The organism is Sporosarcina limicola, assembly GCF_014873855.1.
Taxonomy (GTDB): domain Bacteria; phylum Bacillota; class Bacilli; order Bacillales_A; family Planococcaceae; genus Sporosarcina; species Sporosarcina limicola.
On record NZ_JADBEL010000030.1, the window covers coordinates 1 to 42,793 of the forward strand.

The window sequence follows — 42,793 nt, forward strand, 5'->3', positions numbered from 1 at the left end:
TCAATCGTTACAATGCAACCCTCAATATACAATTGATCCAACAATTCCGGGATGGCTGTAATTTCATTACTTTTTTCTTCTGTTTTCGTTTGTCCAAGCACCAATCCGTACGAGTGACACAGAGCACTTACAATATGTATACCTTGTTTCTCTTTTTTCTTGTCCTTGGAACCTCTTGATGTTTTTCCGTCAATGGCCACGCCGTCTTTTTCCGGCAACTCTAGACCCGTTTTCATCCAATTTGCAAAACAGGTTTCAAACTCTTTAGGCTTGATGATGGAAAATAGTCTTTTTATTGTGGATTCAGACGGGATTCCATTCTGTAATTCGATATACTTTTTAAGCCACTGTTGACTGGAATCCGAGCTCGCCCAAAAATGGATATCATCCCATTCATCCAATCCACAAATGACTCCAGTTACCACGATAAAAAGAATATCTGTCAATTTGTGGCGAACTTTCCCTTCCTGTCTCGTGTCGTTCAACTCCTCGAAGTATTCAAAAATAGGACCTTGATATCGTTTGTTGTTCATACGTATCCTCCTCGTAAACTTTTGAATAGTATCATAGCTCAGTAATGAATTATTTTCCAGCAAACTTTATTATCTTTTTCCAAATACTCTCTTCATGAATTCGCCGTGGTCGTTGGGTGATCGAGCGTTCCAAGCAAGCTAAGCAAAGTCGATTTGCCCGAACCCGAAGGCCCAATAATCGCCGTAAATTCCCCCTTTGCAAAGGTTAAATTGATATTTTGCACAGCCTTCGTCGTCACACCATCGCCTATATACGTCTTTTCCAGTCCTTCACATGTAATTGTAGTTACCATATAATCCCCCTTTTCACCTGTGTTAGGTATATTTCAAGAACTGTAAATCAAGCACATAATAAGAGAAACCTCTGAACTACTGATATAGTCAGAGGTTTTTTGATCACCAATTTATTCACCGCTATTTGCTTGTGTTGGACAATTGCCTTCACAATAAACTGCTTCAGAGTAGACTGCTACAGTTGTCTTATTCTTAGAACTGTAGGTAAAATAATCTAGTGAGATGTGCCCACTATAGCCGAAGGAATCGCTATAATTATGTATGCTTGGCGGTATAACATCTCTATAAATTACATTAATTTTACAATACTCTCTCATTTGTTTCAATCGTTCGTAAGTAGGAATCTTCCAACAATTTTTAATGGTATTCGCATGAACAGGTTAACAGATAGTTCACATAACTATGATGATAGTTTCGCTATTTACATCGACGGTTCCACTAGAATCACTAAAAAATTACAGAAAATCATCCATTTTTATCGTATTCGCTGTAATCTCCCTTATTATGAGAAAGGCCCTGCCGAAGAGAATCATCCTCATCAGCAGGGCCTTTCTCACTATATATTGATATTAATGCCACGGTTAGGCAATTAAAAATAAATCAGATATAAACCCAGCAGGCAAAAGGCAAGGAAAGCAACCAGCAAGCTATAACGATTAGATGAGTGCCTAATTGATTCAGTTAGGATTTCCTTAATCGTGACCATGTAAATAGTTCCAACTGTCAAACTTATTAAGAATGCCCATATTGGCGTATTTTGCTGGCCTATCACTTCTCCAATTAATGCCCCAAGTGCAACAGGAACAGCGACTAGAATTGAAAGAAAGAATAACTTATTAAAACTAATTCTAGCCATAAATAATGGAGTAAATAGTATCATACCTTCAGGAATATTATGTAATATTAATGCTTGCAATAACGCTAGATTGAATTGCGAATGCCCACTAGTCCCCATAACTACCCCCATAGGTAGATTATGAATAGAAATAATTAGAGCTAGAAATAAACCAAGCCTTCTATTAAAAGGTTTATATGATCCTGCTGTAATTAAAGAGTTCTTATGAATGCCCATATGAATGAGCTTAAATACAAGAATTCCAGTTAAGAATCCCAATAAAAAAATAATCCAATTGCCCAATTGTATGGCTTCCGGTATGATTTCAAAACTTATCAAACCTAAGATTAACCCTGTAGATACCGCGTAGATTGTACCCATACTTCTCTGAAAACCATTTATAAGACCCGCAATAATTCCGCCTATGCCGATACCAGCAAAAGTTGATAAAAAACCTACAAACCAAACAGGAGTCAATAAACCATCCTTCAGTTATTTGTCTTTAAGTTTATATGGGTAGTAGTCTAAAATTATGCTGACGACTTATTTTGCGAAGTCCATTTTCTCCCTTGAGTGTAACGTATTCTTGATAAAGTTAATCTTCAATCAGTGGGGGATTCTCCATCCCCCACTGATTGAAGATTAACCATTCGGGGTTTAAAGCAGAATCGAACTATATTCCGTAAGCTCTTCGGACAGTTGATCCCCCATTTATTCTTCTCGTCTTCACAACTATTTTTCAAACGTAAAGAGCTTTCTCATTTGTATCTCGTTACCCTATTGCTAGGGCTATTTACTTCACTAAAAACTTCACCAAATCATCCATTTTCATCCTATTCGCTGTAATTGCTCCTGATTGCCAATGCGAGCGTTCTAGTTGATAAACATGACCGTTCTTGACAGCAGGAATACTTTTCCATAATGGATCGTCAAGCAGTGCAACCGCCTTCTCATTAGACTGGGAGTCCCATGTACCATCAGAAGGGAAGATGATAATATGATCGGCGGAAAACTCCGGTATTTTTTCTTGTGAAATAACATCATGGGCCTCGATGTTATTCACCCACGGAAACGGCTCCAAACCAAGGTCTTTGTAAATCATGCCAGTATATGCATTAGTCAGACCGAACAGACGCAGCTCCGGCTTGTCCCCAACATCGAGACGCACGACAGCAACTGTCTCGCGGCCAATAGCCTCTTCCAACTTCTCTTTCGTGTCGGCAACCTTCTGTTTATAATCTCCTAATACGCTAGTAGCCTTCTCTGGAATGCCTAGTAAATCAGCAATCGTTTTGAGCGTTTCTTCTGCATCTCCAATCATTTCATCTGGCAATCGATAAGTAGGTGCAATTTTAGAATACAGTTGATAACTATCATCCATTCCTCCATTCAATATAATTAAGTCAGGATTATTTTCAAGCATGGCCTCTAAACTACCCGTAATATCGAATAACGGAACATCTGTCAGTCCTAAATAATCTTGTTTACCCCAGTTCGGATGATACCACTGCACAATCGGTTCCACACCCAGCGCCAACATATAATCCTCTAAGTAAATGCCTGCTACTCTCTGTGGCTTGACAGGAACCTCTACTTCGCCAAAAGCATCTTTAACCTTCCTTGTATCACTGCTCTTTTGCTTATTGTTTTCTTGCTTATTGTTTTTTTGCTTACTGTTTTCTTGATTACTGTTTTCTTGATTACTGTTCTCTTGCTTATTGTTCTCTTGCTTACTGTTCTTTTGCTTACTGTCTTCACCATTCGTCGATGTTTCCTTTGCATCGCCGCAGCCTGCCAAACTCACCATAATGGCCAGCAGGACGACCAGCCAACGAATCTTCCGTATACTTCCTATTGTTTGCATCGCCATATTATGTGTAGACTCCTTTATTTCGTTACTTCCCATGCCGTGCCATGCAACAAGCTAGGGAGCATCTTTTTCTATTTTTCAAGATTGGTAAGCCAAGTAGTTAGTTCTTCAATCTGAGCAAGAACGGCAATCGGATCATAATACCATGAGCGTTCTTCCGGCCAAACGTAGAGATGATCATTCTTGACGGCTGGCAGACTACCCCAAATCGGATCTGCCTTAAAATCTTCAACTGTTCGTTCGTTGGAAGTCATAATAATATAATCACCAGCATAACTTTCTATCATTTCTGCCGAGAGTTCGGCCCATTGCTTCTCCATAATTACATTAGCAACATCGCTGGGTGGCTTACGTCCAAGCGCCTGATAAATCGGCTGTCCCCCGCGACCGAAATTATCACCGTATACCCATGTCGACTTGCCACCATCCTCCATAATAGAGAAGCTGGCATCCGCAGGAACAGCAGCATCCACTTTCGCCTTAGCTTCAGCAATCTGCTGATCATATTGAAGTAGCCAAGCCGCCGCCTCCCCTTGTTTATCAAGAAGGTTACCGAAATAGGTTAGCTCCTCATGAACGTCTTTCAAATCGCCATAAGGAATAACAATCGTGGGCGCAATTTTGCTTAATGCCTCGTAGTTGTCTCCATTTCCAGTAATAATGAGATCTGGATTAAGAGCAAGTATATTTTCAACGGACGGTTTGCCGTATGCTCCGATATCCGAAACCCCCATAAGCTCCTTTTTAAAATAATAGTTTTTAATTGTTAGCTCTGGGGCTCCCACCGGAATAACATCCAAGGTGATTAGACTACCCAGGTACTCCTCTGCTACAATACGCTGCGGCTTGGCAGGAATTTCAATATCGCCATTGATGGTGGTCACTGTTTTAATCTGTAGTTGTGTCTCCACTGTTTTATTGGAGGTTGTCTGTGCTTCTTCATTTGCAGAAGTGTTGCCTGTCGTACCGCCGGAACAGGCGCTTAGCAATAAACTCAAACAAAATAATGCGGTTGCTGTCATGGATATTTTTTCACTGCTGTTCATGGGTAAATCTCCTTTTCTATTTTATCGATAATGATTATCATTCTCATTAGTACTATAGCATCTCAAACTCTAATTCGCAATAAAAAACTAGATTTGCAGTGTTATACAAAATTTCACTACTTCGTTGTACATCAATTTTTTTAGTGAGCGGTGTCACACCAAATTATCTTCTCACCAGATACATACTATGTGGCAACACAAAAATCGGGTTTATCAACTAAATTCACTAACAGGGCCAATCTCAAAAAAAGAAGTTTTAAAGAAAGGTATACTTTCCATAAAACTTCTTTTATTCGTAGATATATTTCAACCTTCTTCACTAGTCTAGTAATCGCAAGTCAAGCCGCTTTCTTACTGCTCCATAACATTTGGAAATTCATCCAGCAGCATATCGCTTGTTGTCATGTCATTATAATTCCATTTATCCTCGATAAAATTAATCTTGCCGCCCTTAACTGCCGGAAGCGACTTCCATAAGTCGGTCTTTAACAATTCAGCAAAAGCTTTCTCTGCATCCTTGTCAGCAGAGTGCAACACAAATAATCGATCACCAATCAATATATCGTGCATCAATTCATTAGAAACCTCTATATATGGGCCACTATTTGGTTGTAGCGCCTTCACCTTGTCATCCATCCCAAATCCGGAAGGCTGATAAAGTAATTCGGCAAGTGCACCGGTCTTCATCACATACATCGTTTTATTCCAGTAATATTGAAGCACAACTGCAGTCTCACCCTCGGTTATCTTGCCGTTTACTCGCAAGTCCTTCCACATTGCTTCAGCTTTAAGATCATAGTCTTGTAACAATTGCCCAGCCTCAGCCTTTTTACCAACAATATCCGCGATTACTGGGAAACGCACCTTCAAGGGAAGGGCCCCATCAAAAGTAACGACTGGAGAGATTTTGGAGGCTTCTTCATACTCCTTGTCTAACACATAGGAAAGCATCGTCAAATCTGGCTCTAATGAGAGTACCAACTCTAGGTTCGTTGGAAAGCCAATATCCTGCGCAGGTTTCTGCTCCTTATCAATATTAACCGAGCTTTCTATAAACCGACGATCGATGCCGATTGGTTGTATGCCCAGTGCCAGCAGATCGCCAATTGCATTTCCTTGTAAAACAATACGTTTAGGGTTCGTTGGGATTTCAACTTCATGTCCCTGACTGTCCTTGTATATTCTTGTTTCAGATGAGTTGCTCTTTTGATTTTCCTCCGTCATCGCATTGGTTTCGGCTTGCTTTTGTACCGCCGATTCCTCATTCGTAGCTGTTTTACCGTTGGAGCAGGCACTCAGTTTTAAGATGAAACAAAGTAATGCGGTTGCTATCATGGATATTTTTTTGCTTCTGTTCATAGGTAAATCTCCTTTTCCATTACATCGATAATGATTCTCATTCTCATTCTCATTCTCATTAATACTATAGCATCCCAAATTCTAATTCGCAATAAAAACCTAGATTTGCAGTGTTATACAAAATGCTACTACTTCGTTTTACATCTACATTTTAGTGAGTGTGTCACCCAAAAATTATTTTCTCAACAGGTTCATACTATGTGACAACTCAAAATCAGATTTATCAACACTATTCACTAACAGGGCCAATCGCAAAAAAAATTTTAAAGAAAGGTATACTTGCCATAAAACTTCTTTTATTTGTAGATATATTTCAACCATCTTCACTGCATAAGTCTAGTAATCTCAAGTCAGAATTGGCGATTTTGAAAAAGTATTCAATTGCCCAACACTTTTCATTCTTTTGTTGTTGTCGTATTTTTATTTCATCAAAGAATCGAGGGTTTTCTATATTTTTTGTGCGAAAATGGGTACTGAACCATGTTTTAATGCAATTTCATCGGGATTATTCAACTCTGAAAGTTGAGCCAATAACTAATAAATATTTCCATGGATATCCTTCACTTCCGGGATTATATCCGTAAAGTTCACAATTTTATCCGTCACTTTCATAAATTTATCCGTTAATTTGTTGAATTTATCCACCACTTCCACAAACTTATTCTCAAGTCAGGACTAATGAATTAGTCAAAAACTAGGAACTACCCAAGTCTATAAAAATTATACGTTGCTTTGGTATGAGAACATATTTTCATGTTAGATGGTGGTGGCGAGTATCATCTGAATGTTGTTTCTTATCTTTGAACAAAAAAATCCCCTCAAGCCCCACTACTGGCCTGAGAGAATTAATCCTTCATATAACTAAACACATACGTTTATCGGAATTGCGTTTAAACAAAGAACTAACGACTTACTTCACCGTTTCAAGCAAGCTGTCCACAACAAAGTCAAGCTGTTTATCCAGTGAATAAATGTCATTGTAAAAGAATAAGCCGAAGCTCATATCGATTAACCGTCCTTCGTCCACAGCCGGTATGCTGTTCCAGACGACGTTATCCGACAAGTCCTCCATTTCTTTATAGGCAGATCGGAACACATAATCACCAGCATACTCAGGCAACACCTCGATGGAAACCACCTTGCTATTTTCTCAACAGATTCATACTATGTGGCATCCCAAAAATCGGGCTTACCAACTAAACTTACCAACAGGGCCAATCGCAAAAAAAAAGAAGTTTTAAAGAAAGGTATACTTTCCATAAAACTTCTTTTATTCGTAAACATATTTCAACCATCTTCACTAATCTAGTAATTGTAAGTACGACTTGACGACCTTGAAAAAGCATTCAACTCCGAAAGTTGAGTTAGTAAAGATTAGTTTGCTATGGTTACTTTTTTTCTTTATTGATGAAATAAATAATTCCTTCAATGATAACCACCACGATTAAAGAAATCCCGAATAACGGCATAACTAACCCCAAAATTACCATGAAGGCAATAAATCCAATCGAAAGGCCACTTGAAGCTTTTGGTGGAGCTGAGAATTTACCCTCTTTTTTACGAGATAGCCATGTTTTAATTCCCAAAAAAATGACGAACAGGAAGGAAAGACAAACAAATAAGTTAATCAGTTTGTTTGGCCAACCAAATAAATGACCTTCATGTAATGGAATTCCCCATGTAAACCATTTTGCCAAAACACCATAATCCTGATAGCTCACTAGTGAAATCAAGTTTCCACTATATTGATCGAAATAGGTTGTCATTTCATCATACGGGCTAACGTCTAAACCGGTGACACCAGTATTACTACTCTTAGATACGGTGTATACACCCTCTTCAGTCGCTGGATAAATAATTGAATATGGTTTCGAAATATTAGCTCCCTCAACCTTATTGATCAATTGTTCGACACTTAACATACCGCTGTCCATTGACATACCTGGCATAGCAGACATATCTCCATGATGTGCATGAGATTCGCTTGATGTGGGTGCCTTGTTTTTACGAGTAGCCCATGGAATTTCATTCATATCCGAAATCGGCGGCTGTTGTTTTAATGTTGGAATCCCAATAGACGGATGCTTTTGGGCTGCTGAGTATATAAAATTGCCCATAAATGCTGACCAAGGTAAGCCGGTGAAAATAATGATAATCATGGGAATTGTAATAATTGTTCCCACTAACGCATGCAATTTTTTATTTTTTTGTCGCTTCGTTGGATTCTGTATCTTCTTCAATGCTCTTCCCTTAAAGGTCATGTAAAGACCAGTAAACAGCAAAAAGATTGCCCAGCATGCAGCTAATTCAACTAAGTAATTTACAACAGTTCCACCTACAAAAAGTGAACTATGTATTTCTCTCATAACATTTGAAAATGTATGTTTCGCATTTTGACTACCAATCATTTCATAATTACTATCTAAGAATACATATTTTTGGTCGCCGTCATCATTTGTCATCGTTAAGCGTGTATTGTACGGATCATCTAATACAATCACCTTTGAGACAAAATAACCTTTGTATTGCTCTACTGCCTTTTCAATGCCTTCATCAATCGTAATTTGTTCTGTTTTTTCACTTTGTCCAAAGAATAAATCATCGTAGGCTTTATTTTCTACATCTGTATAAAATAAATATCCAATGCCACTTAGTGTTAATGTAATCAATAGTGGTACGATAAATAATGCTGCATAAAAATGCCATTGCCATAAACGATTATAATTGCCTTTTTTCATTTCTAAACCCCCATCAAGAGCATAACTTAGTATGTTTTTTGTTTTGAAACTACAATTTACTGCTATTATTCTCCTCCAACTGTTTCAAATGGCAGTAGCCTGTGGTTGGCAACAATTTATCCCACCTCCTTATTAGACAGCATTAAAATTCTTCTGCATATAACAAATAACAATGATTATTTATAACATTTAAATGTGGTGAATAAATGAAGTCTATTAAAGTTCCTTAAACGAATGTTTCAGGGATATCCGTCACTTTTGGAATTATATCCGTCAAGTTCACAAGTTTATCCATCACTTTCATGGGTTTATCCATCACTTCCACAAACTTATCCCCAAGTCAGGACTAATGAACCAGTCAAAAACGAGGAGTTGGTCATTTGCTTTCACTGCTTCATTTCAACCCTTTCCCAGCAAATAAAATAGTAGATATGAAAAAACCGAGTGCTGTATACACCCGGTTTCTCCCTTTCTATTACCCTTCTACATCTCTATAATGACCATCATCTTCTAATCCAAGTTGCTTGTTTCGTTCCTTAAATCGGATATTATGTGATGAGACATAGGCTACTTTCGGCGCCTTTGGATCAATATGTAGCTTCGCGCTGTTTAACGCAAGCGCTCCATCTGTAAAAGCGCCAGCAATCAAGCGAACTTTGCTTGGGTGGTCGATGAAATCTCCTGCTCCATAAACGCCTGGAATATTTGTTTCCCCTTTTGCATTTACAACCGCTACATCCCCTTAAAAGTCTATACATTTTCATTAACAGACAAACAATTGTTCATATTATAAATCAGTTTTTCACTGTATACAAATGCTTCACTAATTCACGGTTTTTATCTTTAAAGATGTCATTATGTGAAGAGACCATTCCATGTCCATAAGCTTCTGGCATAATATATTGTTTCGCTTTATTCACGGCATTTGCAGCATCCTGAAACGCCCCTGCGATTAAATGAAGCTTTCCTTCGTGATTCAATATGTCTCCTGCTGCATAGAGCCCTGGTACAGATGTTTCACTCATCGGACTACCTGCAATACCGTATTCATCTGCCATTTCAATGTTTAATCCACTATTTGATGTTAACTCTTTATCACGTTCATAACCATGATTTATGATAACTTCGTCAATAGACAGCTGAATCTTATTTCCATCCTCACCGTTAAGCAATTCGACTTTCTCAATGGTTTCGTGATCACTTGCCGCAATAAGTTTTTGAATCGATGTATTCAACAAGCACTCTACAGAACTATTGAATAGTCTCGATACCTCCGCCTCATGCCCTTTCAACATGTCTTTCCGATAAGTTAGATAGACTTTTTTCGCAATCGGTTCCAATTCATTTGCCCAGTCAACAGCAGCATTGCCCCCACCGGAAATCAATACGGTTTTTCCTTTAAATTGTGCAAGAGATTTCACTGTATAATGCAAATTTGAAACTTCAAAACGTTCAGCGCCTTCAATTTCCAATTTTGTTGGTTTCAAGATTCCCCCACCAACAGCTAAAATGACTGTTTTGGATAAATGCTTTTGGTTCGTAGATGTCTGAATAACAAAGTTTCCATCCTCATCTTTGTTAATCGACGTCACTTTTTCACCTAATACAAGCTCAGGCTCAAAAGTTAATCCTTGTTGAATCATTTGCTCAATCAGACGATCTCCTGTAACAGGTGTAAGCCCACCTATATCCCAAATCATTTTCTCTGGATAGACATGCACTTTTCCTCCTAAGTAAGGTTGGAATTCGATAATCTTTGTTTTCATTTCTCTTAAACCACTATAAAAAGCGGAAAAAAGTCCTGCTGGGCCACCGCCAATAATTGTCACATCATATAGCTCTTCTGAATTCATCATGTAAGCTCCTTTTTTAAATCATAATCGATAATGATAATCGTTATCAATTATTAGTATAAGACATAAGAGTATTCTTTTCAATCTTTTACAGGCAATCACAAATATAATTTCAGAACACTCTAAGTTACTTCCATAATAAAAGCTAATCAAGCATATCTTCCTTGCTTGATTAGCCCATCATTCAAAATCACTTCGTTTGATTTTCTTTGTTTCTTTCAATGAGCATGTTTACAAATAAGTCAATTTGCTCATAAATAGCAATCGGATCATATCGGTAATACGTGTCAAAATCATTGTAAAACACTTGGTTGTTCTTCATCGCGTCCAATCCTTGCCAAATGGATGAGTCCTTCAGGCTTTTCAACGCCTGTCCTTTTTTCTCAGGATCGTAAGTCGTCAAAAACATATAGTCTGCCGCGTATTCTGGTAATACTTCCATGGATAGTTGGAGTGTTTGTTCTTCATTTTTATTTTCATGTGGTATGTTAAGCTCCAACGCATTATACAATGCTTGTCCTCCACGCCCCGCATTATCTCCAAAGATCCATAGCTCATTTTTGTCCGTTAGTTCATAAATACCGAATGTTGCATTGGCATCAATAATTCCTGAAAGCTTTTCTCTACCCGCTTTTGCCTTCTGATCAAATTTGCTCATGAATTTTTCCGCTTCCTTATAATTACCAGTAATATCTCCAAATAATTTGACCGTTTCTTCTATATTCGTCGCTGTTCCATATGGAATATGAAGTGTTGGTGCAATTGCCGAAAGTTGCTTATAATTTTCATCATACATGACAACAATTAAATCCGGTTCCAGCTCCAACACTTTTTCAACATTGACCGGCTGACCAATCTCGACGGCATCCTTTAATAAATCCTTTATAAATGGATTGTCAAATGCTGTTGGCTCAACCCCTACTACATTCGCACCAACAGATAATAACTCTCCACCGTAAAAGTCCGTCACGATTCGCATCGGCTTTGCAGGGATTTCAACCGATCCTTTTATCGTCTCAAACGCCCGATTTTCCACAACCCGCTGTTCTTTTTCTGATTCTTTCTCCTTGTCCTCTATCTCTGTAGATGATTTGTTGCAAGCAACCAGCATGGAAGCAAGAAAAACTAGCATGGCAGTCATGATCACTAATTTATGTTTCTTCATAATCTGTTATCTCCTCTTAATTATAAATCCATTTATATTTTCCATTATTTCTTCAATACTCGTTCAAGTTCGTCTAATTTAGACATTTCTGCCGTAGGGCCATCGATTAACCAATTTTTCATGTTCAAAATATGAACATTCCCTGATTTGACCGCCGGTATAGCAGACCAAACAGTGCTGTCCTCCATAGAGATTAACTCATCCAGTGTTTTTTGAAGTTGTTCGTCACTTCCATCTGAACTCAAGGTCACCACGAATAAATGCTCTGCAGTAAGTTTGGGCAAAACTTCTAAAGAGACGGATGCATTTTGCATGTCTGGAGTTTCTTCTTGTAATCCCAAAATATATGGATCCGCCTTCCACTGTAGACCTTCTTCTTCATAAGCAATGCTCACGTAGCCTAAAAAAGGATTGGGATCAGATAAAATAGAAGGATAAAATAATCTTAAATCTTTTTCTTGCATCCTAAGAAATGCTACGGTTGGCTCCTGCCCAATCAGATTCGTAATACTTTCTCTTTTCTTAGCTATTTTTTTCTTATGTTTTATAATAATTTGCTTTGCTTTTTCTTCTTTATTTAGCGCTTCTCCTAAATCTACAATGGAGTCTCTCCAATTTGCTCGATTATAAGCTATAGTTGGAGCAATTTTTTCTAGTTTTTCATATACTTCACTTACTAGCACTGTCGAGGCAATGATTAGATCAGGATTGGCTTCAATGATTGCTTCAAAATTGATTTCCCCACTATATTCTGCTAGCTTTGTCCCCGATTCTTCTAATATATCGTTCAAATAATCTTGACGTTGGATAGGGGTTGCCAATACTAGATTCACATCCAAATTCACTAACACATCCTCCATATTAATTGAAACAATTCTTTTAGGTTCTGTTGGAATCTCAGTTTCACCCAAATCATGATTCACTAATTTAGTTGTGAATGTATCATTAGTAGCTTTCTCTATTTCTGCAGAAGTAGAGAAAGCTTCGGTATTTATTTCATCCTCGTTATTGTTACAAGCCCCTAGGATAATTAATGAGAGACAAGTAATACAAACAACAAGCATTCGTTTAGCGATTATATTCATATATTGATTCCTCCAAGTTTTTATATAAGAAACTCACAATCTATTTTTAAAATCTTGTGCAGTGAATAATCGGCTTAGTGCTAAAGCGACTAAATAACCCTTCCTATAATAGATTAACCTCCCCACCTTGACCTTATTTTCCCACTATTTATTTACCTACTGGAAAATTGTGCCTCATGTAGTCTATGATAAGCTCCTTTTACAGCTAATAACTCATGGTGACTTCCTTGCTCGACAATGCCATCCTCTGTCACAACAACAATGCGATCTGCATTTTTAATCGTTGCTAATCGATGCGCAATAACAAGCGTAGTACGTCCTTTAGATAAATCAGTTAAGGCCTGCTGAATCGCTGCCTCTGTTTCTGTATCCAGTGCGGATGTTGCTTCATCTAAAATCAATATAGACGGGTTTTTAAGGAACATTCGAGCAATGGAAAGACGTTGTTTTTGTCCACCAGACATTTTGACGCCTCGTTCACCAATCAATGTATCCAGTCCTTCTGATTGGGCAAGAATGACATCTTCCAATTGAGCTCGTCTTGCCGCTTCCCATATATCCTCTTCGGATGCGCCTAACTTGCCATAAGCGATATTCTCTCGAATCGTTCCATCAAAGAGAAATACATCCTGTTGGACAATTCCAATCTGGGAACGTAGAGATGCAAGTGTCATTTGTCGGGTCTCAATTCCATCAATCAGTACAGAGCCGCTATTTATGTCGTAAAAACGAGGTAACAGACTACAGATGGTCGTTTTCCCAGCACCTGATGGTCCAACAAGAGCCACTGTTTCACCTGCACGAATCGTTAAATTAATAGTTTCCAACACGTTCTCTTTGCCTTCATAACCAAAAGACACGTCCTGATAATTTATATTTCCTTCCAAGTGTTGAACAGCGATTGCATCCTTTGCATCCGCAACATCTGGTGCCGTCTCAAGCATTTCAACAAAGCGCTTAAATCCAGCAATGCCTTTTGGATACATTTCAATAACACCATTGATTTGTTTAATCGGTCCTAAAAATACATTCGATAGGAGAACAAAAGCTATGAACTCTCCATTCGTCATATCTTTATTGATAACGAACCACGCACCGCATAACAGAACAAACAATGTGACAATTTTCATGAGAATATAGCTAATGGATGAATTCCAAGCCATAATACGATAGGCAATTAATTTTGAATCACGAAAACGACCGTTGTTTTCATTAAACTGAGCAATTTCATGCTCTTCATTGGCAAATGCTTGAACAACGCGCATACCGCTCACATTATTTTCTACACGTGCATTAAAATCTGCAATGTCTGCGAAGAAACGTCTAAATGCGATGGACATTTTCTTACTGAAGTACAAGGAAAGACTGATAATAAGCGGTACAACAATAAAAGTAAGTACAGCTAACTGCCAGTTTATCGAGAACATTATTGCAAATGCACCTGTGAGCGTCATTATTGCGATGAATAAATCCTCAGGTCCATGATGTGCTATTTCACCAATATCCATTAAATCATTTGTCATTCTTGAAACTAAATGACCTGTTTTATTGTTATCAAAAAAACGGAACGATAACTTCTGTACATGCGTGAAAAGATCTTTTCGCATATCGGATTCTATATTAATACCTAGCTTATGACCCCAGTAGGTGACAACAAAATGGAGAGCTGCACTGATAATATAAATTCCGAGTAACGAAACACATCCCCATATGATCCAACTCCAGTTTGAGCTAGGTAATAGATCATCCACTACACGGTGGACAGCTAGTGGGAAGGCAAGTTCCAATAGTGCAGCAATGACCGCACAGGAAAAGTCTAGGATGAATAATTTTTTATATGGTATATAGTAAGAAAAAAATCGTTTTAACAATGGCTAGCACACTCCCGATAGATTCATAGATTCAAGGATGGATCATTTTTGACTCTTTTTCTTGGCAATAAGCATATCGGCCACTTCTTCCGCTTGAGCTAGCACAGCAATCGGATCATATGGCCAAAATCTTTTCTGATCCAGGTAGAAAATATTATCATTTTTAACTGCTTCAATTGAGCTCCATACACTACTCTCTTTATCCAACTTACCGCCTTTTGATTGATCGAAAAAGATATAATCACCAGCATAGTCAGTTAGCACTTCAAAGGAGACCTGTTTGTATGACTCTCCAGCATCTAGTAACTCTTTTTTAATACGCTCTGGTGGCGCTATCTGAAGTTGTCTATAGATTGCTTGCCCGCCCTTGTAAATACCATCGCCATAAATGTATGAGTCCTTGCCAAAAGCACCAAAGATCGAAACTGTTTCTCCTTCAGCCATTACCGCCTGGACTCTCTCTCTTTGTAGTTGTATTTTTTCATCAAAAGTTGCCAACCATTTTTCGGCTTCCTTGTCCTTTCCTAACATCTCCCCAATAGCCCTTACTTCCTCGTGTGCATCGGTATAAGTACTGTAAGGAATAATCACTGTCGGAGCTATCTTGGACAACTTGTCAAATGTACTCTGTTCTGGTTCGGTACTAATAATTAAATCCGGCTGTAGTTCCAATATTTTCTCCATAGAATTCTCACCGGTACTTTCAATCCCGGCGATTAGATCCTGTATATGTACGTTATCAAGGTCTTGCTTTGTTGCACCAACAGGTTTATCCCCTAGTAAAAGCAACGTAGGTAAGTATGCATCGACAACAATTCTTTGTGGATTTGCGGGTATTTCTATATCTCCGTGAATCGTTTTAACTATTCTTGTTTTAGGTTGTTCACTTTCAATATTTTCTTTCTTCGACTGTTCTTTACTTTTTTCACTTTCAGATGATTGATCTTCCTTACCACTGCAAGCAGTAATCATTAGGGCTAGCATAACGAGTAGTAAAGTAAAGAATAATTGCGATTTATTTTTAAACATTGTTTCTCCTCCAATTGATAATGATTTTCATTCTCGTTCATACTAACAGGTATCTTTAAGGGGGTCAACGTTTTAAATGACCGTCTTAAATCTATCCCACATCCAGAAGGGCAAGTTCGCCATTAAGGTGAACTTGCCCAAAATAAATAATCAATCTTTCAAACGAGAAAGCAAGTAAAGGAAGTACGGTGCACCAATCACAGCGACGACAATTCCAGCGGGAATCTCCGATGGTTGTAAAATCCACCGACCGATTGTATCAGCAACAAGAACTAAAAACCCTCCCGCCAAAGCAGTAGCAGGTAGTAAAAATTGATGCCTAGAGCCGACTAATTGACGTGCCAAGTGCGGCCCAATGAGTCCGACAAAACCGATGCCGCCACTGACTGATACACTTGCTCCCGCCAATCCAACAGCCGCAGCAAGCAACAAACGCCGCTCTTTCTCAATCGATGCACCTAGACCAGTAGCCGTTAAATCACCTAAATTCAGCACATTCAATACACGTGCCTTGGAAAATACAAAAGGAAGTAAAATAACAATCCAAGGTAACAAGGACAGAACAAACTTCCAATTCGACCCCCAAATACTACCCGCTAACCAAGTAGCGACAAATTGATAATTCTCGGGACTGAGTCGCAGCGTTAAAACAATCATGATTGAACTAATCCCAGCCGCAACCGCTACCCCCGTGAGTATCAGTCGCATAGGCGAAATTCCTTCATTGCGTTTATAGGCTAACGCATAAATAATCACCGCTGTTACACCTGCACCTACAAACGCCAAAATAGGGAGTAAAAAGACCGGTGCCGCTGTAGTCGATGGGAAAAAGGATATGAATAACATAACAGCGAGTCCTGCTCCGGCGTTAATCCCCAATATTCCAGGATCCGCCAATGCGTTACGAGAAATCCCCTGTAAAACACAGCCCGACACCGCAAGTCCCATTCCTACCAAGACTGCAATCACGATTCGCGGCAATCGAAATTCAAAAAGAATAAGTCGTTGCTTTTCCGTCCCATATCCAAACAACGTGCGGATTACTTCAAGCGGTGACAACTTAATGTAGCCGGTATTCATACTGATCATAAAAGCAATAATGATAAGTAGCCCGAGTATTCCAATGACAATCAGATTTCGGGACTTTGACCGCTGTTGATCTTTTGTCATAAGCGTCTTTTTCTTCACAGCTCTTTTCCTCCTTTTCGCGCAAGATACAGGAAGAACGGAACCCCGATTAAAGCAATCAATGCACCAATCGGCGTTTCATACGGCGGATTAATCATCCGTGCGCCAAGATCGGCTAAAACAACTAAAAGACCGCCAATTACGATTGAGCAAGGAATAATCCAGCGGTAATCGTGACCAACCAGTAATCGAGTAAGATGAGGAACGATTAATCCAACAAAACCAACAGCCCCTACAACGGAAACAGCGGCCCCAGCTAAAATGAGCACAATGAGCATTCCAAATACTTTAATCGTCTTTGTTTTTTGACCAAGCCCAATCGCCACTTCATTCCCAAGACTTAATAAAGTGATAGAGCGGGAAAGAATTACTGCACCGATCATCGCCGCAAGTATCCATGGAGACATAACTTGAAGATGAATCCACTTCGTACCGGATACGCCGCCCGCATACCAAAATGCCAAATCCTGACCAATACGAAAATAAAGAGCAATCCCTTCACTAAGCGCACCCAATAACGCACTTACCGCCGCCCCCGCTAGCACAAGACGCATAGGCGTCAAACCACCGCGCGACATCGAACCAATTCCATACACAATACCAGCACCTAATCCAGCACCCAAAAAGGAATACATGATGAGAAACATATACGGTAAACCCGGGGAAAAGGCAAAACATAATGCAAGCATGAACGCAGCACCCGCATTAAGGCCTAAAAGACCAGAATCAGCCAGCGGATTTCGGGTCATTCCTTGCATAATTGCGCCAGCCACTGCAAAACAAGATCCGACCATCGCGGCGCCAAGAACACGCGGCATACGTATTTCTCGAATAATCTGATGTGGCGTTAAATCAGGATTAAAATTAAACACAGCCGTCCAAACAGTAGCTAACTTAATATCCGCTGCTCCAAATGAAATGGAAAGACCGATTGAAAAGAGTAATGCAACCACCCCGCCAAATAAAATAACGATGGCCATAATCGGACGTGAATGTTTTTTAATTTCTGTTAATTTTTCTATTTCGGCAGAAACTTCTGCTGGAGTAGACATACATTTCCTCCTTCAAACCAAACCTTCTCCTAATTAGTTTGGTTCTCCCTCTTAAGCTTGTATTGTTAAAAAGAGAATCACTTGTTTTTCTGAAAAAGTTGATAGGACAAGCATATTGGATTCTTACTAAATGGACACGTCGCAATGCTAGCATCTATATTAAAGACACTTTGCAAATTAAGACAAGTCATCACTTCCTCCGGTGTCCCCTCCATCATCAATGCGCCATCCTTCATGGCAATCATATAATCAGAGAAGCGCGAAGCATGATTCAAATCGTGAAGCACCATGACAATTGTCCGGCCTTCTTCCTCATTTAATCGCTGCAAGAGCAGTAAAATATCCAGTTGATGTGCTAAATCCAAATAGGTTGTCGGCTCATCAAGAATAAGTATCTCAGTACCCTGTGCCAGCGCCATCGCAATCCAAACACGTTGCCTTTGCCCACCAGATAGAGCTTCAATGGAACGGTCCTTAAACTCCATTAATCCAGTTACATCAAGTGCCCAATAAATATATTCATAGTCTTCTTTCTTTAAAGAGCCGAAACCACTCTGATGCGGAAAACGACCATAGGAAACAAGTTCAAAAACAGTCAATCCCGCGGGTGCCTCTGCCGATTGTGGCAAAATTGCCATCTTCTTTGCGACTTCCTTTGTTTGTAACTGGTGAATCGCACGTCCGTCGAGGTAAACAGCACCACTTTTCGTTTTTAACACACGTGAAATAGCTTTCAATAACGTCGATTTCCCACAACCATTCGGGCCAATTATCGTCGTTATTTTCTTCTCAGGAATAGACACACTTAAATCATCAATAATAAGTGCGTTTGAATAACCAATTGCCACTTGATCGACTTTTAGAATCGACATTTTATAGTACTCCCTTTCTTTTCGACAGTCACAGTAATTTAATCTTTTTATAATTGATAACGATTATCAGTATCAATTAAATATACTAGTTACTTTTGCGGGTATTGTCAATAGAAAGTAGATTGAATTGAGTTTTTGTGTGAATTATTTTTGAATTGTTAGGACAAAAAAAAGAGCTACAACCGCAGTGGTTTTTAGCTCTTTTTGTTTGGTTGATTTATTTTCCTAGTTTTTATTAAGGTAGCAACGAATTATCGGGAGAGGTTTCCGATGCACAATTGAGACATTGGTTATAAAATGGAAAAATGCTAATCTAGAATATCTCAGCGTTTTTCCAATTCTTGTTTAGACTTTTTCAGTGTTCAGAGTTTTTTATGTCTGATTTTCCACTTGCTATTTTCGACAGCAGAGGTAGAGTAACATTCTCCAAACCAACAAGTCCTAAAATAGTTAGAAGTATTTTCTGTACACCATAATAAGCATCTGTTGGATTATAATATTCATTGAGAGTGTGATATCCCCCAGAATCACCTCCACCGCCAAGAGTAACAGCCGGGATTCCAAGATTGATAGGGACGTTGGAATCGGTACTACCTGCATCACTCAAAATTTGTTCAAAGCCAATGGCAGATGTAGCAGCTGCTGAAGCTTGTACTATAATAGACTCCGGATTTTGGACGCCTGCTGGTCTATTACCAACTAGTTCCAGATCTACGGTTATGTCATTTACTTTCTTCCAGCGAAGATTTTCTTCCTCCGCAGCTTCCTCGATGATATTTACTACTTTTTCTTCTAAAGCTACTAGTTCATCTTGTGAATTAGAACGCAAATCTATAACCATTTCTCCAACTTCAGCAATGGTATTGACAGAAGTACCACCATTAATTAAACCAACATTATAAGTTGTTTTTGGATTAACCGGTGTTTCTAAAGATGCTATTTTAGCAATTGCTCTCCCTAGAGCATGAATGGGACTTGGCGTTCCAAAGTTTCCAAAACTATGTCCCCCTGGCCCACGAAATGAAACTTTATATCTTTTGCTACCTGTTCCTAAATAGATTATTCGATCGGGTTCACCTGGTTCTATAGAGATAAAACCATCGATATCATTCCGGTTTTCAAAAAATGTTTTTACGCCAAGTAAGTCTCCTAGCCCCTCTTCACCCACTGTGGCGCCAATAATCAGGTCTCCTACTGTTTGAATATTTGCGTCGTTCAGAGCTCTTATTATTGTTAGAACAGAAGCTAATCCTCTACCGTCATCAGCAATTCCAGGCGCATATATTTTTCCGTCTATATTCTTTGCTACAGTATCCGTTCCTTCCGGAAAGACTGTATCCAGATGGGCGCACAAAACTAAAGTTGGTCCATTTCCTGTTCCAGTACGGATGCCAAATACATTACCAACTTCATCTATTTCGACATTCTCAATTCCTAAGTTTCTTAATTTTTCTTGATAATATATCCCTCGTTTTTCTTCCTGAAATGTAGGTGCTTGTATAGCTGTAAGCTCAATTTGTTCATTCGTTGTATAATCATTATCTTTCCTTAAAAAAGATAGTCCTTTTTCGACTTGCGAATTTGAACGAAGTAATTTGTAGACTTCTTTCACTTCAGTTGATACGTTATACTCTTGCTTTGATTTATCTATTATGCTCTTTTCACTCATCCATGACCCCTCCAAATCTCCACTGAAATGTTTCACTGTTTTCATATATTATCATGCAACCCAATTTTTTTCGATACGATAACCTATAGTCATTAGTAACTTTTACTTTAAAGTTTTATTGAAAAATTCTACAATCTTTGTATTCATTGTAATATGGTTTGCCAGCTTTTCTGTTTGATGACCTTCATCTTCAAATATGAATAATTCAACATCTTTTTTCATTTCACGCATTTCTTTTGTCAGTTGTTCCGCTTCACTAACCGGAACTCTCGTATCATTCTGACCATGAAAGACGAGCAAAGGTGCTTGAATACTGGCAAGATGATTTAAAGGTGCAATTTCTTCAAAGAAATCATCATCCACACCAAGAGTTCCGTATTCGCATTCCCTTAACTTTCTACGCCAAGAACCTGTGTTTTCTAAGAATGTCTTAAAGTGCGAAATTCCGACAATATTAACTCCTGCTGCCCACAAATTTGGATAATGGGTTACTGCGGCTAGAACCATGAAGCCACCATAACTTCTGCCCATTATTCCTATTTTGTTACGGTCAATCGATTTGGTTTGAACAAGATCCTCCACTAAACTTGCAAGGTCCGCAACAGCATCCATTCTTTTTCTTCCATCATCTAACTGAACATATTTGCGACCATACCCCATGCTCCCTCTCACGTTTGGAGCTACTACAGCAAATCCTTTGGAGATTAAATACTGAATGACAGGATTAAAGCTCGCCCTAATTTGGCTTTCCGGACCCCCATGTATGTAAATAACAGTAGCTTTCGGATTTTGTTCCTTCGAATAGTAGAAATAAGGGACTTCTAGTTCGTCAAATGACTTGAACTTACATACTTCTGGCTGTGTCCAAAGATGCTCTATTTCTTCCGAAACGCCAAAATACGTTAGTCGTTCAGCTTTCCCCTTCTGTATATCATATGCCCAAATATCACCGGGCATAGTAGCACTTTTCAGGGAAAATATAAAACGATTGTCACTCAACCAAGAAACCGAATCGATCACTCCGCTTGGAACATCCTCTAACTGATTAACATCGTTTGTTAGAAGATTATAATTCTTAATAATGGAAGTTCCACCAGTATTCATGTTAACGATAAGCGTTTCCTCATTAGGAGATAATGAAATTTCTTCTACATCCCACATAGGCTCATTAAATAGTTTTTCCAATTTCTCAGGTTTGTCAATAAAAAAGCGATAAACTGCTAGATTATCCATCTCAAAGTCTGATAAAACATATCCAGTTCTTCCATCCTTCGAAAACACTACTGATTGATATCTTGCAAAACCTTTTTCAGGTCCTATTTTTTTCATTTTTTTTGTTTCAATATTTAAAATGTATAAAGAACTATCAATATTTGTTTCTTGAATACTAATTACAATATTCTTATGATCATCATTCATCCAACATATCGGAATACAATTCCCATCGAATTCAAACATCACTTCTTCTTTTCTTGTTGCAAGGTCAAGGACGAAAACATCAAAGCAACCACTATTTCGTCGATTACTTGAATACATAACTTTACTTTCATCTGAAGACCAACCACCAAAGTTATGAAAATGATCTGGGGATAAAACAAGTTGTTCGTAGTTCCCATCTTCATTTACCAAATAAAATTGTTGTTTTTCATTCCCTTTATAGTCCATTCCCATTATTGTTCGACTTCCAGATGGCGAGTGAAATACAGACATGATTCGATCTTTAAAATCACCAAATGGCTGTACATTACCGTCGTTGCCATTCCAACTATATGCTTGGGGCATTCCAGTTTTTTTACTTAAAAAAGTGAATTTATTTTTTCCAGGTATTACAACTGGTTCATAACCATTGACTACATTCAAATAAAGCGAAAGTTTATCCTTCATTTTTACACCTCTTAAACTAATTTTTATCAAGCCCAATAATACAAAGCTAAACAGACAAATGAAATACTCAGAGTGGTAATTGAGATTATAGCAGTTACTTTTTTCAAGATTTCTTTTACAGATAGTTTCCATTCAATCAGTTTATGATCGCTATCGACAAGCTTCTCTGCTCTTTTTGAAGCTCTTGATTGTGGAAATATTAAATAATTAAGCTTCTTAAATCCATTGGTAACTAAATTTAAGAACTTAGATTCAATTATGACGATAATCGCATACATGACTAAGGTTATAATACCTACAATAAATGTTAAATTAGTAATCTCGAGGAATGATAGATTTTTCATTATACTTACAACTAGCCAAACGATGATACTAACACTAGCAACAAAAACATTTATTTTCATAATCCTCACCTCTGGCTACCCATTTAACTTAAAACACCCCTCTATCAAAAAAGAAAGATAAAGGGGGTGTTCAATTATTATTTTTCTGTTACTTCTGCCCACTTCATAAAAGGAAAACGGTTAACAAATTTAGCTGCGTCTTTAATATTTTTGTTCATCAAATATGTGTTTGTATAGAAATAAATTGGCATCATTGGGAAGTCAGTCATTAAAACTTCTTCAGCCTGATGAAGTAACTCATAGCGTTTTGCTGTATCTTGTTCTACTTTAGATTCTGCCATTAGGCGATCAAAGTCTTCATTAACCCAACCTGTACGGTTATTTGGACTATCCCCTAAATAGTAATCCAAGTTTACAACAGGGTCTACAAACAATCCAATCCAGCCCATACGAGCCATTTGAAAATTATGTGCTTTTGTCGTTTCTAGGTATGTTTTCCATTCCTGATTCGCAAGCTTAATGTCGACACCTATATTTTTCTTGAACATTTCTTGAACTGCTTCAGCAATTTTCTTATGGTTTTCATCTGTATTGTACAGTAGTGTAACTTCCGGAAGAGTAGTCCAACCTTCTTCAGCCATACCTTCTGCTAGTAATTTTTTTGCCTTATCCAAATTCTCTTCAAAGTAATCTCCGCCAACTGCACGGAAATCCCCTTCTGGTGAATCCGCTCCAACTGGAACCATCCCATATGCAGGAGTTTCTCCAGCTAAGGTAACGTTTTCAGTTAAAACTTCACGATCAATTGACATGCCAAATGCTTTACGAACTTTTTCATTTGTAAAGGGTTCTTTCTCTACGTTAAACATGTACATATACGTTCCATAATAAGGAACAATTTCAAAGTCATCCTTATCTTTTTCAGATTCAATTACATCTGTCGGCAAACTCTTTATGAAATCGAGTTCACCCGTCTTATACATTTGATAATATGTTGTAGCTTCACCAACCATCTTGAATGTGATTTTATCCAAGTTTACACTATCTTTATCGTAGTACTCATTGTTTTTCTCGATAACAACTTCACTGTCGTGTTCCCAAGCTGTCATTTTGAATGGTCCGTTACTTACATACGTCTTAGCTTCAGCAGACCAGTTTTCATTGCCAGCAACTAGTTCTTCTTTTACTGGATAAAATGTCCACATCGTTAACAATGTTTCAAAATAACCAAGTGGCTCATTTAAAGTTACTTCTAATGTTTTTTCATCTAACGCTTTTACTCCAACGTCTTCTGCTTTAGCATTTCCTTTGTTATACTCTTCTGCACCAACTAAGTAGTATAGATAGAATGCAAAAGAACTTCCCGTGTCCGGATTAAGAACGTGCTTCCAAGCAAACTCAAAATCATTAGCTGTCAAAGGGCTTCCGTCGGACCATTTTGCACCATCACGAATTGTGAATATGTACTTCTTTCCGTCTTCCGAAATCTCTGTTTTCTCTGCTAATCCCGGAACTGCACTTCCATTTTTATCACGTGTGTAAAGGCCTTCAAAAATATGATCTAAAACCCAGCCTGATGTTGTATCTGTTGCTAACGCCGGGTCAATTGCTGGCGGCTCACTTCCTGCGTTCATTACAATTTCTTGTTTTTCAGCTTTTCCGGATGATGAATTACCATCTTCTTTACCTTTGTCACTACTATCTTTATCTTTTCCATTACATGCTACAAGAACAGCTGAAAGTGATAAGATAGTAATCATTAATACGAATAATTTCTTCAAATTTAACCCTCCCTTATGTTTGTAAAACTACTTAATCCAGACACTTTTATTAATCTAAATGTCCCTTTCAAGGATATAAATGACACGCCGTCCAGTGATTATCTTCCACCTCCTTCCATTGAGGTTCGATTGCTGCACATATATCCATTGCCTTTGCACAACGCGTTCTAAATCGACATCCACTAGGCGGATTAACTGGACTCGGTGGATCTCCTTTAAGTACAATCCGTTCTCGTTTAATCGAACTAGGATCAGCAATCGGAATTGCAGACATTAATGCTTGTGTGTAGGGATGCAAAGGACTCTTAAATAAATCATCGCTACTGGCCAACTCCATCATTTTCCCTAGATACATTACTCCAATGCGGTCACTAATGTGCTTGACCATTCCTAAATCATGAGCAATGAATAAATATGTCAGTTGTTCTTTTTCTTTTAAGTCCTCTAATAAGTTTATTACTTGTGCTTGTATGGAAACGTCTAAAGCAGAAATTGGTTCATCCGCCACAATAAACTTTGGTTGAACAGCAAGCGCCCTCGCAATACCAATACGCTGCCTTTGACCACCACTAAATTCATGGGGATAGCGTTGGGCATGTTCGGGTCGGAGTCCCACTTTTTCTAACAAACTATAAACGATTTCAAGTCTTTTCTTACCTTTAGCCAAATTGTAGCCATCGATGCCTTCCGCAATAATTTCGCCGATTCTCATTCTTGGATTCAATGAAGCATGTGGATCTTGAAATATTATTTGCATTTCGCGGTTCATTTCACGTTGATCTTTCTTATTTAATCCGGTAAATTCTTTTCCTTCGAATAAAATTGAACCTGAAGTAGGGGTATCTAATCCTACGACTAATTTTCCAAGACTCGATTTCCCACTGCCACTTTCTCCTACCAAACCAAGCGTTTCACCTTTATGAATAATTAATGAAATATCGTCAACTGCTTTGACCGTTTTCTTATCCGCTACTGGGAAGTATCTTTTTAAATTCTTGATTTCAACTAAAACTTCACTCATATAGAGACCTCCCTAAAGCAAGAACTTCGTCAGCATTTGGTGATTGCTCATCATTTAACCAACATTTCGCGGAGTGACTAGAACTAATTTCATAATCTAGGGGCATTTGATCAACGCAAATATCCATTGCATATTTACACCTTGGTGCAAATGGACACCCTTTTGGAGGTGCAAATAAGTCAGGCGGTGAACCCTCAATCGGAATCAGTCTTTCCTTTGTCGTACTCATGAAATCCGGAATAGACTCCATTAACCCCCATGTGTAAGGATGCTTCGGATTCTCAAAAATCTCATGAACTGTCCCAGTTTCCACAATAACACCTGCATACATGACCGCTACTCTTTCAGCGGTTTCCGCAACTACACCTAAATCATGTGTGATTAAAATAATTGCCGTATCTGTTTTTTCTTTCAACTCAATCATTAATTTCAGTACTTGTGCTTGAATCGTTACATCAAGAGCCGTTGTTGGTTCATCGGCAATTAATAATTCAGGTCTACATGCTAATGCAATTGCAATCATTACCCGTTGGCGCATTCCCCCACTAAACTCATGAGGATATTGGTCATAACGCTGCTCTGGATTAGGTATTCCTACTAGTTTAATCATATTAATTGCTTGTTCTTTCGCATCACGTTTACTTATTTTTTGATGAATGATTAACCCCTCTGCTATTTGAGATCCTATCTTCATCGTCGGGTTTAAAGAAGTCATTGGATCTTGAAAGATCATACTGATTTTAGAACCTTTTAATTTTCGCAACTCTCTTTTCTTTAACTCCAATAAATTCTGTCCTTTATAGTGAATCGTCCCATTTTTTATATCAGCAACGCTCATCGGCAATAAACCCATTATTGTTTGTACCGTGACACTTTTACCGCTACCACTTTCGCCTACAATCGCAAGAATTTCACTTTTGTTAATGTGAAATGAAACATCACGTACAGCTTTGACTTCTCCGCCATATGTCCTGAAATTCACTTCCAAATTTTTCACTTCTAATAATTGCTCCATTTACACACCTCCTATTTTCTATCCCTTGGATCTAACGCATCTTGGATACCATCTCCAAATACATTAAATGCAAACATAGTAAGTGAAATCAGGAATCCCGGGAAGAAAAGTCTCCACCATTGACCACTTAAAATGACACCTAACGCATCATTCGCCATCGTTCCCCAACTCGCAAATGGTGCTTGAACTCCTAAGCCTAAAAAACTTAGAAATGATTCGGCAAAAATCGCTGTCGGAATTGTAAATGTTAAATTGACAATAATAATCCCCATTGTATTCGGCAATAGATGCCTCGAAATGATTTTCGTATGGGATGTGCCTAATTTCTCTGCGGCTTGGACATATTCTTGTGATTTCAATTGGAGTATTTGCCCCCGAATTATTCGGGCCATACCAACCCATCCTGTAACGGACAGGGCAATAATAATAGCTGTTATTCCTGGTTCCATGATTACCATTAATAAAATAACGATTAATAGATATGGAATTCCGTAAAGCACTTCAACGATTCTCATCAATAAGCCATCAATGCGATCGCCCTTCTTTCCGCGTCCGGCCATATACCCCGAAACGCCACCTACAATTACACCTAGTATTAGATCTATAAGCGCTGCAACAATACCTATTATTAAAGAAACCCTTGCTCCATACCAAGACCTTGTCCACATATCCCGGCCTAAATTATCTGTTCCGAACCAATGTTCCACCGAAGGAGGCAAGTTCGTTTTTGTAAGATTTTGTTCAGAAGGTGAAAACGGAACCATCGACGGTCCAAATAAAGCTAGAAATACAATAATCGCTAGTAAAAAGAAACCTAATAACGCTAGCTTGTTTCTCATGATACTTAGTAGCGTATCCTTCCATACACTTAAACTAGGACGTTGAATATCATCAATTACCTTTTTACTTGGATCTATAGGAGTAAATAAGGAATTATCTGCTCGTTTAATTACCACGTTATCCCTCCTTACTCGTAAGACTAATTCGTGGGTCAATAAGTCTGTACGAGATATCTATCAAGAAAAGTGTAACTACCAAAATGACACTGAAGAAGATTGTTGTTCCCATGATGACTGGATAATCTCGGTTAAATATACTATCCACGAAATAACGGCCAATGCCTGGAATAGCAAAGATTTTTTCAATTACAAACGTTCCAGTAATCAACGAAGCGAATAACGGACCTATAAATGATACAACTGGCAGGATAGCATTACGAATCCCGTGTTTAATAACAATTCCAGCTGTACTTAATCCTTTTGCATCCGCAGTTTTAATATAATTCGCATTCATAACTTCAATCATGCTTGACCTCATAAATCGTGCAACGACGGCTAGCGGCATGGAAGCTAATGCAAGTGACGGCAGCACTGTATGTTTCCAAGTTCCCCAAGTCGCTACTGGGAATAGACCCCATTCGACTGAAAAGAACTTTATTAACAATGGGGCTAAAATAAAACTAGGAATTGATATCCCGATAATCGCTATAATCATCGCTAGATAATCAATGAATCGATTATGATAGAGTGCTGCTATTATTCCAAGGAGTAAACCGAAAACGAGTGCTAATACGAGTGCTTGAGCCCCTAGCAGTGCCGAAGGAGGAAACCCGGATAGAATAATATCATTTACCGATCTCGTTCGTGATTGTATAGAAGGGCCTAAATCTAGCGAAACTAAATCCTTTATGTATAACACATATTGAACTGCGATTGGTTTATCCAGATTATATTTCGCCCTCATATTATTTAAAACTTCCTCTGGTAAAACGTCAGCATCAGAAGCAAACGGATCACCTGGTATAAACTTCATCATCACGAATGTCAATGTCGCAATAACCCATATCGTTAAAATCATTGTAAAAAAACGCTTCAATATATACATTTTAGTCTCTCCCTCCACCACCAATATGCCAAGCATTCAGTCTACTTGATATGAACTTTTTGATACTTCTAATTGAATCATTGTGTTAAGTTCTATAATTTCACTATGTTCATATAACGAAAGAATCAACTTTGTTATATGCTCCTGATTTGCCGCTGCAACTTGAATTAAAAGCGGATATTCCCCAGTAGTTATTGTGATATATCTGATATGCTGAATATTTTTTAAATCTTCAATTACTTTATTCAAGCCGTTTGGTTTTATTTTAAGTTGAATAAAAGCCCCTTCCTTTAACCCAATTGTTATGGGGTTTATTCTGCCCACGATTTCTAATATTCCACTATCAATTAAATTCATATATCTCATTCTGATTGTTTTTTCTGTTACCTCAAGAGTTTTAGACAAATCTCTAAATGACATGCGCCCATCTTTTGACAGTAATTTAATTATGCTTTTATCTAAATTATCTATACTACTTTTCACTTTCCACCAACTTCCAGTATGAATTCACAAATAAAATCCCTTTTAAATGGTTCAATATACAAATAACGACTTGAAAACGATACTGGATCTGAAATTTCATATCGTAAAAAGATACGTTATAGGTTATTATAGTTACACAGCTATCAGAAAGCAACCAATTTTCTTATTACTTTAAAAGGAGAGGATTAATAATGTTAATAATAAAGAATGCTAAAATAATCACAGTCTCATCTGAAACGATTGAAGAGGGTATGATAGTGGTAAAAGATGGGCTGTTTTTGTCCATCGGAAAAAATCTTGACATTCCTTCAGGAGCAGAAGTCATTGATGCCCAAGGAAATATAGTTACCCCAGGTTTAATAGATGTACATACTCATTTGGGCGTAAACGAAGAAGGTGGAGGCCGCGACGGTCATGATTTTAACGAGGTAAGTTCAGAGGTTACTCCAGAAGTGAGAGCCCTAGATGGAATACTTCCAAGTGATAAAGGTTTCGAGGACGCTAGAAACTCGGGTGTCACTACAGTACAGATTATGCCAGGAAGCGCTAATATTATTGGTGGCGAAATGGTTGCACTAAAAACCATTGGTAATGTAGTCGATCAAATGGTTATTAAAAATCCATCCGGCCTAAAAGCAGCAATGGGTGAAAATCCGAAAAAGTTCCATGGTGAAAAAGGAAGAGCTGGTTCCACCAGGATGGGAGTTGCCGGTCGACTTAGAGAAAAGCTAATCGAAGGCCTCAACTACATTAATAAATCTGAAATTAGCTCTTTTGAAAGAAATCTCGGATTAGAAAATATAGCAAAAGTTTTACGAAAAGAAATCCCTTTAAGAGTCCATGCCCATCGTGCTGATGACATTGCAACAGCACTTCGAATTAAAAGAGAATTTAACATTGATATGACAATAGAACATTGTACAGAGGGGCATAAAATTTCAAGTTTCATCGCTGAACACGATGTAATGGTTTCCGTCGGTCCGACAATGTCTACAAGGTCAAAACAAGAACTTAAAGATAAAGGCTGGAATACTTTAGTGGAACTAGTTAAAGAGGGAGTCCAGATTTCAATAACTACAGATCATCCAGTAGTTAGTATTGAACATTTAAGAACGAGTGCAATTCTAGCTGTAAAGAGCGGTCTCTCAGAAAAAGTAGCACTTGAAGCAATTACGTTGAACTCTGCTAAACATATTGGAGTTGCAGATCGTGTAGGCTCAATAGAAGTAGGAAAAGATGCAGACTTCGTTATTTGGAGCGGGGATCCTTTTGATTTAAGATCAAGTGCCCAATCTACATTTATCAATGGCAAATGTGTGTATCGTTCCCATTAATAAAAATAGACAAGAATGCGGAATTGGCATCTTGTCTATTTTTATATTTTATTGTTTAATTAATACTGTTCTTCACATACTCTTTAACAGTTACAATAAATTTATTGTGCTCATCTTTTATTACTCCATGACTACTTTCCTCAAAGATAACCAATTTACTGTTTGGTATTTTTTCATTCATAAATATCGATCCTTCAACTGGTGTTATCCAATCATGTCTCCCAGCAATTATTAATGTAGGAACATGTATAGATGGTAAAAAATCGACTGCATTATAATCTCTTAAAAAACCTCCAAAACCTTCATTTAATGCTTCATAGGAACGATTAGATCTCCTGCTTGCATTTTCTCTTGATAGGTTCTCTTCGACCGTATCTTTATAGCTATATGAATATAATGGCGCCATAACTTCATAATACTGTTCTTGCTGATCGCCAGATTTAAAAGCACCATCCCATAGCACTTGTGCCATCTCTTGTTGTTCCTGCGTCCCTTTTTGCTTCACAATTTCTTTTGCTTTATCAGTGAAATCACTGCTCGGTGCCGTTACAACAAGCAATAATGATTTCAGGTTTTCTTGATACTTTTTAGCATATTCCAATGCAACCATTCCACCATAGGATTGTCCTAACAGAACAATTTTATCTAACCCTAGGTACTTTCTTAGTTCCTCTATATCCTCTACATTATTTTTCATCGTATATGTAGACTGTGGACCTCTTTCAGATTTACCACTTCCCCGATTATCGATATAAACGAGTTGCATTACTTCTGATAATGGGCTAAGTGCTGGTTTGAAACCTGTATGATCTCCTCCCGGGCCACCATGTAATACAAAACAGACCGGTTTTTCTCTCATCATTGGTCCTTCAGGTACAAATCCAGCACCTTCTACATCAAAAAACAGCTTAATTCCATTAATATGAGCGTACATTTTAAAACCTCCATTATTTTTTTAAAGTATTCACCTTCCCTGGACTATTTCGACACCTTGTCGAATACTCCTTTTTTATAAAGATTAATGAGAGACTGATTGCCTAATTCCGGTGATTTCTATTTTCTCTAAGCTGATATTCAATGCTGATTAATAGACGATGGCTCAACTTTCGGAGTTGAATAACCTTGGTCAAATCGCATTTAGCTACTGGATGAATGCCTAACCCTTTTCGGCTATGAAAAATGACAGTTGCGTTACTTGACCGACTGATGCATCAATCATATATCTACCTTCCTATAACTTATCGTCATTAATAACAACAAAGTTAGAGTGCTCACGTTTTTCCGGTTCTAGAAACTCGACTAAATCTTCTTTATCCGACTCCATATCATAAAAAGAATATTCATCATTATAATTATATATACTCGGCACTATTTATTTGTAATTCATTAGGGGGTGCTACCTAATGAGGTACAAATCAGTGGAAACTGAAAAATACTCACGAAACCAATGAATAAATCTAGCGTAGAAGCGATGTTTGAGGTATTTTATATTTCTACATATATGTTCCTTGCTTTCCATTTGCTAAGTGCCGAGTTTATAGGCTATATCTTCTGCCTGCTCTTGTGTCATTATTTTAAACTTAAACCTTATGATTTTCTCCCCTTTTATATCGGCACTTTTCTATAAATACAGCAACATTTCTCCTTCTTTCTCGTATAATTCAGCTTCGGTAAACATATTTTTTAAATACTTTGTAATAACTGATTTATCTACCTCAAACAGCTCACCTATTATTTTTTGCGTTATCCAAAAGTTTTTTTCGATTGAATGGGTACCTGTCACCATATAGCGTCGACTTTTCTCGTTTAAACCGGGAATTAAAAATAGGATTCCTTGAACGACATGAGCCATCCCGGAATCCTTCTATTTATCTAGGAAAACCAGGGAAAAATTGGTTTTCAAAGCCTGGAAATCTTTGGTGTCTAAAATCTGGAAAAAATCGGTTTTCAAATTCTGGAAATCTTTGGTGTCTAGAATCGGGAAAGAATTGGTTTTCAAACCCTGGAAATCTTTGGTGTCTAAAATCGGGAAAGAATTGGTTTTCAAATTCTGGAAACCTTTGATGTCTAAAATCAGGGAAAAATTGGTTTTCAAATTCTGGAAACCTTTGATGTCTAGAATCAGGGAAAAATTGGTTTTCAAAGCCTGGAAACCTTTGCTGTCTTTCATTAAAACGCATTGGATTTACCACTTTTTAACTCCCTTCATAGAGTACAGTATAGTATAGACTATGTATAATTAATGAAGAAACTTAGACTAAGACCTATGTTTGGGAACCATTACATGGAACAATTTTGAATTGTTCTTTGCATAAAACTTTTGAGCAAATCTACATATACACTTTTCCCATGGGCTATATTTTTCATTATGGGAATAATCAGGGTTATCTTAATTGGTAATCTCAATAAAAAAATAAGAGCAAAATTAGCCTTTTAATTAACTATAATTTTGCTATACATCCAAAAACAAATTATCAGGCGTATTGATTATCCAGAAATCAGGTGTGAGTACTATGCAAATGAATTCAAGGGTACTGATACGCCAACCATAAGCACCAAGCTGAATACACTCAATAAAACGACTGAGTATAAAAAACTAGCGTCACTTTATAAACGTACAGCGATTGGAACAGAAAAGGGCAGGCAAATGATTTCTCATTCGACCTGCCCTTTTCTGTTACTAATTCATCAACCCACAGGCGGAACAATCGGCAACTTGACGATTATCGTTGTGCCTTGCCCGAGCGTGCTTTTCACTTGAATGCTTCCATGATGAAGAGAGACCATTTTTTGGACGATGGCAAGGCCCAGACCATTGCCGTTGTTGCTGCGATTTCGCGACTTGTCTGTTTTATAGAATCGCTCGAAAATGGAGTTAAGTTCTCCTGGTGAAATGCCGATTCCAGAATCGGTTATGGAAACTTCAACTTCTTTTGAATTGTGACTGATACCGATGTGGATCATTCCATCATCCGGCGTGAATTTAATACTATTCCCGATTACATTCATCCATATTTGATTGAGCAGGTCCGCATCGGCCGTTATTTTGACAGCAACAGGCAGCTCAAGGTCAATTCGAATGTTTCTAGCCGACGATTGAGGCTTGCACGTGACAACTATTTGTCTGATTTGCTCATCGAGGTTAAACGTTACCACTTCAAAAGGATGATGTTCCGAATCCAGAGAGGCGAGTTTCAGTAAATTATCACCAAGCCGCGACAGTCGTCCGCTTTCTGCAATAATGATGTCCAAATAATACACCCGGTCACCTTCTGCAACCAGATTGTTGTTCTTTAAAGCCTTTGCAAAGCCGGAGATGGACGTTAACGGCGTCTGAATTTCGTGAGATACATTCGAAACAAAATCCTGCCTCATCTGCTCAAGCTGCTTAAGCTCATTCGCCATCTCATTAAAACTCTGAGCCAATGCTCCCATTTCATCCGTGCGTTTCATTTTTAATTCCACATCAAAATCACCCTTTGCCAATCGTTTGGTCGCTTGTTTCAACACTTTCAGAGGGTTCACTAAATACCTGGCGGCAATGAGAATGCACAAGCTTCCTATCAACAATGCGAGTAGCAGAACAATCAGCACCATGCGATTGATGATGTTTTCATTCTGAGGAGAAAACTGCAAAAACATAGCATACTGTTTCCCTTCGAATTGAAAGGGGATACCGATGAACGCCTCTTCTTCCCTAGCGTTCGAGCGGTAAACGTTTCCTTGCAACACTTTTCGAATCGCTTCCGGTGAAATTTGGATGATATTATTATTTTTTAAACCATAGAATGTTGCTTCTTCAGCCTCATCGAATAAATGAATCGGATAAGCAGATAGCTTCACCATACGTTTGATGAACATATCCGTATCTTCAGGTCTTGTCTGTTCATAGAGTTGAATGATTTCCTCTCCTGCTGCAATCATGTCATTCTGCCCAACTTCGTTTATTTCTTTCTTGAATAAAATAAGTCCGATCAGAGAGGACGTAAGCAGGCTAAAGATAATGACTGCCAGAAACGTAAGAATTACACGGGCATACAAGGTTTTAATCATGGTGTGCCACTAACCTGTACCCTAAACTGCGGGCTGATTCAATATGAAAATGCTGCGCATCATCGGCAAACTTTTCCCTTATCCGCTTAATATGGACATCGACAGTCCGGTCATCACCTTCATAATCCACCCCCCAAATCTGCGTGATAAGCTGTTCCCGAGTAAATATTTGACCTGGCTGGCTGGCCAGCAAAAAGAGCAACTCAAATTCCTTTAAAGGCAGATTTAGCACTTCGTCCCCCCGAATGACTTGATAGGTTCGGCGATTCAACACGATCCCACCCAACTGTATGGTCTGGGAGGATACGATCATGGAACGTTTCAGCAACGCCTTTACTCGCATTACAAGCTCCATCGGGTCGAATGGCTTCGTCAAGTAATCATCTGTTCCGAGCTGGAAGCCCTTCACCTTCTGTCCGGCTTCTGCTTTGACCGTCACCATCAATAGAGGGATATTCGAATCCCTGTGTCTGATTTCTCTACACAAATCCCAACCGTTCATTTCCGGCATCATAATATCAAGGATGACCAGATCTATCCGAGAATTCTCCACAATGGAGAGGGCTTCGGCACCGTTTTTTGCCTCTATAAGTTCAAACCCTTCATTCCGCAAAAACAAGGACATTAGCTCACGAATATGAGCGTCATCATCCGCAATCAATATTTTGGCCATTAGAATGATGCACCCCTTCAAATTCTTCAATGAATACGTTTAATTATACCGTTTATTGTACTGCCTTGAAAACTTCTACTGAGAGTTGACCGCTAACGAAAGAGGGTCATCCCGATTAACAAGGATGACCACGTCTTTGAACTTTAAGCGTTTCTTCTATTAACCAAATTGCCATCCTAGTAAATTCCAGTGGTAGAAAAACAGACTCAAAGCTACCGCCCCAAGAACGATAAGCGTGTAATACACGCGCTTGAAAACTGTCCAATACTTGTTTTTCCAGACCTGGAATGTGCAAAGCAACAAGGCGATGGTCAATCCGACAAATATAATCGGCATGATGAGAAAAATTTTCACTGAATTAGAAATGTGACTTAACCGCTCCAATGTGTCCATATTCATAACCTCAGTAATTGTCAGAACACAGGTTATCAGTGCCCAACCGGCGGTGACCACCAAGAGCCAGACTGCACGTTTTTTTGGCTTCTCCATCTTGTTAACACTGCGTACCCGAAAGGCGTATCCAATCAAAACGCTGATAAATAATACAAATGAGATTCCAAGCAGGGATAACCAAAACTTACTTTGATCAATTAACTGAGTACGCTCGAGTGGCAAGCCCGGTAGAAAATCTAACATCATTTCAGTAGGTTCTCCCGATTCATTGGTGCGAAAGGCCATCTGATTCGGGCCTCCAACTTGCTGGAACAAATTCTCTTCAATCGGCACATATAACATTTGTTCTTCTCCCTGGCCGATTGACAGCTGATTGTCAGATACAGATACATTGATTTCTGTCAGAAGACTAAAAAACTTGTCTATATGGCTGAAGTTACGGCGAGTGAATTTATAGGAACCCGCATATTTCTGTACATCTACTTCGGAAGGCGATGCTGGGAGTTTGACTTCCGGCGCTGGGAAATAGTGATCGAAAAAGGCTTGTAACATCCCTGCCTTGGCATCGTCGCCATTGCCACCGCTATAGGAGACAAAAATGCCGATTTGCTCTTCCGGAACGAGATAGAGTTCAGTAATGAATAGCGTGTCTGCCCCGCCATGAGAGATTACATGCTGTCCGTTGACATTTAGCTCAAAAAAACCAAGCGCCATATCCGGTAAACGTTTATCAAACTGGAATGCCGTCGAATGCATTAATTTAGCAGTTTCCGGCTTCAGAATTTGTTTGTTTCCATAACTCCCGTCATTGAGATGAGCAATCATGAAATGAGACATATCAAGCGCAGAGACCGTCCCTGATCCAGCTGGGCGGAAACCAGCCTCAAACGTGGTTGGCTTGTTAACGAATTTTTTGTTCTCACTAGCATAACCTAGCACTTTATAAGGATCTAATGACGCAGGAATAGGTTCCTGGACTGTCGCATAGTTCATATCGAGTGCGTCGAAAATATTTTTTTGAATATAGTCATTGTAGGGCATGCCACTAACCTCTTCGACAATCAATCCAGCCAAAGTAGCACCATAGTTGGAATAGGAGACCACCTCACCCGGTGGTCGCACCCGCGCCAGCATATGCTCGGTAAGCGTCTCGGAAATCGACCCAGGCAGTTTCTTCTCATCTGTCGTGATCTGGTAGCCCATCCCCCCTTCTTCGAACCCCGCAGTATGGGTCATAAGATCGCGCAACGTAATAGGTTTCAGATAGGTATCCGGTATCTTCATCGATTTCAAATAAGTGTTGATGTCGGTATCAAGGTCAAGTTTGCCCTGTTCAACCAATTGCATTACTGCCGTCCAAGTGAACAGCTTCGTTGTCGAAGCGATTCGGAACATGCTGGTTTCGGGTTCGATCGGGGCGTCTTTTTCGATGTTGGAATGTCCATACCCTTTGGAGAACAGGACCTTGTCATCCTTCACAATCGAAATGACTGCTCCTGGAATTTCGAACAGATCCATATTCGATTTCATCACTTTATCGACGAACGCCGCAACCTCAGCGGAGTCGTTCAGATCCGCAGGCTTTGCATCCGATTTAACAGCTTGCGAGGCCGCCGCAGAAGCGGGTTCCTGTACCCAGAACAAGCTCGCCCCAGTTCCAGTTACCAGAAACGCCAGTAAAATTACTCCGGCAACAAGCTTCTTTTTCACAGTTGCTGGCATTCTAAACATCCGATTTCCAGGTTGTTTCGAACTATTATTTTTCATTTTCGTAGTTGTCGGCATTATGAGCCTCCGTATTCAAATTATTTTGATCCAAGCAATTTGTCCCGCATTAACGGGCAGTAAGACCCCCACTTCAAGGCTTAAGGGTACCCGAAGAAGCGTAAGTGGGGGATCAACTGCCCGAAGAGCTTGCGGAATATAGTTCGATTCCGCTTCAAATCCCGAATGGTTCAACTAACAATCAGTGGGGGATGAAGAAAACCCCCTCTGATTGAAGTTTCACTTTATTTCGACTGGATTTGTAAAGCTTATCAAAAAGTTATGAACGGAGAATGAACAGCCAGTATTTAAGCTGGACAATGCTATTGAGTTCACTCAATTCGCGACGACAACAATTTTGCAAGATCACATTGAAAGCCATACATCTTTAATGTTAGAGGTGAGTAATTACTTCATTCACTAATAATGAACGATACAAAACTAAACTGTATGGAATGAGTTGAAAGAACGTATTGATGAAGGCATTCAGGCAATTGACTTGGTATGGAGTGACTATACGCCAGCGGCAGAAGTAGCTGAAGAGGCGGCGGCTATTGCGAAAGAAGCTATAATGGAAACAGTTGGGGAGGAAGGTTTTGCACCAGCTATTATTACATCGGCTAGCGATGATTTCCACTTTTATACGATTCATCGACCAAAGCTGCAGGCGGCGATGATTGGCATTGGGGCAGATCCTGGCCCGGGACTTCACCATCCCGATATGACATTTAATCGGGATGCCCTTGATATCGGTGCACGCGTGTTGGCCGCTACATTGAAAAAGCTTCTTATTTGGAAGACTGATAAAAGGGAGGACTATCCAAAATTTTAAAAAAGATATATAAATTAAAGGACACAACATATTTTATATGACTAATGTGTTGTGTCCTTTCTATTTCAACTTACACAGTTAAGTACATTATTTCACAAACTCGTGCTTTTCCCCTTCTTTTATAGACTGTGCAATAGCTTCACATTTTTTTATAGCCCAAATGTAATGAGTGGAAGTGTTTGCTGCGAAATAGCTGTATAAATCACTTGTTTTTGTCCACTTATAGTATTTTTTTGTCATAATTTCTTCATTGGTATGTGATTTAATTAGTTCCATCACTCTTTCATGACTCAACTTAAATTTTTTCACAGCTTGATTTAATGTTACATCTTGATAGTTTTCCCAAATTTGCATATTAAGCAGCTTGATAGTACGCCATTTATAACCAGGTGCAGGCATAAAAGGAATATCCCCATCCATGCCCTCTTTATACCATCTCTCCAGTATTGCATGCCATTCATACAGGTGCATTAATACATCACGAAAATTCTTGTCTCTTTCTTGAGTTTCAATAGAAATACTCCTTTTTCTGCTAGGTACTGATTCAATTATTTCAAGCAATGATTTTAAATTTTTGTCGCTATCCAGTAAAAGATTTTCTTTTTCATTTTTTGATATCATGAAAATTCCTCCTTTTTTCACTATATATTATCATAAGAATGCATGCCCTTTTATTAGATTTCAGAAAAATTTAAGTTAACACCTTGTTGATTACAGTCAATTTCATAATTTGTAATCCAACCTGTTAGTTAGTTGAAGAAGAAGGGGGGAACGTTGTTCAGTCTAAAGAAAACATTGGCAAGCTACCTGATTACGTTGTTTACCAGGCACGGAATGTACTACATAAAGAAATTATCCTTTCCAATTCGATCTTCCAAGCGACTTTTTTTGAATAACGAAGTTTTATCTTTCGGCAAACGTTTGATAATGATCTGGATACCCTTTTTTTCCGCGTCGTCAAGCAGTGCAAAAAGTACTGCCTCACCTGTTGCATCAACGACGGAAAGATGTTCCATATCAAGAATGATTTTTGTCGCTCCAGACTCAAGAAGTTGTGGATACTTGTCTTCAAACACTTTAGCAGTCCCGAAGAAAATGGGTCCATCTACAGTATACTTTGCCAATGAAGAAGGACTTTCTATACCGAATTTCACAATTTCGACATCAGAAAGTTTGGCTTTCTCAATATGGAGTTTGCCACTCATTTTCTTCAAAAATGACAGAGCTGCGAGCAAAATACCGACTTGAACGGCGATAGTTAGATCGATGAAAATAGTCAATAGAAATGTTGTCAATAAAACAATAGAATCTCCTGAACGAATCGATAAAATATGGACGAATGCTTTTCGGGCACTCATATTCCATGCGACGTACATAAGAATTGGTGCCATCGCAGCGAGTGGAATATGCGATGCATAGGGTGCGAATAATAATAGAAATGCTAGAACGAATAGACTTTGTACAACTCCAGATATAGGACTGACAGCACCAGAGCGGATATTTGTCGCAGTTCGTGCAATGGCTCCTGTTGCTGGAATACCGCCGAACAATGGCGTAATGATATTGGCAATTCCTTGTCCAAATAGCTCCCGTTTTGAATCATGTTTCTCTCCGCTTTTCATACCATCTGCCACAACAGCGGATAACAGTGATTCGATTGCACCGAGTGCGGCAATAATGAGCGCAGGTTGCCACAGTGACACCAATTTGGACAAGGTGATGTGTGGGAAATGGAAACTCGGCAGTGTCTTTGGAATACCGCCGAATGCTGTCCCGATTGTTTCTAATTTACCAGGGAAAAAGAAAAATGAAATGATTGTCGGGATGAGTAACGCAACAAGCAGTAAAGGAATGCGTGGAGCAATTTTGGGCAATAAAAAGATAACGGCTAATCCGATAACTGCGATTAAAATACTACAGGTATTGACCGTATGGAACTGCCTAATGAGGTCCAGCATATTTTCATGGAAAAACTCTTTTTTCTCTAGGCCAGTAATGCCAAAGAAATTACTAAACTGTCCTGTAAAGATGATGATAGCAATCCCAGTCGTGAAGCCGATTGTGACCGAACGCGGAACAAAGTGGATAAGATTACTAATGCCGAGAAAACTCATAATGACGAGAAAAATCCCTGCTAGAAACCCGGCAATGAGTAAATCTTCATAACCATACTGCAAGACAATTGCTAGCAATATCGGGATGAAAGCTCCCGTGGGTCCAGCAATCTGGAAACGGGAACCACCTAATAGTGCAACAAGGAGACCTGCAATGATTGTCGTGTAAAGACCATACTCCGGTTTAACCCCGGAAGCAATTGCAAAAGCCATCCCAAGCGGAATGGCTACAATACCAACCGTAATTCCCGCAATCAAATCCTTGCGAAATCCAGCCGCGTTATAATGAAGATAACGATTATCCTTGAACATTTGATTCACTCCGTTCAAGCTATTTTATCTGAAAACTCCTTCATTTAGTATAAAGGACAAAAGACGTAGTGACAAGGCGCGAAGGAGAGGTCAGTAGAGGCAATCTGATTGCAAGTTCATATAAAATAGAATACTATTTAGATGTCTGAAAATATGAGGATGGGGTGTTTATAATGACAAGATTACAGGATAAAGTTGCGTTCATCACTGGTGGAGCATCAGGTATGGGGGAAATGATGGTGAAGCTTTTCACTGCACAAGGTGCTACAGTTGTTGCAGCTGATATTAATGAAACTGCACTTGAAGAAAAATGGGGCGGCCTTGACAATGTCATGACTTTGAAATTGAACGTTGCTTCTGATGAAGAATGGGAAACAGCCATTGCTACAGTTGTCGATAAGCTTGGTAAAATCGATATCTTAATTAACAATGCAGGTATTTCAACAGAAAAAGGCTTGAACGATTTTACAATCGAAGACTGGCGCCGAATGTCAGACATTAATGGCTTCGGTCCATTCCTTGGTATGAAGCACGTGCTTTCTACGATGAAAGAGGCTGGTAAAGGCTCAATCGTTAACATTTCTTCTTACACAGCACTAGTCGGTATGGGCTTGAATCCATATTCAGCATCTAAAGGAGCGGTACGTGCAATTTCACGTGCAGCTGCAGTAGACTTCGGGAAATGGGGCATTCGTGTTAACACTGTATTCCCTGGCATTATCGAAACGCCAATGGTTGCCAACCTTCAGTCTTCCAAAGCAATACTTGAAGGCTTGATCAAAATGACACCACTTGAGCGTCTTGGTAAACCTGAAGATGTTGGAAATGCAGTTCTATTCTTGGCATCAGACGAAGCATCATACATTACAGGTGCAGAACTTGTCATTGATGGTGGATACTCTGCTAGGTAATTAAGAGAAGTAGAGTCTCTCCACGCGCAAAAAAGACCGCTGTGCCTTGTGCACAGCGGATTTTTGTTATCTCTTTATCAATTCCTCTAACTTTAATAAAACCCCGTCATAGCCCATTTTACAGGCCAGTTGCGTTAGATGAGGTTGCTCCACACGTGCGGTGTCGAGAATAGCTTGCCCAGCGAATGCTTGGCGTGTTGGACCATCGTATAGCAGCTTGCCATTACTAAAGATAACCGTTCGTCCAAACGTTTCAGCTACAAAATCCATATCATGCAAAATACACAGCACGAGTTTACCTTGCGCATATAGTTCACGAATGATCTCTTTCAATTTCTTCTTACCGCGTGCATCTTGCCCCATTGTTGGTTCGTCGAAAATCACGATATCCGTATCCATAGCAAGTATCGAGGCAACGGCAATCATTTTCCGTTCCGCGAGACTTAAATCGTATGGATTCTCTCCGGCTTTATCCAATAAACCAACAAGGTCCAGCATTATCTCTGCATTAGCACGCGCAACTTCGGGCGCCTGTCCGATGTTGAGTGGCCCAAATAGTACTTCATCCAAGACATTATTTTTGAAAATCTGGTCGTTCGGATTTTGAAAAACGAGACCAACTGTACTGGCAATTTTTGCAGCTGTCGTATTTTTTATGTTTTTACCATTAATGATGATATCGCCAGAACTCGGTTTCAATAGTGCTTTCAGTAATTTGACGAAAGTTGTTTTACCCGCGCCATTTTGCCCGATAATAGCTGTCGGTTCACCTCGAAATGTTACATTAATCCCCTGTAAAATAGGTGCTTCTAGTGAAAAAACCAATCCAGACCAACTCGCACTCTCCCTTTTCAACGAAGCGGAAGTCACATCCGATGAAAAGATAGAGGAACCAACGCTCGAAACGATTACTTATCGTCGTAAAAAACGATCCGGTCAAATCGAAGCGATGCTTGAAAACCTGCCAACTGAAACGATTCACTATCGTTTACCAGATGAGGAACAGGCTTGTTTGTGTTGCGGTGAGCAAGTACATGAGATGAGTACGGAAGTACGCCGGGAGTTAAAAATCATTCCCGCACAAGTAAAAGTCGTTGAACACGTGCGCCATGTCTACAGCTGCCGGAATTGTGAACGTGAAGGCACCGAAACGCCCATTGTCACGGCGAAGATGCCAGCACCTATGTATCCAGGTAGCTTAGCATCGCCATCGGCAATGGCTTATATTATGAATCAAAAATACGTCGAGGGTATGCCCCTTTATCGACAAGAAAAACAATTGGAACGTCTAGGTGTCCCTTTATCACGTCAGACTTTAGCGAACTGGATGATGTACGGGGCAACTCATTGGCTAATCCATCTTTATGAACATATCCGCACCTATCTATTGATGCAGGATGTTCTTCATGCGGATGAATTATGTTGAGCTACACATAATTCATCTTATGTTGAGTCATATATTATGTAAAGTCCAAAATATTACCCTAGCGAATACTCGGAGTCGATGCATAATCACTCAACATAATATTTAGATGT

Annotated in this window: 37 protein-coding genes and 2 pseudogenes; 4 read left to right on the plus strand and 35 right to left on the minus strand. The window is 39.0% G+C overall.

Going from position 1 to position 42,793, the window contains the following annotated elements; translation table 11 throughout:
* The 26 genes and pseudogenes from H4683_RS17930 to H4683_RS18050 all read right to left on the minus strand — a co-directional run.
* The coding region (locus H4683_RS17930; protein WP_192600206.1) for an ISAs1 family transposase at nt 1–533 on the minus strand (533 nt) is incomplete at its 3' end.
* Between the two features lie 92 nt (nt 534–625).
* Nucleotides 626–826 carry an ATP-binding cassette domain-containing protein gene (locus H4683_RS17935; protein ID WP_192600207.1) on the minus strand — a complete coding sequence of 67 codons (201 nt, stop codon included), beginning with the start codon at nt 824–826 and terminating at the stop codon, nt 626–628.
* A gap of 590 nt (nt 827–1,416) precedes the next feature.
* Nucleotides 1,417–2,139, minus strand: a complete 723-nt coding sequence (locus H4683_RS17940) for a ZIP family metal transporter (protein ID WP_192600208.1) — start codon at nt 2,137–2,139, stop codon at nt 1,417–1,419.
* A gap of 316 nt (nt 2,140–2,455) precedes the next feature.
* On the minus strand, nt 2,456–3,532 hold the full coding sequence (locus tag H4683_RS17945; RefSeq protein WP_225942202.1) for an ABC transporter substrate-binding protein: 1,077 nt from the start codon (nt 3,530–3,532) through the stop codon (nt 2,456–2,458).
* A 71-nt stretch (nt 3,533–3,603) separates the two neighbouring features.
* Nucleotides 3,604–4,578: an ABC transporter substrate-binding protein gene (locus H4683_RS17950; protein WP_192600209.1), complete on the minus strand. Its 975-nt coding sequence runs from the start codon at nt 4,576–4,578 to the stop codon at nt 3,604–3,606.
* Nucleotides 4,579–4,929: 351 nt separating this feature from the next.
* Nucleotides 4,930–5,937 carry an ABC transporter substrate-binding protein gene (locus tag H4683_RS17955; RefSeq protein ID WP_192600210.1) on the minus strand — a complete coding sequence of 336 codons (1,008 nt, stop codon included), beginning with the start codon at nt 5,935–5,937 and terminating at the stop codon, nt 4,930–4,932.
* A gap of 910 nt (nt 5,938–6,847) precedes the next feature.
* Nucleotides 6,848–7,060, minus strand: coding sequence for a hypothetical protein (locus H4683_RS17960; protein ID WP_225942203.1), 213 nt, complete (start codon nt 7,058–7,060; stop codon nt 6,848–6,850).
* Nucleotides 7,061–7,325: 265 nt separating this feature from the next.
* A complete protein-coding gene (locus H4683_RS17965) occupies nt 7,326–8,675 on the minus strand; it encodes a PepSY-associated TM helix domain-containing protein (protein WP_192600211.1) in 1,350 nt (449 codons plus the stop codon).
* 475 nt (nt 8,676–9,150) lie between these two features.
* A pseudogene (locus H4683_RS21565) lies at nt 9,151–9,414 on the minus strand (thioredoxin reductase); the annotation flags it as partial.
* A gap of 55 nt (nt 9,415–9,469) precedes the next feature.
* Nucleotides 9,470–10,528, minus strand: coding sequence for an NAD(P)/FAD-dependent oxidoreductase (locus H4683_RS17970; protein WP_192600212.1), 1,059 nt, complete (start codon nt 10,526–10,528; stop codon nt 9,470–9,472).
* A 190-nt stretch (nt 10,529–10,718) separates the two neighbouring features.
* Nucleotides 10,719–11,696 (minus strand): ABC transporter substrate-binding protein, encoded by a 978-nt coding sequence (locus H4683_RS17975; protein ID WP_420826585.1) that lies wholly within the window; start codon nt 11,694–11,696, stop codon nt 10,719–10,721.
* A gap of 41 nt (nt 11,697–11,737) precedes the next feature.
* A complete protein-coding gene (locus H4683_RS17980) occupies nt 11,738–12,778 on the minus strand; it encodes an ABC transporter substrate-binding protein (RefSeq protein ID WP_192600214.1) in 1,041 nt (346 codons plus the stop codon).
* A gap of 152 nt (nt 12,779–12,930) precedes the next feature.
* Nucleotides 12,931–14,649, minus strand: a complete 1,719-nt coding sequence (locus H4683_RS17985) for an ABC transporter ATP-binding protein (protein ID WP_192600215.1) — start codon at nt 14,647–14,649, stop codon at nt 12,931–12,933.
* Nucleotides 14,650–14,691: 42 nt separating this feature from the next.
* On the minus strand, nt 14,692–15,678 hold the full coding sequence (locus H4683_RS17990; protein WP_192600216.1) for an ABC transporter substrate-binding protein: 987 nt from the start codon (nt 15,676–15,678) through the stop codon (nt 14,692–14,694).
* A gap of 150 nt (nt 15,679–15,828) precedes the next feature.
* Nucleotides 15,829–16,848 (minus strand): FecCD family ABC transporter permease, encoded by a 1,020-nt coding sequence (locus H4683_RS17995; RefSeq protein ID WP_192600239.1) that lies wholly within the window; start codon nt 16,846–16,848, stop codon nt 15,829–15,831.
* A gap of 14 nt (nt 16,849–16,862) precedes the next feature.
* Entirely contained in the window at nt 16,863–17,918 is a 1,056-nt protein-coding gene (locus tag H4683_RS18000; protein ID WP_192600217.1) for a FecCD family ABC transporter permease, read from the minus strand.
* Between the two features lie 77 nt (nt 17,919–17,995).
* Nucleotides 17,996–18,790: an ABC transporter ATP-binding protein gene (locus H4683_RS18005; protein ID WP_192600218.1), complete on the minus strand. Its 795-nt coding sequence runs from the start codon at nt 18,788–18,790 to the stop codon at nt 17,996–17,998.
* A gap of 355 nt (nt 18,791–19,145) precedes the next feature.
* On the minus strand, nt 19,146–20,459 hold the full coding sequence (locus tag H4683_RS18010; protein ID WP_192600219.1) for a M20/M25/M40 family metallo-hydrolase: 1,314 nt from the start codon (nt 20,457–20,459) through the stop codon (nt 19,146–19,148).
* Nucleotides 20,460–20,561: 102 nt separating this feature from the next.
* Nucleotides 20,562–22,343, minus strand: coding sequence for a S9 family peptidase (locus H4683_RS18015; protein WP_192600220.1), 1,782 nt, complete (start codon nt 22,341–22,343; stop codon nt 20,562–20,564).
* Between the two features lie 26 nt (nt 22,344–22,369).
* Nucleotides 22,370–22,747, minus strand: a complete 378-nt coding sequence (locus H4683_RS18020) for a DUF3899 domain-containing protein (protein WP_192600221.1) — start codon at nt 22,745–22,747, stop codon at nt 22,370–22,372.
* 77 nt (nt 22,748–22,824) lie between these two features.
* Nucleotides 22,825–24,468 (minus strand): peptide ABC transporter substrate-binding protein, encoded by a 1,644-nt coding sequence (locus H4683_RS18025; RefSeq protein WP_225942204.1) that lies wholly within the window; start codon nt 24,466–24,468, stop codon nt 22,825–22,827.
* Between the two features lie 67 nt (nt 24,469–24,535).
* A complete protein-coding gene (locus tag H4683_RS18030; protein ID WP_192600222.1) occupies nt 24,536–25,489 on the minus strand; it encodes an ABC transporter ATP-binding protein in 954 nt (317 codons plus the stop codon).
* Entirely contained in the window at nt 25,482–26,504 is a 1,023-nt protein-coding gene (locus H4683_RS18035; RefSeq protein ID WP_192600223.1) for an ABC transporter ATP-binding protein, read from the minus strand. Before H4683_RS18035 ends, H4683_RS18030 begins: the two co-directional genes overlap by 8 nt.
* Before the next feature lie 11 nt (nt 26,505–26,515).
* Complete coding sequence (locus tag H4683_RS18040) at nt 26,516–27,460, minus strand: ABC transporter permease subunit (RefSeq protein ID WP_192600224.1); 945 nt, start codon at nt 27,458–27,460, stop codon at nt 26,516–26,518.
* 1 nt (nt 27,461) lies between these two features.
* Nucleotides 27,462–28,388, minus strand: coding sequence for an ABC transporter permease (locus tag H4683_RS18045; RefSeq protein ID WP_192600225.1), 927 nt, complete (start codon nt 28,386–28,388; stop codon nt 27,462–27,464).
* A 36-nt stretch (nt 28,389–28,424) separates the two neighbouring features.
* Entirely contained in the window at nt 28,425–28,871 is a 447-nt protein-coding gene (locus H4683_RS18050) for an AsnC family transcriptional regulator (RefSeq protein WP_192600226.1), read from the minus strand.
* Between the two features lie 191 nt (nt 28,872–29,062).
* On the opposite strand from H4683_RS18050, the gene H4683_RS18055 reads away from it, so the two are divergent.
* Nucleotides 29,063–30,205 (plus strand): amidohydrolase, encoded by a 1,143-nt coding sequence (locus tag H4683_RS18055; protein WP_192600227.1) that lies wholly within the window; start codon nt 29,063–29,065, stop codon nt 30,203–30,205.
* Nucleotides 30,206–30,260: 55 nt separating this feature from the next.
* On the opposite strand, the gene H4683_RS18060 is transcribed toward H4683_RS18055, so the two are convergent.
* From H4683_RS18060 to H4683_RS18085, 6 genes are all read right to left on the minus strand, one after another.
* On the minus strand, nt 30,261–31,139 hold the full coding sequence (locus H4683_RS18060; RefSeq protein WP_192600228.1) for an alpha/beta fold hydrolase: 879 nt from the start codon (nt 31,137–31,139) through the stop codon (nt 30,261–30,263).
* Nucleotides 31,140–31,826: 687 nt separating this feature from the next.
* On the minus strand, nt 31,827–32,057 hold the full coding sequence (locus H4683_RS18065; protein ID WP_192600229.1) for a virulence RhuM family protein: 231 nt from the start codon (nt 32,055–32,057) through the stop codon (nt 31,827–31,829).
* A gap of 16 nt (nt 32,058–32,073) precedes the next feature.
* The gene (locus H4683_RS18070; protein WP_192600230.1) at nt 32,074–32,397 is read right to left on the minus strand and encodes a hypothetical protein; all 324 of its coding nucleotides are present in this window, start codon (nt 32,395–32,397) and stop codon (nt 32,074–32,076) included.
* Between the two features lie 496 nt (nt 32,398–32,893).
* Nucleotides 32,894–34,258 (minus strand): HAMP domain-containing sensor histidine kinase, encoded by a 1,365-nt coding sequence (locus H4683_RS18075; protein ID WP_192600231.1) that lies wholly within the window; start codon nt 34,256–34,258, stop codon nt 32,894–32,896.
* Nucleotides 34,251–34,931: a response regulator transcription factor gene (locus H4683_RS18080; RefSeq protein WP_192600232.1), complete on the minus strand. Its 681-nt coding sequence runs from the start codon at nt 34,929–34,931 to the stop codon at nt 34,251–34,253. The genes H4683_RS18075 and H4683_RS18080 overlap by 8 nt, the downstream gene beginning before the upstream one ends.
* A gap of 159 nt (nt 34,932–35,090) precedes the next feature.
* The gene (locus tag H4683_RS18085; protein WP_225942205.1) at nt 35,091–37,109 is read right to left on the minus strand and encodes a serine hydrolase domain-containing protein; all 2,019 of its coding nucleotides are present in this window, start codon (nt 37,107–37,109) and stop codon (nt 35,091–35,093) included.
* 439 nt (nt 37,110–37,548) lie between these two features.
* On the opposite strand from H4683_RS18085, the gene H4683_RS18090 reads away from it, so the two are divergent.
* Nucleotides 37,549–37,920 carry a M20/M25/M40 family metallo-hydrolase gene (locus H4683_RS18090; RefSeq protein WP_192600233.1) on the plus strand — a complete coding sequence of 124 codons (372 nt, stop codon included), beginning with the start codon at nt 37,549–37,551 and terminating at the stop codon, nt 37,918–37,920.
* 87 nt (nt 37,921–38,007) lie between these two features.
* On the opposite strand, the gene H4683_RS18095 is transcribed toward H4683_RS18090, so the two are convergent.
* Together H4683_RS18095 and H4683_RS18100 are read right to left on the minus strand one after the other, a co-directional pair.
* Complete coding sequence (locus H4683_RS18095; RefSeq protein WP_192600234.1) at nt 38,008–38,541, minus strand: ClbS/DfsB family four-helix bundle protein; 534 nt, start codon at nt 38,539–38,541, stop codon at nt 38,008–38,010.
* A gap of 218 nt (nt 38,542–38,759) precedes the next feature.
* Nucleotides 38,760–40,346, minus strand: a complete 1,587-nt coding sequence (locus H4683_RS18100; RefSeq protein WP_192600235.1) for a SulP family inorganic anion transporter — start codon at nt 40,344–40,346, stop codon at nt 38,760–38,762.
* A 173-nt stretch (nt 40,347–40,519) separates the two neighbouring features.
* On the opposite strand from H4683_RS18100, the gene H4683_RS18105 reads away from it, so the two are divergent.
* Complete coding sequence (locus tag H4683_RS18105) at nt 40,520–41,257, plus strand: SDR family NAD(P)-dependent oxidoreductase (protein ID WP_192600236.1); 738 nt, start codon at nt 40,520–40,522, stop codon at nt 41,255–41,257.
* Between the two features lie 66 nt (nt 41,258–41,323).
* On the opposite strand, the gene H4683_RS18110 is transcribed toward H4683_RS18105, so the two are convergent.
* Nucleotides 41,324–42,127, minus strand: a complete 804-nt coding sequence (locus H4683_RS18110; RefSeq protein ID WP_420826584.1) for an energy-coupling factor ABC transporter ATP-binding protein — start codon at nt 42,125–42,127, stop codon at nt 41,324–41,326.
* On the opposite strand from H4683_RS18110, the pseudogene H4683_RS18115 reads away from it, so the two are divergent.
* Nucleotides 42,054–42,674 (plus strand): annotated as a pseudogene (locus tag H4683_RS18115) (transposase); the annotation flags it as partial. The gene H4683_RS18110 and the pseudogene H4683_RS18115 sit on opposite strands and share 74 nt — an antisense overlap.
* Nucleotides 42,675–42,793: the final 119 nt, after the last annotated feature.

Coding starts and splice junctions, on each gene's coding strand:
- H4683_RS17990 (WP_192600216.1), bottom strand. CDS start 15,678: ATGTTTAAAAATAAATCGCAATTATTCTTTACTTTACTACTCGTTATG.
- H4683_RS17945 (WP_225942202.1), bottom strand. CDS start 3,532: ATGGCGATGCAAACAATAGGAAGTATACGGAAGATTCGTTGGCTGGTC.
- H4683_RS18030 (WP_192600222.1), bottom strand. CDS start 25,489: ATGAGTGAAGTTTTAGTTGAAATCAAGAATTTAAAAAGATACTTCCCA.
- H4683_RS18085 (WP_225942205.1), bottom strand. CDS start 37,109: ATGCCGACAACTACGAAAATGAAAAATAATAGTTCGAAACAACCTGGA.
- H4683_RS18065 (WP_192600229.1), bottom strand. CDS start 32,057: ATGGCTCATGTCGTTCAAGGAATCCTATTTTTAATTCCCGGTTTAAAC.
- H4683_RS17980 (WP_192600214.1), bottom strand. CDS start 12,778: ATGAATATAATCGCTAAACGAATGCTTGTTGTTTGTATTACTTGTCTC.
- H4683_RS18100 (WP_192600235.1), bottom strand. CDS start 40,346: ATGTTCAAGGATAATCGTTATCTTCATTATAACGCGGCTGGATTTCGC.
- H4683_RS18045 (WP_192600225.1), bottom strand. CDS start 28,388: ATGTATATATTGAAGCGTTTTTTTACAATGATTTTAACGATATGGGTT.
- H4683_RS18000 (WP_192600217.1), bottom strand. CDS start 17,918: ATGTCTACTCCAGCAGAAGTTTCTGCCGAAATAGAAAAATTAACAGAA.
- H4683_RS18080 (WP_192600232.1), bottom strand. CDS start 34,931: ATGGCCAAAATATTGATTGCGGATGATGACGCTCATATTCGTGAGCTA.
- H4683_RS18105 (WP_192600236.1), top strand. CDS start 40,520: ATGACAAGATTACAGGATAAAGTTGCGTTCATCACTGGTGGAGCATCA.
- H4683_RS17955 (WP_192600210.1), bottom strand. CDS start 5,937: ATGAACAGAAGCAAAAAAATATCCATGATAGCAACCGCATTACTTTGT.
- H4683_RS17965 (WP_192600211.1), bottom strand. CDS start 8,675: ATGAAAAAAGGCAATTATAATCGTTTATGGCAATGGCATTTTTATGCA.
- H4683_RS18095 (WP_192600234.1), bottom strand. CDS start 38,541: ATGATATCAAAAAATGAAAAAGAAAATCTTTTACTGGATAGCGACAAA.
- H4683_RS18010 (WP_192600219.1), bottom strand. CDS start 20,459: ATGAGTGAAAAGAGCATAATAGATAAATCAAAGCAAGAGTATAACGTA.
- H4683_RS17935 (WP_192600207.1), bottom strand. CDS start 826: ATGGTAACTACAATTACATGTGAAGGACTGGAAAAGACGTATATAGGC.
- H4683_RS17995 (WP_192600239.1), bottom strand. CDS start 16,848: ATGACAAAAGATCAACAGCGGTCAAAGTCCCGAAATCTGATTGTCATT.
- H4683_RS17970 (WP_192600212.1), bottom strand. CDS start 10,528: ATGAATTCAGAAGAGCTATATGATGTGACAATTATTGGCGGTGGCCCA.
- H4683_RS18060 (WP_192600228.1), bottom strand. CDS start 31,139: ATGTACGCTCATATTAATGGAATTAAGCTGTTTTTTGATGTAGAAGGT.
- H4683_RS17950 (WP_192600209.1), bottom strand. CDS start 4,578: ATGAACAGCAGTGAAAAAATATCCATGACAGCAACCGCATTATTTTGT.
- H4683_RS18020 (WP_192600221.1), bottom strand. CDS start 22,747: ATGAAAATAAATGTTTTTGTTGCTAGTGTTAGTATCATCGTTTGGCTA.
- H4683_RS18015 (WP_192600220.1), bottom strand. CDS start 22,343: ATGAAGGATAAACTTTCGCTTTATTTGAATGTAGTCAATGGTTATGAA.
- H4683_RS18075 (WP_192600231.1), bottom strand. CDS start 34,258: ATGATTAAAACCTTGTATGCCCGTGTAATTCTTACGTTTCTGGCAGTC.
- H4683_RS18055 (WP_192600227.1), top strand. CDS start 29,063: ATGTTAATAATAAAGAATGCTAAAATAATCACAGTCTCATCTGAAACG.
- H4683_RS18005 (WP_192600218.1), bottom strand. CDS start 18,790: ATGTCGATTCTAAAAGTCGATCAAGTGGCAATTGGTTATTCAAACGCA.
- H4683_RS18035 (WP_192600223.1), bottom strand. CDS start 26,504: ATGGAGCAATTATTAGAAGTGAAAAATTTGGAAGTGAATTTCAGGACA.